This window comes from Salinicoccus albus DSM 19776 (assembly GCF_000385175.1).
Classification (GTDB): domain Bacteria; phylum Bacillota; class Bacilli; order Staphylococcales; family Salinicoccaceae; genus Salinicoccus; species Salinicoccus albus.
Map to the genome: position 1 here is coordinate 57,672 of NZ_ARQJ01000025.1, position 57,671 is coordinate 115,342.

Consider the following 57,671-nt stretch of genomic DNA (forward strand, 5'->3'; position numbering starts at 1 on the left):
TGAACATCAACCTGATTGATGAACGCGGTGAAGAGGATCAGACCTTCAGTTACCATTACGAAGGCGGTATAAAGTCCTACGTTGAACAGATGAATGAAACACGTGATGTGCTGCATAATGAAGTCATTTATCTTCACAATGAAAAAGATGAAATTGAAGTGGAAATCGCCCTTCAGTACAACTCGGGTTTCAACACCACACTGCTTTCATATGCAAATAACATCAATACTTATGAAGGCGGTACCCATGAAGACGGCTTCAAACGTGCCCTGACAAAAGTGATAAATAACTACGGTGTGAAGCAGAATATCATCAAAGACGGCGAAGAACGTCTCAGTGGTGAAGACGTGCGTGAAGGGATGACAGCTGTCGTCTCCATCAAACATACTGACCCGCAGTTTGAAGGCCAGACAAAGACCAAATTCGGCAATTCCGAGGTGAGACTGATTACAGATCAGCTCTTCAGTGAAGGATTCAACCGTTTTCTTCTTGAAAACCCGGCGACTGCAAAAGTCATTGTGGAAAAAGGGATTACCGCACAGCATGCACGTGTCGCTGCCAAAAAGGCCCGGGAAATGACGCGCAGGAAATCAGCACTTGAAGTATCCAGCCTGCCCGGTAAACTGGCAGATTGCTCAAGCAAAGATCCGTCAGAGAGCGAAATGTACATCGTTGAAGGCGACTCGGCCGGAGGGTCTGCAAAAGCCGGCCGGAATTCTACAACCCAGGCCATCCTGCCTCTAAGAGGTAAAATCCTCAACGTTGAAAAAGCTCGGCTCGACCGGATACTCAATAACAATGAAGTCCGTTCGATGATTACTGCACTGGGCACGGGTATCGGTGAAGAGTTCGACCTGTCGAAAGCCAGATATCATAAGATCATCATTATGACGGATGCTGATGTTGACGGGGCACATATCCGCACACTGCTTCTGACTTTCTTCTACAGGTTCATGAAACCTCTGATTGAAGCTGGATATGTGTATATCGCCCAGCCGCCGCTCTATAAAGTTGAACAAGGGAAAAACAAATACTATGTGTTTGATGATAAAGAGCTCGATCAGCTTAAGCTGGAACTGAAAGAGACCCCAAAAATCTCAATCTCCAGATATAAAGGTCTGGGTGAAATGAATGCCGATCAGCTCTGGGAAACAACAATGGATCCGGATTTCAGATCAATGCTCCAGGTGTCCCTGAAAGATGCCATCGATGCGGATCAGACATTTGAAATGCTGATGGGCGATATCGTAGAAAACAGGAAGCACTTTATCGAAGAGAATGCAATGTATGTTCAGAACCTGGACGTTTAATGATGGAGGTTAATTTGAATGAGTGACGAAAAAGACAGGCTGCAGCAGGTGAATATCAGTAAGGAAATGCGGACTTCATTCCTGGACTATGCAATGAGTGTCATTGTCTCAAGAGCACTGCCTGATGTCCGGGACGGTATGAAGCCGGTACACCGCAGAATACTTCACGGTATGCATGACAACGGCATGACTTCCGATAAACCGTATAAAAAATCAGCACGGATAGTCGGAGACGTCATGGGTAAATATCATCCCCACGGTGACTCTTCCATTTACGACGCCATGGTCCGCATGGCTCAGGATTTCAGCTACCGCTACCCGGTCGTTGACGGACAGGGGAATTTCGGTTCAATGGATGGGGACGGCGCAGCGGCGATGCGTTATACCGAAGCTAGAATGAGTAAGATTTCGATGGAACTCATGCGGGATATTAACAAGGATACGATTGATTTCCAGGATAATTACGATGGTAATGAACGCGAACCCATCGTCCTGCCTGCAAGGTTCCCCAATCTGCTTGTCAACGGGACCAGCGGGATCGCAGTAGGCATGGCGACGAATATCCCGCCCCACAACCTGACAGAAGTGATCAATGCGGTACTTGCACTGTCAGAAGACAGTGAGATAACGCTCGCAGAACTGATGGAACATGTCCCCGGGCCGGATTTCCCCACCCGCGGTCTGATTGTGGGTAAATCAGGCATCCGCAATGCATATGAATCCGGCAGAGGATCCATCGTTATGCGTGCAAGATGTGAAATTGAAGAGATGAAAAACGGCAAGGAGCGCATCGTTGTTTCGGAAGTGCCGTATCAGACTAACAAGTCCCGGCTTGTTGAGAAAATTGCAGAACTCGCCCGGGAGAAGAAAATCGAAGGCATTACTGACCTGCGGGATGAAACAAGCCTGAAAGAAGGCGTTAAAATCATCATCGAAATCAGGAAAGACAAAAATGCCAATGTCATCCTGAATAATTTATATAAGCAGACGCCGCTGCAGACATCATTTGGTATCAACATGCTTGCTCTGGTTAAAGGTCAGCCGAAAATTCTCGGGCTCAAAGAAGTACTGAGCCATTATCTCGAACATCAGAAAGTCGTCGTTGTCAGACGTACGAAGTTTGACCTGAAGCGTGCTGAAGACAGGGCACACATTTTGGAAGGCCTGAAAATTGCGCTGGATAACATCGATGAAATCATCAATCTCATTCGTGCTTCAAATAATGATGAAGAGGCAAGAACCGGCCTGATGGATAAATTCGATCTGTCGGAGAGACAATCCCAGGCCATCCTTGATATGCGTTTGCGCCGCCTGACCGGTTTGGAGCGCGGCAAAATCGAAGACGAATATGAAGAAATACTTCAAACGATCGAAGAGTTAAAAGCGATTCTTGCTGATGAAGAGAAATTGCTTGAAATTATTCGTGAAGAACTGATAGAAATCAGGGATAAATTTGGGGATGCGCGCCGTACAGAAATCACGCTCGGCTCCATTACCGATATCGAAGATGAAGACCTGATACCGGAAGAACAGATTGTCGTTACATTGAGTCACAACAACTATATCAAGCGTCTGCCCTCTTCGACATATCGTGCACAGCACCGGGGCGGACGGGGCGTCCAGGGCATGAATACGATCGAAGATGACTTTGTCAGCCAGATTGTTACGATGAGCACCCATGATTACATCATGTTCTTTACGAACAAAGGGCGTGTATATCGGCTGAAAGGCTACGAACTGCCAGAACTGTCCAGACAGTCCAAGGGCATTCCAATCGTCAATATGCTTGAAATTGATAAGGATGAAGCCATCAGTACGATGATATCGATCAAGGACAAAGATACGGCTGATATGTTCCTGATATTCGCCACCAGGAAGGGTCTGGTTAAACGTTCGGCACTCGATAATTTCGAGCGCATCAACAAAAACGGCAAGATCGCAATCACTTTCAGAGAGGATGATGAGCTGCTCGCTGTGCGTCTAACAGATGGAACGAAAGAGGTCATCCTCGGCACAAAATATGCTTCGCTGATCAGATTTCCGGAAAGCCAGATCCGGTCCATGGGCAGAACGGCCGCCGGTGTCAAAGGCATTACACTGCGGGAAGCGGATGAAGTCGTCGGTCTTGATGTCCTGGATAAAGATCAGAAAATCCTCATCGTTACCGATCGAGGTTACGGCAAGCTAACCCATGAATCAGAATATCGCATGACGAACCGCGGCGGTGTCGGGGTTAAAACGGCAAATCTTACGGATCGTGTGGGTGAGCTGGAATATATCGCCGCTGTGGAAGGCAACGAAGACTTGATGATTGTTACAAATCACGGTGTCATCATCAGACTGATCATGGAAGAAGTGTCTGTCCTCGGCCGGAATACCCAGGGCGTCAGACTCATCAAACTTTCCGACAACCAGTATGTCGCTACAGTGGCGAAAGTGAGAGACGAGATTGAAGAGGAAGAACTGACCCTTGGAGATGAAGATGAAGTGTCTGAAGCGGACAGCCAGGAAAGTCGATCGGAAGAATAAATAAACAACTGCAGCGCGCTGCAGTTGTTTTATTTCATTGCCATTAAGTAATGAAAACGCTATAATATAATCAGTCAATAGTATTTTAGCTAAAAATTTGAAGAGGTATGCTGATGAATAGCGGGACAAATCAACAGGCATTCGGTAAATTTTCCGCTCTAATTGCCTTAACCGGTGAAAAAACAGCGCTTGAACTGATGCCTGAGTATCAGAATTTTAAAGTGATTACAGGGAAAGTCGGTTCGATGGATCTGAAGAAAGTCATCTCATCAGTTGAAACAGCAGCAAAGCGCAATGAGATGATCGACGGAGAACTCTATCGGGAAACACATGCATTATACCACGCGATTATAGAAGCGGCAGAAGGTGTGACAAGAGGTAAGCTGAGTGTCGGTGAGGTCATGCGTACAGTCGGACTGGCATTTTCTGTTGTTCGGGGCTCGCCTTACGGAGATCCTGCTGAAGGGGAATGGATTGCGGTCTGTTTCTACGGTACAATTGGCGCACCGATTAAAGGCAAAGAGCATGAGACACTCGGTCTCGGCATCAATCATATTTAAACAGATAATCGGATATTACATGTCATAGACAGCAGTTATTAGAGACACTGAAATTCCTAAAGGGAATGACTGTGTCTTTTTTTATTGCTGAAAAGGAGGAAAAAAGCATGTCAGTATTAACACTTACCGGGCACGACCTGAGCATAGAACGGATGAAATTATTTCTAACGGATAAGGAGAGCACAGTTGAAATATCAGAAAATGCATATGTGAACGTGCGTGCATCCAGGAAAATCGTCGAAGATATTATTGAACATGAAAAGACGATCTACGGCATTACGACCGGTTTTGGTCTGTTTTGCGATGTAATGATTTCAAAAGATAAAACATCCGATCTGCAGGCCAATCTAATCCGTTCCCATTCCTGTGGTGTCGGCGAGCCGTTCGGAGAAAAAACAGTGCTGACGATGATGGTTCTGCGTTTGAATACGCTGCTCAAGGGTTATTCCGGTGTGACTGTTTCTTTAGTTGACCAGCTAAAAACTTTCATCAATGCACGCATTATTCCGAAAGTGCCTGAGCAGGGATCGCTCGGGGCTTCCGGCGACCTTGCGCCGCTGGCCCATATGGCGCTGGCCCTGATCGGAGAAGGCGAAGTGTTCTATAAGGATGCACTGCGCGATTCAAAAACGGTGCTAGATGAATTGGATATTAAGCCCATCACGCTCAAGGCTAAGGAAGGGCTTGCCCTGATCAACGGTACCCAGCCGATGACTGCCCTGGGCGTCATCAATTATATCGAAGCTGAGCAGCTGATGCACAACAGTCTGTGGATTGCTTCACTCACCCATCAGTCACTCAATGGCATCATTGACGCCTATGACGAAAAAGTGCATCTATCGAGAGGCTATCCGGAGCAAGCAGCAGCTGCCAGACAGATGCGCGGGTTTTTGGCAGGCTCGGCACTCACCACCCGTCAAGGGGAAGTCAGGGTCCAGGACGCCTATTCACTGCGCTGCATCCCGCAGGTGCACGGCGCCTCGATGCAGACACTCGCCTACGTGAAGGACAAGATCGAAATCGAGATGAATGCAGCGAATGATAACCCGTTGATATTCGGTGAAGATGAAGTCATTTCAGGCGGAAATTTCCATGGCCAGCCGATAGCCATTGCGATGGATCTGCTTAAAATCGGCACCAGCGAAATTGCAAACATTTCAGAACGCCGTATCGAGCGGCTGGTCAATCCAAGTCTGAATGGTGATTTGCCGGCATTTCTGAGCCCTGAAGAGGGGCTGCAGTCAGGCGCCATGATCCTGCAGTATTCAGCAGCCAGCCTGGTCTCTGAGAATAAAACACTCGCCCACCCCGCCAGCGTGGATTCCATTCCATCTTCAGCAAGCCAGGAAGACCATGTTTCCATGGGGACCATCGCGGCCCGGCATTTGAGAGATATTATTGATAATATGCGCAGCGTCCTGTCCATCGAACTATTCATCGCACTGTCTGCAGTCGAAATCAAAGGGGTCGGCAAACTGTCGCCGAAAACACGCAAGAAATTTGACACCTGCAGAGAGATTGTGGACTTTATAGATCACGATCGCAATTTCAGTAAAGATATTGATAAACTGTCGGAAGAATTAAGAACGATTCACTAAATCCGCTGAATCCAAGGGAGGTTTATCGAAATATTTCAGAACCAGATTGATAAAGTCCTCTGTCAATGGGGACAGGAATCTCTTTTTATCATAAACAAGATATACCGGCCGGTGCGGCGGAGAATCTGAGATTTCACGGATATATACACTGGTTGAATGCAGCGATTGTGCGTATTTCTCAGGAATGACTGCGATACCGAGTTCATTAAGGACAAAATCTGCAACAAAATCAAACCGGCCGATTTCATATTCGATATTGGGGGTAACGCCAATCTTATTGAATGAATTTAAAATGTCCGTTCGGGTCTGGTAACCTTCCTGGGAGATAATCAGCGCTGCGTCCTTTAAATCGATCAGATGAATTTCGGATTTCTCCCTGAGCGGACTGTTCCCGGGAATAACAGCCACCAGTTTTTCCTCATACAGCGGGATGGAAGCAATGCCTTGATCATTGATAAATTGGCTGGTTATCGCTGCATGAACTTCAAAATCATCGAAAGCCTTTTTGATCTCATCGATGCTGAGGATTGGTTCAATTTCGATGAAAACATCCGGATGGATGTCCTTGTAGGATTTGATGACTTGTGCTGTCCAGTACTTGGCGCTTTCGATCAAGCCGATGGATAAATGGGCCGGGCCTCTCTCCTTAAGTTTCAGGGCCGTCTCCCTGACCATGTTGTAATGCATGACCAGCTTGGTGGATTCATCATACAAAAGTCCGCCTTCTTTAGTGAGGGTAATCCGTCTCTGTGAACGGTCGATGAGCTTAAAACCGATCTCATCTTCCAGCCGTCTGATGGATGTGCTCAGGGAGGGCTGTGAAATATGGAGCGCATAAGCGGCAGTCGTAAACGATTCTTTTTCGATGACTGTGACAAAGTGTAACAATTGATTGATCTGCATGGGCTCACCTCTCTTCATACATTAATTTTTAATCTCATTTTAACAGCATCATAGCCAAATGCTATCGATTCATTGTTTATAGGTATTTGTTATTTATGATGTTCCACTCTAAAATAAAAGTATACTCATATTGTAAGCGCTTACTTTATGGATGAGGGGTGGGACACCATGTCATTAGTGACAAAGGAAAAAATGAACGCGCAAAAAGGCAGCAGCATGTGGCGGTTTTTCTTATACAGTGCTATCGGCGTTATCTGCTTTTTCGTCCCCGTAACACTGTTCGACAGCAATTCCATACTGCTTGATCATTTCGTGACACTCGTGACAAATGTCTTCGGCGAACCAATTAAATATTACACTTTATTGGTTATCATGATAGGGACAGTCTATCCATTTATCACAAAGGAATGGAATAGAAGCCTGGTGGATATCGTGATCACCCTTTTCAAAGTACTCGGTGTGGGTGTCGGTGTCATGATCGTGTTTGAAATCGGCCCTGCGTTTGTACTGCGTGAGGATATCGGACCGTTTCTCTATAACTCGCTCGCCATCAATCTGAGTATACTCATACCGGTCGGCGGCGCGGTCTTAGGTCTGCTTGTCGGATATGGTCTGCTGGTCTTCATCGGCGTAATCATGGAGCCGGTTATGAGACCGGTTTTTAAAACACCGGGCAGGTCTGCGATTGATGCTGTGGCTTCATTTGTGGGCAGCTATTCCATTGGCCTGCTAATCACAAACCGTGTATATAAGGATGGACTCTACAGCCGTAAGGAAGCGATGATTATTGCCACCGGTTTTTCCACAGTTTCAGCAACTTTCATGATTGTTATCGGGAGGACGCTGGGACTCATGGATCACTGGAACCTGTTTTTCTGGACGACGCTCATCGTCACCTTTACTGTGACTGCATTGTCGGTCAGAATACCGCCGCTCAGGAACGAGGCGGATTACTATTATAATGGTGAAGATCACTCAGAAAAAGAAGATTTTGAAGGCAATCGTTTTAGATATGCATGGTATAAGGCAAAACAACAATCATTTGAAAGTGAACCGCTCATCAAAAATATCATGAAGAACCTGAGTGATGCTTTTAAAATGACGATGACAGTGGTACCGACCATATTATCCATCGGTCTGTTGGGATTATTCATCGTTGAATATACAGAGATTATTTATTGGATATCTTTCATTTTCTATCCAGTACTGTATATCTTCCCATTGCAGGATGCCCCGTTGCTTGCCGAAGCAGTCACTGTCTCGATCATTGAGATGTTTCTCCCATCCTTACTGGTTGTTGAAGCAGGTATAGAGATTCGGTTTATCACTGCCGTCATTTCGGTATCATGTATCATCTTCTTTTCTGCACTTGTGCCATGCATTTTGGCCACCGATATCAATATGAAGATCTGGAAGATGGTCGCTGTCTGGTTTGTCAGAGCAGTGCTGTCTCTCATCATCATAATTCCAATAACGCTGTTAATATTTTAAAAGGAGTGAGCTGTATGACCAGGAAGATTACTGCTAAAAAGGGTTTGGAGATTGAATGTAAAGGCTGGGAACAGGAAGCGGCTCTGAGGATGCTCTATAACAATCTGGATCCGGAAGTGGCGGAGCGTCCGGAAGAATTGGTTGTCTACGGCGGCATCGGTAAAGCGGCGCGTAACTGGGAGTCTTTTGAAGCGATTGAGAATACGCTGCGCACCTTGGAAAAGGATGAAACGATGCTCGTGCAGTCCGGTAAGCCGGTGGGGGTATTCAAAACGCATGAGGAGGCGCCGAGAGTTTTATTATCCAACTCGGTCCTGGTACCCAAATGGGCCAATTGGGAACACTTTAACGCGCTTGATAAAGAAGGGCTGATGATGTATGGACAGATGACCGCGGGAAGCTGGATTTACATCGGCTCGCAAGGGATTGTCCAGGGCACCTTTGAGACATTTGCAGAACTGGCGAACCAAAATTATAACGGTTCACTTAAAGGGACGATTACACTGACTGCCGGTCTCGGCGGCATGGGCGGTGCCCAGCCGCTAGCTGTGACTATGAACGAAGGAGTGGCAATCTGTGTGGAGGTGGATCCGACAAGAATAGAGAAGCGCATGGAGACGAAATATCTGGATACAAAGGCGGAGACGCTCGATGAAGCTTTGAAGATGGCAGAAGAAGCGCGTGATAAAGGAGAGGCATTGTCGATTGGCCTGCTTGGAAATGCAGCTGAAATTCATCATGAAATTTTAAGACGGTCGTTTAAAATTGACGTGGTGACTGACCAGACATCCGCCCATGACCCGTTGAACGGCTATATACCTGAAGGATACAGCCTTGAAGCAGCCGCAGAACTGCGGGAAGCGGATCCGGTCGAGTATGTCAGGCTGTCATCCCAATCCATGGCGAAGCATGTGGAAGCGATGCTCGCGTACCGGAAAAACGGTTCGGTGGTGTTTGACTACGGCAATAATATCCGCCAAGTGGCGTTTGATGATGGCGTGGATGATGCTTTTGATTTCCCGGGCTTTGTGCCGGCATACATTCGCCCCTTGTTCTGCGAGGGCAAAGGCCCGTTCCGTTTCGCAGCGTTGAGCGGCGATCCGAAAGATATTGAAGTAGCGGATAAGAAGATGCGGGAACTATTCCCAGATAATGAAAAGCTGCTCAGATGGCTGGATATGGCTCAGGACAAAATCGCCTTCCAGGGGCTCCCTTCAAGAATCGCATGGCTCGGTTACGGGGAACGGGCAAAGATGGGACTGGCACTCAATGCGCTCGTGGCGAGCGGTGAAATTTCAGCGCCGGTTGTTATCGGCCGGGATCATCTGGACAGCGGTTCTGTAGCCAGTCCGAATCGTGAAACAGAGAGTATGAAGGACGGCAGTGACGCTGTCGGTGACTGGGCGGTACTGAACGCGCTGGTAAATACTGCTGCCGGCGGTTCATGGATCAGCGTCCACCACGGCGGCGGTGTCGGCATGGGCTATTCCCTGCATGCGGGAATGGTGGTCGTCGCTGACGGCACCGATAATGCAAAACGCCGCCTGGAACGTGTACTGACCAGTGATCCGGGTATGGGAGTAGCGAGGCATGCGGATGCCGGATACAGGACAGCGATTGAAACAGCGCAGGAGAAAGGCGTCAATATACCAATGCTAGGAGAATAAATAATATGAATGATACGGTTGTAAAAAATATCAAATCACTCATCCTGCCAAAGAAAACGGACCAGCCGTTAAAAGGACAAGAGATGGATGAGCTTGAAATTATAGCGGATGCTATGGTGGTCATAGATGAAGGCAAAATCGTATATGCGGGGGCCGTAACAGAGGTGTATGATGCAAAGGAAACAATCGATGCCAAAGGCATGATCGCTTCCCCTGCCCTCGTCGATCCACATACCCACGTCGTGCACGGCGGTTCCCGCGAACATGAGATGTCCCTCAAACGACAGGGGGTGGACTATCTGAAAATACTTGAAAAAGGCGGCGGTATTCTAAATACAGTCGAACAGACTCGAAATGCGAGTCATGAAGCACTATTTGACAAGGCATCTAAGAACATCACCAGGATGATCCAGCATGGCGTGCTGACTGTCGAGAGTAAAAGCGGCTACGGGCTTGACCGGGAAAATGAGCTGAAACAGCTGAAAGTTTCCCGGGAAATACATGAGCGCTTCCCGATTCAGATGCGGCATACGTATCTGGGCCCGCATGCGGTTCCGAAAGGCAGGGATAATGAAGAATTTTTGAACGAGATGATTGAACTTCTGGATGAAGCACAAGACTACGCTGACTTTGCCGATATTTTCTGTGAGACCGGTGTCTTTACCGTCGAACAGTCCAGAAGATATATGGAAGCGGCCAGAAAACGCGGCTTGAAGGTGAAGATCCATGCGGATGAAATAGACCCGCTGGGCGGTCTGGAACTGGCGATGGAACAGAATGCAATCAGCGCCGATCATCTGGTTGCCGCCAGCGAAACCGGCAAGTCAATGCTGAAAGATTCCGATATCGTAGCGGTGCTTCTGCCCGGCACAACGTTCTACCTCGGCAAGGAAAAATTCGCGGATGCCCGGGGCATGCTGGATAATGGCGGGGCCGTCAGTCTCGCCACCGACTACAATCCGGGCAGCTGTGTCACCGACAACCTTCAGATGATTATGGCCATCGCAGCATTGAAGCTTAAAATGACGCCGAATGAAATCTGGAATGCGGTGACGGTCAATGCCGCGCATGCAATCAACGCCGATAAAGGCACACTCACCGAGGGTGATGAAGCAAACCTGGTTCTCTGGGATGCACCGAACCATGAATATATCCCGTATCATTACGGTGTCAATCATGCGCATACTGTTATCGCCGGCGGCAGGACAGTGTATGAGCGCCCAGGTCTCCTGTCATATTAAGCTTTTGAAGTTGCGTTTTATCAGGATTCGTATTAAAATAAAATTAATCAAATATGTTTCGTCAGAAGGAAACAGTAATGACGGCTGGATTTCAGAGAGACCATGGCGGGTGAAAATGGTCAGACAGCTTCATGAATTTCCGTCCTTCATTATCATGGCGGACCGGTACCCATTCCATACCGTTACCAGGTAAAAGATGGTGCTTCTACGCACCGAATTAGGGTGGCAACGCGTATACCACGTCCCTTACACGGGATGTGGTATATTTTTTATTAAAAAAATAAGTAGAAGGAGACTGCAGAGATGCTTGATATCAAAAAGATCAGACATGATAAGGACATTGTTAAAGAGAAGACTGAAAAACGCGGTATAGAGCCGTCAGTGATTGATGATATCCTGGCGCTGGATGAAGAAAGGCGGCAGCTCATACAGGACACTGAGACCCTGAAGAGCAAACGCAACAAAGTGTCGGAACAGATTGCCATTAAAAAGAAGAATAAGGAAGCCGCCGATGACGTCATCGGTGAAATGCGCGAAGTCGGTGACAGAATCAAGGAAATCGACAGCCGGCTCGATGATGTCAATGAAGCGTACGAATACCATATGAGCCGTCTTCCGAACCTGATTCATGATGATGTGCCGGTTGGCAAAGATGACACTGAAAATGTAGAAATCAGACGTCAGGGGGCATCGGTATCATTTGATTTTGAACCAAAGGCGCACTGGGAGCTTCTCGAATCTTTAAAGCTTGCTGATTTCGAACGGGCAGCCAAAGTTTCAGGGGCGCGCTTCGTCTACCATACCGGTGACGGTGCCCGTCTTGAACGTGCTTTGATGAACTTCATGCTGGAAGTCCACAATAAAAATGGCTACAGGGAGATGATGACACCGCAGATCGTAAAAAGCGGCACAATGTACGCCACGGGTCAGCTGCCTAAATTTGAAGAAGATCTTTTTAAAATAGACGGTATGGATATGTATACTATCCCGACATCGGAAGTGACACTCACGAACTATCATATGGATGAAACGCTTTCTGACGATGAGCTGCCGGTGAAATTTACAGCACAGACGGCCTGTTTCAGAAGTGAAGCGGGTTCTGCCGGCAGAGATACGAGAGGCCTCATCCGTCTGCACCAGTTCAATAAAGTCGAAATGGTCCGTCTGGAACGTCCGGAAGATTCATGGGATGCGCTCGAGGAAATGACAGAACATGCAGAGCACATCTTAAATCTGCTTGAGATTCCGCACCGTACAGTACTGCTCTGTACAGGTGATATCGGATTCGGTTCTTCGAAGACCTATGATGTTGAGGTATGGCTGCCAAGCTACAATGATTATAAGGAAATCAGTTCCGTCTCAAACATTACGGATTTCCAGGCGCGTCGCGGAAACATCAAATTCAAGCGGGATAAGGATGCCAAACCTGAATTCCTCCATACACTGAACGGCAGCGGGCTTGCGGTCGGCCGGACGATGGCTGCACTGCTGGAAAACTATCAGAATGATGACGGCTCCGTCACAATTCCTGAAGTGTTAAGACCGTATATGAGTGGTCAGGAAAAGCTTGAAGCGTTATAATAGTAATATTGGATGCTCCTATTCATTTAGGAGCTTTATTTTATGGATGGAGGCGTAGAAATATTGGATAACAAAGTTTCGCTGCTTCAGATGCTGCTTGCCCTCCTGATGGTATTTGTATTTATCACCCTTGCGGATATCAGTATACTGTTCGGAGCATTGATACTTCCATTCTCGGTATACTTTCTCGTGAAACTGAAGCAGCAATCGAACTATCATTTTTGGCTGACTTTTTTCAGCTTTCTTATCCCGGCCATATTTCTATTAACAACGACAATATGGTTATGGTTCATACTGCTGTACATTGTTTCAGTCATTATCGACCGTACTTTGAAACAGGGAGTGTCCCAGGAAGTCACGCTGTTTTATGTGACAGCCGGTATACTGCTCTCTGTATTGGGCGGGCTGAATCTGCTGCAGATGACCGGTGCCATAGAGCCGTTGTCGAATGTATATATGAATTTCCGTGACTGGTATATGGAACAGGTTGAAGCCTACGGCACATTCGCGGCATCACCGATGGATCTTGATGTGGTAAGAGATGCAATGGATCAGATTTTCATCAATCTGCCTGCATACATGGCAGTGATTTCGTTTATCATAGCAGTGTACACAGTATTGATGCTGCGGCTGGTATTAAAGTCCTCTCCCGTAAAACTTTGGGAGTACCGCGCCTTTAAAGATTGGAGCTTCCCCAGATTTATACTATATTTATTTTTAATCGCATTTATAGTATCATTCTTTACAACTGAAGGCACCACTTTCCAGACAACGCTTACGAATATTATAATTGTCCTGGAATGGGTATTATATATTCATGGATTAAGTTTCTCCTATTTCTTCATGAGGGATAAGAAGCTGAATGTTCCGGTATCAATTCTGATACTCATACCTTTAGTGATTCTTAAGCCTTTGACCATGCTTATAGGTGTGATTGAAATGATCTTCAGGATCAGGCTTAATATGGAACTCAAAAGGAAGTGATGACAATGTATAACGTGCTGGACCGAAAAATGATATTCATTCCGTTTGGAATTGCGGCATTCCACATATTTGTCATGAATATCTTCATAATGGCCAACTTCTTTAACACAGGTCTGCTTTTTCTGATTGTCAGCATTATCCTTTTGACACTGCTGTTTATATATCTCAACCGTTCCCTGTCAATCAATGAGATACGTTTTAGACAGATGGTCCAGGATATCGCCGGCAGTAAACAGTATGCCATCGATCATCTGCCCATGGGGCTCATCCTCCTCAACGATGAGGATGAAATCGAATGGATGAATGATTACATCGCAGAGGAAATTTCAACGGATAATCTGAATGAGCCGATTAACAAGCTGTTCCCAAACCTCATGACAACACTGAAGGCAAATAATATACAATCTTCGGAATCATCCTATAACGACAGGCATTATAAAATTTACTGGGATGAAAAACATCAGGCGCTGCATCTGCTGGATATTACAGAACAGCGTATGCGTGAACAGGAGCTGGAAGGTAAAAAACCGGTGATCGGAATTTTATTCCTTGATAACTATGATGATGTCACACAGAATATGAGCGAAGCGCTGAAGAGTGAGCTTAATAACACGATTACCAATACCATCAACAACTGGGCGAACCGCCATCACATATATATCCGGAGATTCTCCCAGGATCGTTTCATCATCGTGCTGAACAGTAAAAGTCTGAAGGACATTGAAGCCACACGCTTCAACCTCCTGGATGAAGTCCGCGATCGCTCGCGGGAACTTGGTGTGCAGATTACACTCAGTATCGGTATTGGCGAAGGTTCAGCCGATTATATCGAAGTCGGGGAACTGGCGCAGTCCAGTCTTGATCTGGCGCTTGGCCGCGGCGGCGACCAGGTGTCCATCAAGGCAGTGAACGGCAACGCGCGATTCTACGGCGGTAAGACCGACCCTATGGAAAAAAGGACCCGTGTCAAAGCGCGTGTCATTTCCCACGCGCTCAGGGATATTCTGCTGGAAGGCGAAAACGTTCTCATCATGGGGCATAAGAACCCGGACATGGACGCCATTGGTTCCTCTATCGGTGTGGCAAGAATTGCCACAATGAACGGCATCGATGCCAACATTGTCCTGAATGATGATGATATTGATGATACCCTCCAGCGCATGATGAATGAAGTGGAAGAGCGGGAAGAGGTCATGAACCTGTTTGTGAGTTCCGAGGATGCTTGGGAGAAGATCACGCCGCAAACGACTGTGGTGGTTGTCGATACACACAGAGCAAGCATGGCGCTGGATGAAGTCATCCTGAACAAAGCCACGCGCAAAGTAGTCATAGACCACCACAGACGTGCAGATGACTTTATATCGAGTCCGATGCTCGTCTATATGGAACCTTACGCATCGAGTGCAAGCGAGCTTGTGGCAGAGCTTCTGGAATATCAGAATAAGCAGCAGAAACTATCGCGTCTTGAAGCGACAATCATGCTGACAGGCATTATTGTGGATACCCGCAACTACACATTGCGGACCGGATCCAGGACGTTTGATGCTGCAAGTTTCTTAAGGAGTAACGGTGCCGATCCGGTACTTGCACAGACATTCCTCAAAGATGATATCGACACGTATATTGCACGCAGTGACCTGATAAAATCCGCTGAAATCCACGATAATGGCATGGCCATTGTCAAGGCGGATCCTTCGATGACTTACCATCCGGTGACCGTGGCGCAGGCAGCTGACCAGCTGCTGCAGATCGAAGGTGTCAAAGCCTCGTTCGTCATTGCAGCAAGAGAAGATGAATCGATCGGTATTTCTGCCCGGTCATTCGGGGAGATTAATGTTCAGGTTGTCATGGAATCCCTTGGCGGGGGCGGTCACCTGTCCAATGCAGCCACGCGTGTGACGGACAGGACGATGGACGAGCTGCATGATGAATTAGTTGAGACAATCGAACAGACACTTGATAACAGGAGTGAAGATGAATGAAAGTAATTTTTCTAACCGACGTTAAGAATAAAGGCAAAAAAGGCGAAGTGAAAGATGTAGCCACCGGCTATGCCCAGAACTATCTTCTCAAGAAGGGGCTGGCTGAAGAAGCAAACGAAGCCAACCTTCAAAAGTTGAAAGAACAGCAGGATGCAGCTGCAGAAGAAGCACGAAAAGAACTGGAAGATGCCAAGGCGCTGAAAGCAGAACTGGAAGAAAAGGAAGTGGAAGTGAAGACGAAAGCCGGTGAAGAAGGCAAGTTATTCGGTTCCGTCAGTTCCAAACAGGTGGTGGATTCATACGAGAAGCAACATGGCATCAAGCTCGACAAACGGAAACTCGATATGTCACAGCCGCTCAAGAGCCTCGGCTATCATAAGATGAGCATAAAACTTCATAAGGAAGTATCAGCAGCACTCAGAGTACATGTTGTTGAACAATAGAGGATAAAGGAGGGGTTGATTTTGGATATCCATCAGCAGATGCCCCACAATATGGAAGCGGAACAATCTGTCCTCGGAGCCATTCTGATCAATCCCGAAATCTTTATATCTACAGCAGAGACACTGGATCCTGAAGATTTCTACAGAAGTGAACACCAGAGTGTATACCGGGCGATGGGTATATTGAGTGAAGGTCATCAGAATATTGACGTTGTCACTCTGATTGATCAGTTAAAAAGCATGGAAGTGCTGAGTTCTGTCGGCGGCCCGCGCTATATTGCTGAATTATCTAACGTTGTACCGACCAGTCGCAACGTTAGTTTTTATGTGAACATCGTCAGCAGATATTCGCTGAAACGGAAGTTGATTCAGACGGCTGAAGAAATTGCCGGTGACGGGTTTTCGGATGAGATTGATATCGAGGATCTGCTGACTGAGGCAGAAGGCAAGATCATGTCAATTTCGGAAAACCGGAGAAATGAAGGTTTCAAATCGATGAAGTCTGTTGTCCATGAAGTTTATGAACAGGTTGAAGCCCGGGCAGGCCAGACGGATAATACAACGGGCATTCCGACAGGTTACCGGGACCTCGATTTCATGACATCGGGATTCAACCGCAATGAGCTGATCATCATCGCTGCCCGCCCTTCGATGGGTAAGACTGCTTTTGCATTGAATATTGCCGGTCATGTCGGCACCTCTGCGGATCAGCAAACCGTTGCCATATTTTCGCTTGAAATGGGCGCAGACCAGCTGGTATCGAGAATGATTTCCAGTCAGGGCATGATTGACGCGACGAAATTGCGACAGGGCAATCTGGGGCACGACGACTGGGATAACTTCACGACAGCAATCGGCAGCCTCGCGGAGTCAAGAATATTTATCGATGATACACCGGGCATCAGAGTCAATGACATCCGTTCTAAATGCATGCGGCTCAAACAGGAGCACGGTCTGGATATGGTGATCATCGATTATCTGCAGCTGATCCAGAGCTCCAGCAACAAGCGCAGTGACAACCGGCAGCAGGAAGTATCCGAGATTTCGAGAATGCTGAAAGCACTTGCCAGGGAGATGAACTGTCCCGTCATTGCTTTGTCCCAGTTATCCAGAAGCGTAGAGTCACGGCAGGATAAGCGTCCGATGATGAGTGACCTTCGTGAATCAGGTTCCATAGAACAGGATGCGGATATCGTTTCATTCCTGTACCGTGAAGATTATTATGTCCGCGGTGACGGCGAGGAAGATGCTGAAGGGGCCCAGAAGCAGCAGGATGAGATAGAAATCATCCTGGCCAAGCACCGGAATGGCCCAACGGGCACCGTTAAACTGATCTTTAATAAATCCTACAGCAGCTTCTTTGACCAGGATAACAGAGGTTACGGGGACGGCTATATTCCACCCGCTTAATTTACGAATGTTTTTATAGTAACTCTATAAAAATGTTCGTATTTTTAATTGCAATATCCCTTCTGTACTGATAGAATGGTGACGTTATTTCAAAGAAAAAATTGGAGGCAATCTCATGTCTGGAACAGTAGTAGTCGGAACACAGTGGGGCGATGAAGGAAAAGGTAAAATCACAGATTTCCTATCTGAGGATGCTGACATTATTGCACGTTTTTCAGGCGGCAACAATGCCGGCCACACAATTCAATTCGGCGGGGAAACCTACAAGCTGCATCTTGTCCCTTCCGGGATTTTTTACGATGATAAGCTGTCCCTTATCGGCAACGGTGTTGTTATTGACCCGCTTTCTCTGATTAAAGAGCTGGATGGATTGATTGAACGCGGTATCTCTGTAGATAATTTAAGAATTTCAAACCGCGCCCAGGTCATTCTCCCCTATCATCTGCTTGAGGATGAACTGGAGGAAGCGGCACGCGGGGATAATAAAATCGGTACAACGAAACGGGGCATCGGTCCCAGCTATGTAGATAAAGTGCAGCGCATCGGCATCCGGATGGCTGACTTGGTTGATGATGAAGCATTCAAACGAAGGCTTGAAGAAAATTTGGAGATAAAAAACCATAAGTTTGAAGCACTCTATGGCAGGGAAGGATTCACATTCGAAGAAATTTATGAACAATACAGAAAAGCAGCAGAGCGTCTGGCACCGTATGTGACAGACACGGCGAAAGTATTGGATGATTCATTCCAGAATAATGGAAAAGTACTATTCGAAGGTGCCCAGGGGGTCATGCTTGACGTCGACCACGGTACTTATCCATTCGTTACATCCAGCAATCCGGTTGCCGGTAATGTGACAGTCGGCTGCGGCGTCGGCCCGGGTTCTGTTAAAAATATCGTTGGCGTATGCAAGGCCTATACATCCAGAGTCGGAGACGGCCCCTTCCCTACTGAACTGTTTGACGCAAACGGAGATCATATCCGTGAAATCGGCCGTGAATATGGAACGACTACCGGACGCCCGAGGCGTGTGGGCTGGTTTGACAGCGTGGTCGTGCGCCACTCCAGACGCGTCAGCGGGATTACTGATCTGTCCCTGAATTCAATTGATGTGCTCAGCGGGCTCGACACAGTTAAAATCTGTACCGCTTATGAAATTGACGGCAAAGAAATTACAGAGTACCCTGCAACACTCGACGCACTTGAACGCGCAAAACCAATCTTCAAAGAACTGCCCGGCTGGAGTGAAGACATTACCAGCGTCACCCGTCTGGAAGATCTTCCGGAAAATGCCCGCAGCTATCTGCATGAAATCGAAAGACTCTGTGACGTCAGCGTCTCCATATTCTCAGTCGGTCCGGACAGGAATCAGACAAATCTCCTGAAAGATTTCTGGGCATAATATAAGCGCTCCGCAGTCAAAAGTCTTGTCCTGTGGAGCGCTTTTTAAATAAACTATATATACAGATTGTTTTTTAGATAGGAAATGATAATTTCAACGGCTTCATCCACCGCCTGTTTTTCCGTGTCGATGACAATCTCAGGATTTTCAGGTGCTTCATATGGTGCATTGATCCCTGTAAATTCCTTGATTTCACCTGCACGTGCTTTTTGGTAAAGTCCTTTTGGATCGCGGGCTTCACATTCATCCAGACTGCATTTTGTGTGTATTTCAATGAACTCTTTGTCTTCCAGGATGCTTCTGACATCGTCGCGGTCTGCCTTGTAGGGGGAGATGAAAGCTGTCATTGTCACAATGCCCGCATCAACCATCAGTTTAGCTACCTCACCGATACGCCGGATATTCTCTTTACGGTCGTCCGGACTGAAACCAAGATTGTTGTTCAGCCCGTGGCGGACATTATCACCATCCAGACGGTACGATTGGATGTGTTGTTCATAAAGGGCTTTCTCGAGCGCAACTGAAAGGGTTGATTTTCCTGATCCGGAAAGTCCTGTGAACCAGATGACGATACTTTTATGATTGTTGCGCGACTGCCTTTGTTTCTTTGTCACTGCTGAATCGTGCCATATAATATTAGTTGAGGTGTTCATTGTTTCACTCCTGACGGGTTAAGTTTTGCTGCAGACCTTTGATGAGGATATCTGCAACTTCGGGTCTTGAAAATTCTTTCGGCGGCTGCTCCCCGTTACGCAGTTTTTCTCTTACTTTTGTACCGCTTAAGTGAACATGTGATGATTTATCATGCGGACAAGTTTTAGCTGTTCCCATGTTTTCACATATTGTGCAGTAAAATGCATGTTCAAACTTGAAAATTTGAATGCCGAGTTCATCTTCATACTGTGAGATTAATTCCTGAGCTTCATAAGTGCCGTAATAATCACCGACGCCTGCATGATCACGTCCGACAATGAAATGTGTGCAGCCGTAATTTTGCCTTACGACAGCATGAAGTATGGCTTCCCTTGGTCCGGCATACCGCATCGCTGCAGGATAGATGACAAGCCTTGTCCGGTTTTCCGGATAGTAGTATTTAAGTAAAGTCTGATAACTTTCCATGCGGACTTCAGCAGGAATATCGTCTGATTTGGTTTCACCGACAAGCGGATTCAAAAGCAGACCATCCACAGATTCAAGTGCTGCTTTTTGAATGTATTCATGAGCACGGTGAACCGGATTTCTTGTTTGGAAACCGACAACTGTTTTCCAGCCAAGATTATAAAATAACTTTCTGGTTTCTGAAGGGTCCAGATAAAAGTCTTCAAATTCATCATGTGCTGGACGATTCACAAGATGTATCGGTCCCCCAAGGTATACGTTTCCTTTTTCATAGACTCTTTTGACACCGGGATGATCTGTATCGGTTGTCCCATATACCTGTTCTGCTTCATGGGTTTTGTTGTATGTGTACTTCTCTTCGAGTTCCAGAATGCCGTATAATATATCATCTTCTCCGTAGAGTGCAATGCTCGATCCAATTTCCAAAGCATCGGACTGTGTTTCGGTTACAGGGAGTGTAATTGGCAGACTCCAGATCAATCCGTCCTGCAGTCTCATATTTTCTACAACATTTTTATAATCAGCTTCACCCATGAAGCCTTTAAGGGGGCTGAACCCCCCGATGGCAATCAGTTCCAGATCAGACAGGCTCCATGGATTCAACACCAATGAATCCATTATCCCAGCCTCTTTTATGAGCAGCTCTTTCTCTGCACCTTCAGCTTCTCTGTTAATCAACACACCGCCATGCGGTGCAATAATGCTTTCATGAACCTCTGTGGATAATGCCATATTTGATATTCTCCTTTTTATTGTGACTGATTCACTTCATTCATTTTCGCCTGCCCTAATTCTATCGAAAAATTTTCTGTTTCGGTAAATTGTAAATACGATCAAGGCAATTCAGAACAGGATCATTATTACTTTTGCGATCGCTGCAGATACCATTGCAGAAGCAGCGTCAAGATCTATTGCAGGGTTTTAAGCCATTCGAGTATTTCCGCCTGGTACGCTGTTTCTAAATATTTATCGGACAGTAAATGACTGAGCCATTTATTTTTTTCTTCTTTCGAAAAACTAGTCTTTTTAAGGTGCTTTCTACATACATATAAAAAATCAACATACTGTTCATAACGAGCATCATACTGTGATTTAAAATCGCTTAGGATACGGGAAACAAGCATTGGACTTGCTCCTTCTGTGGATACGCTTAAAATGAGTCTGCCTTGTCGGTATGTCCCGGGAAATATCACAGTTCCCTGATCTGCGGCTCCGGTCATATTGAGCAAAGAGGCTTCATCTGTATGCTGCATGACTGCCTGATTGACTTTGGAGTCGTTGGTGGCAGCAATAACAAGTGTCGCATCCAGGACTTCCTCACCTTCAAATGATCGTTTATCCCAGATGAACTCTCCCTGTCTCCAGAGCGAAATCAGTTTTTCACTAATTTCTGGGCTGATGACATGCAGGATTGCCTCGCTTCCTTTCAAAGCATCCACACGACGCTCGGCAACACGGCCGCCGCCCACAATCACTACTTTCCTGCCTGACAGGTCTATCATTAATGGTATATATGACATCGTTTTTCATCCTTATCCTGGAGCTGCTTATTATTGAGGTAAAAGTTCAAAGGTTTCATAAACCCTTTCCTTTAATGCCTGCCGCATTGCGGGGTGATTGCCAAGATGGTGACAGAGAATGATGCTGTCACGCGTATTCCGGTCTTTGACCGTACTCTCCATATGCCGTTCAAGCACACCGGTGAACCAGAGATATGGAACGATGAAGATTTGTGAATGCCCGGCTTCAAGTGAGTCTCCCAGCGTATCTTCAAATGAAGGATGGCATGCTGCAAGATAACACTCTCTGACATGATTGAATCCCGTCGTTTGCCTGAGTACATCTCCTATCGATGTGATATCTGCCTGTGTCTGTGGATTATAGCTCCCTCTGCCGACGAGTAATAATTTGGCATCGCTATTGGGTTGGACGTTCGTCTCATTGATTCTTTCGTTTAAAATATTGGTTATTCTATGCTGTACACCAAGGGGTTTGCCGTATGAGAATTCTATATGCGGATACTTTTCGTTGATCGCGTCGAGTTCTTTTGGGATGTCATTATAGTAATGTCCGGCACTTAAAAGCAGGACAGGCACAACAGAAATTTCTGTCACTCCTTGATCCAGGAGAATTTCAACCCCTCTTGTTACATCTGGTTCTGCAAGTTCTAAAAAGCACATTTCCTGGTGGTCTATGTTTACCACCTGCTTGACGGAGTTGATAAATTCTACAGCCTCCCGTCTTGCCGTCTCTATCCTGCTTCCATGGCTGATGTATAATACGCCTTTCATTGAAACGCCCCCTTTCATTGGTATAGTGTCGTTTCATGGGAGTTGTCCTGAAGAGCGGTGTCTTCATACCACTTGATTTGATCTCTGAGACGGACCACTTCTCCAATAACGATAATTACGGGGTTCTGCATCTCTTTTGATCTTTCCACAATATTTCGTAACGTGCCTGTCACGGTTTTCTGCGCTGCAGTAGTGCCCGAATGAATCAGTGCCGCTGGTGTATCAGGGTCCCGCCCATATTTGGTAAGCAAAGCGGTTATATCCGGAAGATTGGCTGCTCCCATATAAATACATAATGTTTCGGGTCCCCGGGCGAGATGCTTCCAATACGCTTCGACATCGACACTGTCTTTAACGATTCCGGAAACGAAAGCGACAGATGAGCTGACGTTACGCTGGGTCACCGGTATTCCGGCATATGCAGGCGCAGAAGCACCGGAAGTAATGCCCGGCACGATTTCAAAAGGTATCTCCCTGTCAGACAGGGAGATTGCTTCCTCTCCGCCTCTTCCAAAAATGAAAGGGTCCCCGCCCTTCAGTCTCGTGATGATGCTGCCTTTCGAGGCAAGGTCACAGATAAGCTGATTGATTTCCTCCTGCTCCAGTGAATGATGATTGGGACTTTTTCCGCAATATATAAGTTGAGCTGATTGCGATGCATGATTGAGCAGTTCTTTATTCACCAGACGGTCGTACAGTATGAAGTCAGCCTGTGCGATCGCCTTCAAACCTTTCAGTGTAATCAAATCCGGATCTCCCGGACCGGCGCCGACTAAAAATACTTTTCCCATCCTGTCACCTCATTTAAAATATGTTAATTATGGAAATACTGGCCCGAATGAACTGCTTCTACAATGCCTGCACGGATGACGAAATCACCGAAATGTTCCCCTTCGAACTTTTCCTTTCCGTATTGGAGAAGAATCGGATGCAGACTTTCCAGTATTTCTGCTTCACCAATGTTCTCTTTGTATAATTTGTTCAGCCGATCCCCTTTAAACCCGCCGCCGAGGTACATATTGTATTTTCCGGGCGCTTTGCCGATGAATGCAATTTCTGCAAGGGCAGGTCTTGAGCACCCATTTGGGCAGCCGGACATGCGTATCGTGATCTCCTCTTCATTGATGCCCGCCTCATCAAGAATTTCTTCTATTTTGTTGATTAATGAAGGAAGATAACGCTCGGATTCCGCCATTGCCAGACCGCATGTAGGGAAGGCAACACAGGCCATTGAATTTCTTCTGAGTCCCGAGTAGTTTTCACCATCGGTGATGCCGTATTCATCTATGATTTCCTGAATCTGCTTCTTCTTCTGAGCGGTAACATTGGCGATAATCAGGTTTTGGTTGGGTGTCAATCTGAAGTCTCCGGTGTGGATGCCGGCAATCTCCCTGAGTGCTGTCTTCAGCTGATAGTTGGCTGTGTTTTTGATCCGGCCGTTTTGAATAAACAGGGTAAAATGCCATCTGCCGCTGCCTTTAGTCCATCCGTAACGGTCACCGTTATGGTCAAATTGAAACTCTTTCGCATCATTGAGTTCCCAGCCGAGCCGGCTGTTCAGCTCCGCCCGGATCCAGTCCACTCCTTTGGCATCCACTGTATATTTGAATCTGGCCTTTTTACGATCGGTACGGTTGCCGTAATCACGCTGTATTGTAACAATTTTTTCGGCAACTTCCTTTACGCTGTTTTTCGGGCAATAGCCAATCACCCGCCCAACCTGTGGATACGTGTCAGTATTGCCATGAGTCATCCCCATACCGCCACCGATGGAAATGTTGAAACCTGTTAACTGACCGGCTTCAATAATGGCGATAAAACCGAGATCCTGTGAATAAACATCGATGTCATTTGACGGTGGAACAGCAATCCCAATTTTAAACTTACGAGGAAGATAAGTTTTTCCGTAAACGGGTTCTACCTCCTCTTCGTCCCGGGTGTCATGGATCTTTTCTTCGTCCAGCCATATTTCATGGTATGCACCGGTTCTCGGTGTCAGATGGTCACTGATTTCATCAGCAAAAGTATTTACTTCCTGCTGAACCTTGGACTGATAAGCATTTGGATTGCACATGACATTCCTGTTGACATCGCCGCAGGCTGCAAGTGAGTCCATCACTGCGTTGTTTATGTTCTGCATCGAATGTTTCAAGTTTCTTTTCAGTATGCCGTGGAATTGAAATGCCTGACGTGTAGTCAATTTTAGTGTTCCGTTGGCATATTCATCGGCGATATCATCCATTGCCTGCCATTGATCGGGCGTTACTGTCCCCCCGGGGACTTTTACTCTGATCATGAAACTATAGGCGGGCTCGAGCTTCTGTCTGCGGCGTTCATCGCGCAGGTCTCTGTCATCCTGCTGATAGCTGCCGTGAAACTTTAAAATTTTGGTGTCTTCTTCTGAAATCGCACCGGTTACTGCATCTGACAGTCCTTCTGTAATGGTGCCGCGTAAATAATTGCTTTCACCCTTGATGCGCTCCATTTCGTCTAGTTTTTCTGATAGCTGTTTATTATTATTTTCAGTCATATTATCTCCCCTCCTAGTAAACATCACGCTGGTATCTCTTCTCTTTTTTCATCTGTGTTAAGTAATTCTCGGCAGCATTCTCGTCCATTCCGCCTTCCTTTTCAAGCACTTTACGAATGACTTGATGCACATCTTTGGCCATTCTTTTTTCATCGCCGCATACATAAAGGACAGCACCGTCATTCAGCCACTGATAAAAGTCTTTGCTGTTCTGTTCGATGAGGTGATGTACATAAATTTTTTCATCAGAGTCCCGTGAGAATGCAAGGTCCAGACGGCTCAATACCCCGTCTTTTAATAAACTCTGCCATTCAGTCTGATACAGGAAATCGGTAGTGAAATGCTGTTCTCCAAAAAATAACCATGTCTGTCCTTCAAGGCCCAGTTCGTCTCTTTCCTCAAGATAGGATCTAAACGGGGCAACACCGGTCCCGGGGCCGATCATAATGACCGGTGTATCTTCATCGAGAGGGAATTTGAAATTGGGATTTCTCTTTAAATATACGGGTACAGTGTCACCTGGTTCAAGATGTTCGGCAAACTGTACGGAACATACACCGGAGCGATCGCGATTGTGAGCATTATAACGCACAGTACTTATGGTCAGATGGACTTCCTCTGGATTGGCTTCGTAACTGCTGGCAATGGAATATTCCCGTGCAGGCAGTTTTCTGAGTATCTGGACCAGTGCTTCAGGCTGGAGATCTGAAGCAGGAAAGTCGTTGAGCAAATCTATCAGGTCCCGGCCTTCTATGTAGTTTTGAATCCACCCTTCTTCATCTACTTTTTCCTTCAATGCATTATTGCCAAAAATTTCGGCTGCTTTTGTAATTAACGGTTTAGTGAGTTTAGTGATTTCAAAGTGTGAAGTCAGAGCTTCTGAGAGCGTCAGACTGTCTCCTCTCGAATTGATTTTGACTTTTGACTCAGGATTCCAGTTCAGCATGCCTATTAACTGGTTGACTAAGGACGAGTTATTTTCAGGGTATACTCCCAGACAGTCCCCCGGTTCAAATGTTTGGCCGAATTCTTCAAGTGACAGTTCGATATGTCTGACTTCCTTATTGGAACCACGGCCGTTAAGGTTGATGTTTTCGAGTATTTCAGCTCTGTAAGGGTTGGTTCTTGAATATACAGACTGATTGTCTGCATGTGAATGTTCGGGCTCTTTTACAGCCGTTCCATGCTCATCAGAAGGCGTGGAAATAGCATTCAGCACTCCGTTCATCCATTCGTCTGCAGGCTCATCGAAATCCAGGTCGCAGTCTGCTCTGGGAGAGATTCTCTGACCGCCGAGTTCATCCAGACGATTGTCAAAATCCTTCCCTGTCTGACAGAAATGTTCATATGACTGATCTCCAAGAGCAAGTACAGAAAAGCGCAAATCATCAAGTTTTGGTGCTTTCCTGCTATGAAGGAACTCATAAAAAGAAACAGCATTTTCCGGCGGCTCTCCTTCACCGTGTGTTGCAGAAATGATCAGCAGATCTTCCGCTTTCTTTAAATCTTTTGGTTTGAAATCATCGAGGGCAGATGATTTCACTGTAAAGTCATTCTCTTTCAGTCTGCCCTCCATTAATTCAGCCAGGCTTTGTGCATTGCCGGTTTCGGAACCGAACAGAATGGTGACCTCGCGTGTTTTAGAAGGATTTTCAGTATTCATCAGGTATTCAGCCACTTCCGGAGAAGGCGTATCGAAAACGGATTCGGATACGGACTGTTGATTTGCAGCCAGATATCCACTGAGCCAGATTTTTTGTTCCGGTGTCAGGGTCGGCAGTATCTGATTGATCTTCTCGGTCTGCGCTTCATTGAATGGACTATTCGTTACAGTTAATTGCAAGGCGTATCACCTCATCCTATCTTTCTGCATTGTTGATATGACAAACTTTATATACATATTATTCATACTTAAAAACTAGGGTTTACCTGTAAAAAAATATACCAGAAAATTGCTTATCTGGTGTTGCCACCTGGTGTATGCAGGCCGCATTCCGTTTTGCCGGAACCGGACCATCTCCCATCACGGGAATCACCTCCGGCTGACACTGGTGAAGTACAGGGAATGCATCCGATGCTTGGATACTGAAAATCATGGAGCTCATTGTAGGGCAGTTTATGGCTTTCGATATAGTTCCATACATCATCCCATGTCCAGTGGATCAGCGGACATACTTTGATGGATTTGAAACGTTCATCCTTGTTGACGAAATGGGTGTTCTGACGGCTTGGCGACTGTTCTCTCCTTAATCCGGATATCCATGCAGAGGCCCCGTTTAAGACATCTTCAAGCGGTTTTATCTTACGAATATAGCAGCATTGGTTCGGGTCGCTTTGCCACAGGGCAGCACCATGTTCAGCGGCCTGCTCATCGAGCGTAAGATCGGGCTTTTTCAATCGTATGTGAAGTTCAGGGTATCTTTCCTTCACTCGGTCGATCAGGTCATAAGTTTCTTGAAAATGGAGGTCTGTATCCAAAAATACGATTTCGGCGTCTTGTTTCACTTTGGAAATCAAATCGATGAGAATCATGCCTTCAGCACCGAAGCTGCAGGAATAAATGATTGATTCACCGAAGCTGCCATATGCCCATTCCAAAACTCGGCGTGCCCCTTTGGTGTCATCATTAGGAATAAGATTCTGAAATGGATCGGCCGTGAAATTCTCATAGGTCAACTCTGCTTCAGTCATATCTTCATCGTGCCTCCTTGTCATAGTCATATTAAAGATTTAATGCATCAACTTTAAGGGTTAATGTCATCGATGTCATTATCTTATATCTATAGAGTTTTCTGTTTTACTTACAGAAAGCATCTATAATAAAAGAATATTTTGAATAATATTAAATTATGATGTTAAGCTTATCTGATAGATTATTTTATGTCAATGGAAAACTAGACCTTTTTAGTAGGATATTATAAATCTTTACTTCTCTTGCTTTCTGCTCGGTATTTTTAACAGAAATTCATTTTTTTGACGCATTGTATATAAAATTAAAAATTCAGTTGAAATTGAAATTTAACCCATGATATAATTAATCTTGTGTTAAAGTGAAACTGCTCAGCATGGCCCGTTGGTCAAGCGGTTAAGACACCGCCCTTTCACGGCGGTAACACGGGTTCGAGTCCCGTACGGGTCATTTCTTACAAATATATTCTGGTCCCGTGGTGTAGCGGTTAACATGCCTGCCTGTCACGCAGGAGATCGCGGGTTCAATTCCCGTCGGGACCGTATGCAGAAGCCTTCAGCATGAATCATGCTGGGGCTTCTTTGTTATGCCATCGTGGATAAAAACTGTAAAAGATGGTACATTTATATTGGATACCTATGATAAAAGTGACTTCCAATCAAAGCGAGGGAAATATATGCCAAAAAAAATTGTAGTAGTAGATGACGAGCGGCCCATTGCAGATATACTGGAGTTCAATCTGGAGAAGGAAGGTTATGAAGTACACTGTGCGTATGACGGCAATGAAGCCCTGGACTTGATCCTTGAAGTTGTACCGGATATTGTCCTGCTCGATATCATGCTGCCGGGAATGGACGGCATGGAAGTTTGCCGTGAAGTCCGTAAGAAGCATGAAATGCCCATTATCATGCTTACAGCAAAAGATTCGGAAATTGATAAAGTACTGGGACTTGAACTTGGTGCAGATGACTACGTCACAAAACCATTCTCTACCCGGGAGCTCATTGCCCGGGTGAAGGCGAATCTGAGAAGAAATCAAGAGACAGGTACCAAGGAAAGTCAGAAGGAAACGAATAATATTCAGATCAAGGATATTACCATCATTCCTGATTCATTTGCGATAAAAAAACATGGTAATGACATTGAACTGACTCACCGGGAGTTCGAGCTGTTCCACTATCTGGCCAGACATCTCTCACAGGTCATCACCCGTGAAAATCTGCTTGAGACAGTGTGGGGATATGATTATTTCGGTGATGTCAGAACGGTGGATGTTACAGTCAGACGTTTAAGAGAAAAGATAGAAGGTGACCCTTCTCACCCAGAGTACCTGATGACCAGGAGAGGTGTGGGTTATTACATTCAAGGTGACGAATAAAGGAGTTAACTTGTAAATGAAGCAGTTTTTCAGAAACCTTCAATCTCTCCATATCAAACTTGTGATCATATATGTTCTGCTCATCGTTATTGGTATGCAGATTATTGGTCTTTATTTTACCAATACGCTTGAACAGGAACTGACAGGCAATTTTCAGGATAATATAGAAACACAGGTGGAACTGATTGATACGCGTATCAATGAACTGTATAACGAATATGGTGATGATCAGAACGCACTGAACGATGAGGTTCAGAGTCTGCTTTCCGAGTACGGAAACCGCCCGGAGATTGAAGAGATACGCTTTGTCAATTCGGATAATATTCTGATTGCAACCAGCCGGATTTCCAATGAGTCGAATATTGGGTCGAGAATTGAAGCACCGCTTACTGAGGAAGCCATTTCCACCGGTACACGCAATGATGAAATCTATGTGAACGTCAATCAGGACAATCAGCGGGTATGGCTCCTGAACCAGCCTGTGGTACAGGAAGGGCAGGTTCTGGGCGCGGTTTATGTGTCTTCCAATATTGAAACCGTATATCAGCAGCTTGATGCGATCAACAACACATTCATCATCGCCACTGTAATCTCGCTCATCATAACAATTATTTTAGGAATATTCATCGCCCGTACCATTACAAGACCGATTACGGATATGAGGAATCAGGCACTGCTCATGTCTGAAGGAGACTATACATCAAGGGTCAAGATATACTCAAGTGATGAGATCGGTGAGCTTGCCGGCTCATTTAACATGCTGTCCAAACGTGTACAGGAGGCCCAGGCGAATACTGAGAGTGAGAAGAAACGCCTGGATTCTGTCATTACCCATATGTCTGACGGTATCATTGCCACAGACCGAAAAGGACGCGTTCGCATCGTGAATGACATGGCTATGGATATGATTAATATGTACGGTGAAAATATATACGGAGAGAATATGCTTGAACTGCTCAGACTGGACGAAGACATGATACTCGAAGATATTCAGGAGATGAATGAGTCTCAGTTGTTATTCTTTGATAAAGACGATGAAGAAATCACAATCAGAACAAACTTCTCAACCATCGTGAAAGACACAGGATTTATCAACGGTTACATCGCCGTGCTGCATGATGTCACAGAACAGGAACGTATTGATAATGAACGCAGAGAGTTCGTGGCGAATGTGTCCCATGAACTCCGCACACCGCTGACATCCATGCGCAGCTATATAGAAGCCCTGCAGGAAGGGGCATGGGAAGATGACACACTCGCGCCGAAATTTCTCGGAGTGACCCGTGAAGAAACAGACCGTATGATCCGTCTGGTGGAAGATTTACTGCAGCTTTCCAGGATGGATAATGAGGCAGAGGAATTGAGCCGGGAAATCGTCGACTTCAACATGTTCCTCAACCGCATCATTGATCGCTTTGAAATGACGCATAAAGGGGAAGTGGATTTTGTCAGGAATATCCCCGATACACCGATATTTACAGAAATTGCAGTGGATAAAGTCGGCCAGGTACTTGATAATGTCATATCCAACGCAATCAAGTATTCGAATGTCGAGGACAAACGTGTGGAATTCCATATTAAGCAGAATCGGCTGTATAATCGTATGACTGTACAGATAAAGGATAATGGTATGGGCATTCCTGCGAGCAAAGTGGACCGCGTCTTCGAGCGCTTCTATCGTGTGGATAAAGGGCGCGCGCGCAAGATGGGTGGTACAGGTCTTGGTCTTGCGATTTCAAAAGAAATCATTGAAGCCCATGATGGCAAAATATGGGCAAATAGTGTAGAAGGCCATGGCACCACTGTTTTCATTAATCTGCCTTGTGAAACATTTGAGGGGGATGAGTGGGATGTTTAGTGAAACAATCAAATCCATCGTCCTGATCATGCTGGTCATCAGCAGTGCCATCCTTACTTATTTAGTGTGGAGCTATCAGCCCGAATTTTCCCAGATGGATACCTCGATTGAACCCTCTCCGAATATCGGCCAGAGTGAGACGGTGCCATTTACCAATGTGATGCGTGCCTATCAGACAGTCTGGGTGGATGGTAATGATGCCAGAGGTACAATCGAGGAAGAAGCGGTGGTCGGAGTCAGAGAGTTCCTTGAAGGAACTGAGATACAAGATATTAATGTGTATAATAATATGAATCGCCTGGATCCTGCAGTGCGTGAAGATGGTCTCGAGGAATTTCTGATTGTTGACTACCCTTCTGAAATGCCAAACAAGTCATTATTCCAGGTCCTTGGTTTTGAATATGAAGGCACCCTTCCCGACTATAGTTTTGACCGTATCGTCGTAGATCTTGCAGCGGATAATGTCACATTCTACCTTCTGAATGAATCACTTGATCGTGTTGCAGTCGCCAATACGGATATCGGCAGTTCATATCTATTGTCAATTTTAGAAGACTATGAGGATTCCTTTGAAAGTTATACAGGTCTGATCACAAATCAGAGCACCTCCAATAATAAGACGGCAATATACGGGCCGAGTGACCCTGGAGAAATGGATATACAGAATTTCCTGTCGTCACAATACAGTGTCGATGCAATGAATGATATTCTATTCATGGATGAAGAGATTTCCACTTCACAGGATGAAGAGGTATATGTTTATGAAAGTGAAAGTAATGTTGCCACATACGACAGCAGTACTTATAACTATTCATATAATAACCTGGATGAGTCGATGTCCAGCGGTCGTAATCCGCATCAGACGATACAGGATACCTTCAGTTTTTTAAATTCACATACCGGTCTCACACCGGAACATATGCTGTTTGATTATATGGAAGATAGTAATGAATCAATATACAGATCTACATTGAACGGCCATGTGGTATTTAGTAATGAAATCATGAGCACCGTATCAATTCAGTATGGTGACAATGCTGTGTTCGAATATGAGCGTCCGCAAATTCATGTGGATGCCCATGTACCGGGAGACAGTACGAAAGAGCTCCCCACACTGGAAAATGTACGCTATCAGATTGCTCTGAATGAAGAACTGGATCTTCAGAATGTATCCAAAATTACAATTGGTTATGATCTGAGTTTTGCAGAAAGCCAGACAGAACTGAATCTCTTGCAGTTCACCCCGGAATGGTATGTAAAATATGATGGGCAATGGATGCAGTTCGATGAAGGAGGTTTGCAGTAATGGATTGGAAACTGACAAAATCTCTCTATATACTGGTTTTTCTCCTCATGAACATCGCCTTGGTGCTGATGCTCTACAATAAGCAGCAGGAAGGTGTCAGAGAGATAGAAAGTACACCGAATACACTGGAACAGACCAATATAGATGTATCGAATGTCCCGTCAAATTTTGAACCGGTGGAAATGAATATTCTGACCGGCGAAGCCGCAGATTTTACCAATCTGGAAGAGGTAGAGGCAGAGGATGTTGAGTCCACTGAAAAAGGGGCAATCCTTTCTGAGAATCTCGAAGGATCAGATTCAGAACTCTCTATGGATGCCTCAATGCTCAGCAATTTTAAAGATGAGAATCTTTACAGGGGCGATGAATATCAGTATGATGATGTAATGAGCAGTGATAATCGCATACTCTTCACTCAATATTTTGAGAACTATCCGATTTTCAGCAATGAAGCGGCACATATATCCTTCAGTGGCGAAGGCAACGAGGTCAGCGCCTATCAGCAGGGATATATTTCAAATTTGAGGGAGAATTCTTACTCGGATCCGACAGCTGTAAGGGACCCGATGAATTGTGTGGCAGATTTGTATCAGCGTGACCGTATTTCTGAAGATGCGGTCGTAGAAAACGCCAGGCTCGGATATTATGTCATCCTGAATGACGGTGAGCAGATCATGCTCAGACCGAAATGGGAATTTATCATTACAGAGAATGACGTAGAAAAAACCATCTATATAGATGCAATCAGTGAAACAGAAGATATAATCGAAAGTGAGTGAAAGTAATGAAGATGAGCGTGTTAGCCAGCGGTTCCACCGGGAACAGCACCTATATTGAGTCAGAAACAGGCAGCCTGCTCATAGATGTCGGACTTTCATGTAAAAGAATAGAAGCATCACTCAATAAACTGAACACATCTTTAAGTAATATCAGTGCAATCCTTATTACACATGAACATACCGATCATATAAAAGGCTTGAAAGTCATCGCCAAAAGATACGCCATTCCAATATTTGCGAATGCGGAGACATGGCAGCAGCTTGATAAAAAAGGCATAGATATCCATCCGGAGCAGAAGTTCCATTTCAATCCATCGGAAGAAAAGGAAATCATTGGTATTGATATACATTCGTACAACGTATCCCATGACGCGGCAGATCCACAGTTTTATACGTTTGCAAAAGATAACAGTAAATTATCGGTGATTACCGATACAGGTTACGTCTCCGACTATATGAAAGGCATCATCAAGGATAGTGACTGTTTCATCTTTGAAAGTAATCATGACGTGGATATGCTGAGGATGGGCAGGTACCCATGGCCGACAAAACAGAGGATATTATCGGATGTTGGGCATGTGTCCAATGAAGATGCCGCACACGCAATGAGAGATGTAATCACCGAACGCACAAAGCGTATCTACCTCTCCCATCTCAGTCTGGATAACAATATCAAAGAACTTGCCAAAATGAGTGTAGAACAGGTTTTAAATCGATATGATATCGATACGGAAGATCAGATCATGCTGTGCGATACTGATAAAGAGGCGCCGACCCAGATATATACGATATAAAATATCCACAGGTTGTGGATAAAAACTTGTGGATAACCTTACTTTATGTGGATAGTTTAGGAAAAATTGTGGAAAATCAACAATTATACACAAAAGACACAAAATCTGGGATAGGTTTTGTGTCTTTTGCTATTATATATCTTCCCTCGTTTTTTTATGACCGAAAATGCGCTGAACCCAGGCCTCATCTACTTCACTCTGGCTTCTGCCCTGCGGGCTGAACGCAGTCTCACCATAAAGCGTCCAATCGTCATTAGCGTATTGGTACGTGAATGGAATCTCCGTCTGTTCAAACAGCTGTGACATCAAATGTTCCACAGGCACCCACGCTGTCGTAAAGCCGATTGTAAGGTTATCTGCATCAATAATGGTATCTTTGACATACCATTTTGTGCCCCAATTGGTCACAGACCAATCTTCCGCATCCGTATAGCCATGCTCTATCATATTTTCATAGTATTTCTGCCCGAGATCAATGCGTTCCTCAGCTACAAGAATCTGTTCCTTCTCTTGTGCGTCCGCTTCTGCAATCACAGTGTTTATATCAATATTACGGTAGTCTTTCAAATTTTCAAACAGTGTTTTCTGCTCTTCCTTATCCAGAGTATTGTAATACGAACCGATAGCAGATTCAGGATCAGTGGAATGATCAATGAATAAAGCCTCAGGTATCGAAGCGATCGTATTTAAATCAAATTGCTTTTTATCATTAACAGCTTGTTCAGCCATTCGCTCAAAATCTTCCTGGTTACTAAACCTCAGAATGCTGAATGCCAGATTTGCCATAAAAACACCCCTTTGTTAAAAATGATAAAATAGTGAATATATATTAATTATTCATTAAAAATTCAAAACAGTCAAGCAATTAAGATAAGATCAGCAGTCCCTCCTGCTCATCTTCAAAGACACGTTCCGTCCAATCTTTATCCATTAGCTCTTCAACAGTTGCCCCTGCAGTTGCAAAGCTGATTTCCAGATTATCCTGACGCCGCGCCTGGCATAAAAGTTCCCCTTTGATAGAAATGTTAAACTTGTAGCACACTAAGCAAAAGGATGATCAAATATGAAGGTAACAGTAATCACAGTCGGAAAATTGAAAGAGAAATACTGGAAAGAGGCAGTAGAAGAGTACAGTAAAAGAATAAGCGGGTATGCAAAACTCGAAATGATAGAAATTCCCGATGAAAAAGAACCAAACAACGCCAGTGATAAGGATATCGAGATTATTAAAGAAAAAGAAGCACAGAAAATCATATCCAAAATCAAAGACACCCAGCATGTCATCACACTTGAAATTGAAGGCAAAAAATATACCAGTGAGGGACTCGCTGAAGAATACCAAAAATGGATGAATACAGGAAAAAGTGACATCGTATTCATTATCGGCGGCAGCAACGGCATCGGTGACAGCCTAAAACAAAGATCCGACCAGGAAATCAGCTTCGGAGCCCTCACCTACCCCCATCAGCTGATGAAAGTCATGCTGCTGGAACAGATATTCAGGGTGAATAAGATATTAAAGAATGAAACGTATCATCGTTGATGAGGTTTTTGTTATATTTATCATATAAAAGAAAATTCGGAGAGTGACTTTATGTCTAAATTAACATTACAACAATTGGAAGCTCATTTATGGGAGTCAGCAAATATACTAAGAGGTTCAATCGATTCCTCTGACTATAAAAATTACATATTTGGCTTATTATTTTTAAAGCGTTTAAGCGATGTGTTCATAGAGACGGCTAAGCAAATCGAACGCAAAGAAGGCGACGATTACGGTTGGTATGATCGTGACGAGCATCAATTCTTCATACCTGAAAGAGCACGTTGGACAGAAATACAAATTCAAACTCACGACATAGGTAATATGCTAAACAAAGCTTTCGAGGCTCTGGAGGAAGAAAATCCTTCTTTAGTGGGTGTATTCGCAAGTATCGATTTCAATGACAAAGATAAGCTGCCGGATAAATTATTGCTGCAACTTATTCAACACTTTTCTAAGATTGACCTTAGCAATGAAAATTTGTCAGAACCAGATATGCTTGGCCGTGCATATGAGTATCTAATTAAACAGTTCGCAGATGATGCTGGCAAAAAAGGTGGCGAATTCTATACTCCCTCTAAAGTAGTGGAGTTGATTGTTAACTTAATTAAGCCAGAAGAAGGCATGCGAGTATCTGACCCAACTGTTGGATCAGGTGGTATGTTAATTCAGTCGGTAGACTATATCAAATCACAGGGTGGTAATCCTCGAAATTTAACTCTACATGGGCAAGAGAGAAATCTCAATACATGGGCTATATGTAAGATGAACTTACTCCTGCATGGTCTGAGTGACCATCAGATTGAACGTGGAGATACGATACGCGAACCGAAGCTATTAGGTGAAGATAAAGAATTACTATTGTACGACAGGGTTATCGCCAACCCGCCTTTCTCACTTAAAAACTGGGGAAGAGAAGAAGCAGAAGCCAATGAATATGGTCGTTTTAGATTTGGGATTCCACCCAAAAATGCTGGAGATTTTGCTTTTGTACAACATATGGTCGCAACGCTTAATCATGAAGGTAAAGCCGGTGTGGTAATGCCTCATGGAGTGCTCTTCCGTGGGGGAGCTGAAGGCAAGATACGTGAAGGTCTTTTAAAAGAAGATTTAGTAGAAGCAATTATTGGTTTACCCTCTTCCCTATTCTACGGCACTGGAATTCCGGCGAGTATCTTGATTTTGAACCGAAATAAAGAAGATAAACAAAGAGAAAAAGTTTTTATATTGGATGGTTCTAAGGATTTTCAAGAAGATAAAAATCAGAACTTACTTCGAGACAAAGACATTGAAAAAATAGTATCAGCTTATGATAGTTGGGAAGATGTAGAAAAATATTGTCGAGTCGTTGATATTGAGGAAATTAAAGAGAATGAATACAACTTAAATATAGCAAGATACATAGATACTACAGAAGAGGAAGAGGAAATCGATGTACAAGCTACATTAAAGGACTTGAAAAAATTAGAGCAGGATAGAGATCAAATAGAAGAAAAGATGTATGGGTATTTAAAGGTGCTTGGGTATCATGAATGAGTGGATCAGTCTAAAACTCGAAGATGTAGCTGAAATATCTGGAGGAGGTACACCAAGTAGACAAAAAGTAGAGTATTGGAATGGAGAAGTCAAATGGGCGACTCCAACTGATATAACAAAAAATAATAATAAATATTTATATAATACTGAAGACACTATAACTGAAGAGGGTCTTAATAGAAGTTCAGCAAAATTAATTCCTGAAAATAATGTATTAATGACTAGTCGTGCATCTATTGGTAAATGTGTAATTAATAAAATACCAACTGCAACAAATCAGGGTTTTACTAATTTTATTAGTAAAAAATATAAAATTGATTCTGAGTTCCTATATTATCAATTACTTTTTCATGCAAAACATTTTGAACAATTGGGAGCAGGAAGTACTTTCAAAGAAATAAGTAAAAGCGAGTTAAGATCTTATAATATAAATATACCTAAACAAATCCAAGAACAGCAAAAAATCGCAAACATCCTTTCTACTGTGGATGAGATGATAGATAAAACAGAAGTTATTTTAACTCAAACAGAGAAAGTAAAAAAAGGACTGATACAAAAGCTTCTCACCAAAGGTATTGACCATACGAAATTTAAGCAAACAGAGATTGGATATATTCCTGAGGAATGGGAGGTAAAGCAATTTTCTGAGTGTATAAATGTTAACCCTACTTATCGATTGAAGAAAGGTGAAAATGTTCCATTCGTTGAAATGGCAGCCGTCCAAGAAAATAGGAAAGAGATTTCGTATTTTAGTGAACGAGTTGTTGGAATTAGTGGTGGCTCAAGATTTTCAATAGGAGACACACTATTTGCAAGAATTACTCCATGCACTGAGAATGGGAAAATAGCTTTTGTAGAAGAGATGACAAGTCAATTTGGTATGGGATCTACAGAATTTATTGTGTTTTCTCCGAAAAAGGATCAAATAATTCCTCAATATGTGTATTATTTAGTTAGATCCCATAGAATAAGAGATTACGCTATCAAAAGAATGATTGGTACAACAGGTCGCCAGAGAGTTCCTAAAATTGTGTTTATTGAAGAGCTATTTATAGGTCTACCAACAAAAAAGGAACAACAAAAAATCGTAGATATCTTAACCTCCGTAGACAACAAAATTATTGCAGAAGAACAAAAACTTTCGCAACTCCGATCCCTTAAAAACGGTCTCATGCAACAACTGTTAACGGGAAAGCAACGGGTTCAAGTCGATAACAATGAGGAGGTTCCACTATGAACAAAGCACAAGCTTTTAATGAAGAAACGTTAGTAGAAAATCGAATGCTTAACCAACTTCAAGAGCTTGGCTACACTTACGTTCAAGGCATGGAACTGAATCAGGAGCGCACGTCCAACACTGAAGTCGTACTCAAGTATCGCTTAACCGAGGCGATCAAACACCTGAATCCATGGGTCAATGATAATAATTTAAATAAAGTCGTTCGGAACATCACGCATATGGATGCAGGCAGCTTGATGGAAGCCAATCAGCATTTTCATGAATTGCTGGTTAACAAATTATCGATTCAACAAGATCTCGGGGGCGGTCGAAAAAATCAGACAGTGACTTTGATTGATTTCGATAATATTGATAACAATGACTTCGTGGTCACAAATCAACTGGGAGTGACCCACTCCACTGGCACAATTTATCCGGACATTATGATTTATGTCAATGGACTGCCTTTGGTGGTGATTGAATGTAAAAGCCCGGATTTACCCCCGGATATGCAGCTGGGGGAAGGGGTCCGGCAATTACGACGTTACCAGGATGATAACGAAAAATTATTTCACTACAACCAATTTTTAATCTCGACCAGTAAGGATCGAGCCAAGGTCGGTACGATTGGTGCACAGGCCAGGCACTACAGTACATGGAAGGAACCCTATCCCCTATCTGATGAAGATGTTAGCGAAAATGCCTCAGCCCAGGACATACTCACAGCGGGAATATTGGATAGAGAACGACTGTTTGATATCATCCAAAACTTTATTGTCTATGAGCCGGAAGATGGTCGCGTTGTTAAGAAGATGGCACGTTATCAGCAGTATCGTGCGGTGAACAAGGCTGTTGAGCGTATTCTCACTGGTAAGCATCCGCAATCAAGGGGAGGCGTTGTATGGGCAACACAAGGCTCTGGTAAATCATTGGCGATGGTCTTTTTATCGATGAAGTTACGTCGAATGGAAGCATTAAAAAATCCAACCATTGTGGTCGTTACAGACCGACAAGACTTAGACCGACAGATTACAGCAACATTTAGAGGCAGTGGATTTCCAAATCTTCAACAGGCGGAGTCTGTCGAAGAGTTGAAATCCCTTCTACAACAAGGGCCAGGCACTACCGTGATGACACTGGTCCAGAAGTTTCAGACAGATGAGGATGAAGAGTATCCATTGTTGACGGATGCAGAGAATGTGATTGTATTGGTCGATGAGTCTCACCGTACCCAGTACAGCTCTTTGGCTTTGAATATGCGGACCGGTTTGCCGAATGCGACATACATTGGGTTTACGGGGACACCCATTGATAAGGAAGACAAGAGCACCCTCCGGACTTTTGGCAGTTATATCGATAAATATTCCATCGAAAAGGCGGTGGAAGATGGTGCGACCGTACCGATCTTCTATGAAGCACGCCTCGTTGATTTACATGTCCAGGGGGAGACGATTGACACCCTATTTGAGCGCTTCTTCAGGGAATATTCAGATGAAGATAAAGAACGTATTAAACAAAAGTATGTGACTGAACAAGCATTGACGGAAACACCGAAACGCATTCGATCCATCGTTCTGGATATGATTGAACATTACGAGCAACATATTGAACCGAATGGATTTAAAGCGCAGGTGGTAACGGTATCCCGCGAAGCAGCAGTCACATATAAAAGATTTTTGGATGAGCTCAGTGACTATGAATCTGCAGTGGTTATTTCCGGTAAACACAATGATTCACCGGAAATGCGGCAATATGCCTTGTCCGTCGCTGAAGAAAAAGAAGTGATCGAGCGATTTAAGAAGCCATTAGATGAAGATCCACTCGCTTTTATCATTGTGTGTGATAAATTAATCACCGGTTTCGATGCGCCGATTGAACAGGTCATGTACTTGGATAAGCCATTAAAAGAACATAACCTCCTGCAAGCCATCGCAAGAACGAACCGGAAATATGATCATAAGAAGTATGGTCTAATCGTAGACTACTACGGTGTCTCTAGGTTTCTGGAAAATGCACTGGGAATATTCCATGATGATGATGTCAAAGGTGCGATGTTCCATGTAAATGAGGAAATTCCAAGATTACAATCCAGGCACCGTCGGGTGATGCAGTTCTTTGATGGCCTCTCCCGTAATGATCTGGAAGGTCACATCAGCGTCCTTGAGCCTGAAGATCAGCGTAATGCTTTTGATACCGCATTCAAGAAGTTCTCGGAAAGCATGGATATGATCATGCCGAGTCCGCAGGCACAACCCTTTATCGATGATTTAAAGTGGCTGGGTAAAGTGAGGAAACATGCGAAATCCCGTTACTACATCGATGACGGGACCATGGATATTTCAGATACTGGCGGCAAGGTGCGGGAATTGATTGAGGAATATGTATATGCGACCTCGCCTAAAATATTATTTGAACCCGTCAGCATTCTATCCACTCAATTTGATGAAAAATTAGATGCAATCAAGGAACCGGAAGCAAAAGCCGCTGAAATGGAACATGCGATTAAACATGAGATCCGAATCAAGTTTGATGAAAATCCGGTCAAATATACCTCTTTAAGAGAACGGCTGGAACTACTCATTGAGCAGCGTAAAGAAAGACAGCTGGCATTCGAAGACTTATTCGAAAGTTATCAGGAGCTGCGGGAAGAATTGACAAACCTGGATAAAGAGAAGCAGTCTTATGGTTTGAAAGATACAAAACACATCCCGTTTTATCAACTGTTGGAAGAACGTGCGCCAGAAGGCGTTGAAGAGGAGAAAATTAAAGATTTAACTGAAATTATTACTGAGATTATTGAAGACAATGCAGTGATTGACTGGACAGAAAAAGAAGAAGTGAAACGACAGATGCGAAAAAAATTAAAAAAACATTTGAGAGCCAGCACGATTCCGAATAACCAAGTAGAATCACTGACTTCAGAGCTCATTCAGCTGGGTGAAATTCATTATAATATCAAATAAAGATATAACTGTGATGGTTATATCTTTATTTTTTACTGTCATTTGATTGTCTGTTTTGCAGGCTGTGCAGTGCCATACCATGGACCCGTAACCAGTCTTTGGATGCTTTATAATGCGGCAGAGTATTGCGAACAATCCGCCAGAATCTATCATTGTGTTCCAATTCAATCAGATGAGCAAGCTCGTGAACAATGACATAATCAATGACCCTAACCGGCGCCATCGCAAGCTGCCAGTTTAAATAGATATCGCCGTTTTCTGTACATGTCCCCCACCGTTTCAGTTGTGATTTAAGTTTGATTGATTTGGGTCTAACATTCATAATATCCTGATACATTTTAGAACGTTCTACCACTTTGTTTGTCCCATGTTTTTTGTACCAAGCAATCATTGCTCGTTCCAGCTGAAATTGTATTTTGTCCTGTGGCCATTCTTCCGGCACTTCAGCAATAAATCGGCCTTGTTGAAACTGTATCGAAGTTGATTTTACTTTTTTGTTATACACTTTTAATCGATAGTTCCTGCCCAAATATGGCAATTTCTCACCACTGACAAATTCAATCGGTTGAACCGATGCTTTCACTTCATTTAAATCTTCAATTTTTTGTAGAATCCATGCAGCTTTTTTGTGTAGTAGCTGACTCAGCGTGACTTCATCTTTGTCCGCCGGTGCATGGACTTCGACACCATTGATTAGGTTTACTGTGATTTTGAGGTCATTGCGTTTTTCTTTATATAATGTGTAATATATTTCTGTGGTTCCATATTTTATGATTGGCATGATGTACCTACTTTCAATATCTTACTCTTATAATATTATAGCAAAAATATATAATAGTATTATGAAGTGAAAAAGAGAGACTCATAAAGGAGGTAACACGGGATTAAGAAGAAAGGAAGGAGCATGAATATCTAATAATTTTTTTGGATCCATTGAAATTAGCTATTTGGAAAGTCGCTTCTACGATACTGCAACGAAAACAAAAAGGTTAATAGTCAAAAAAACAGTAACACACCGTCTTATGGTAGTATCACGGAAAAATATGCAGTTACTCACAAAAATTTAACTGAGTCAAATGTTGAAATTTTACTAAAAAATTCTATAATTATCATTTGGTTTCAAAATATGTTAATATTAATAGAATATCAATTCGATTAGGGGCAATAATGTTTACTATAGTAGACCTATCTAACTGGAATTTTAGCTACGAAAAAATGGTGTCAGGTACTAGAAAGAAAACCTGGGTAAAGAATAGTAACCAGACATATTTATTTAAAGAGCCAAAATATAATTCTAATGAAATTTGGACTGAAAAAATTACCGCTGAAATAGGAAAGAAAATCGGTTTTAATACTATGGAAGTTTGTTTTGCTGAAAATGGTGAAAGCCAAGGTGTAATACTAAAGAACTTCGTAAGAAAAGATGAAGAATCAATTGAAGGTGCTGAAATATTATCAGCCTTTATTGAAGGTTTCGATCCTTTTTCACTTAAAGATTATTTTATTGAGAATATTTTTGAGGCCCTGGAAGCGGAAGGGTACTTACCCTTTATACTTCAAGACTTAGTAGATCAATTTATTTTTGATATTCTAATCGCTAATCAGGATCGACATAGCGAAAATTGGGCCATTATTAGAAATGCTGAAGATCATACTATCAAATTTGCTCCAATTTATGATAATGGTTCTTCGTTAGGTTTTAATTTAGAAAGCAGTAATATGGAAAGATATAACTCTGGAGAAAAGAAATTAAGTTCATTCAATAACAAGTCTAAATCTATTATAGGCGTAAACTGTAAAGAAAGACCTAAATCAAAATTATTATTTTTATATTTACATATAAACTTCAGGGACGAAGTGATAGAAAGTTGTAACAAAATTAATACATTGTCTGAAGAACATATTTTTCAAACACTATCAGACGTTCCAAAGGACATAATGCAGCATACGCAAAAAGAGTTTGTAACAAAATTGCTATTATCCAGAAAGGAAATGATTCTGGATTGGCAAAAGGAGTGTGAGTGTCATGAATAAGCTCTGGTTAATTTGGCAAAATGAAGATACTAGAAAGAAATATCATATAGGGACTTTAACTAAACAAAAGGATCACTATTTCTTTGAATACAGTAATAAATATAAATTTAGAGGTCTAAGAGATGCTCAAAAAAATGGGTATTCATATTTATTCCCTTTTAAAGACTTAGACAAAAAATATAGAAACAGCGTAATGTTTCCAACGTTTACTAAAAGACTCCCCAGTAAAAGCAGACCTGATTATGTAAAGCTTTTGAAGATGTTTGGTTTAGATGAAAATGCTTCAGATATGGAAATCTTGAGGATTACGAAAGGTAAGACAGGTGTTGATAATTACGAGTTTATAACACCCCTCACAGTAGAAGGGAATAAGTTAGATACTCAATTTTTCATAGAGGGTATTAGACATTATGATTTTTCAGATATAGCTAATCCTGAAAAGTATTTTGAAGAAAATCCTGAATTAAATCTGATCAAAGATCCGATGGTGCATGATTCTACAGCAATTAAAATTTTAACTAAAAACAATCATGTACTTGGTTATATTCCTGCTGTATATTCTAAGATTTTAACTGAGATGATGGATTGTACTCGATTAAAATTAAATGTGAGTCATGTAAATAGAGACACTCTGCCTCAATTGGCTTTATACGTAAATATTAAAGCTTCTATACCTCTATCATTTTTAAATGAATTTTCAGATGACTTTGAAATTATGGATATGGAATCCAGAGTATAAAAGATAAATTAATTCATAAGCAGCTCGGGAGAGTTGCTTTTTTATTTTCAGTTTTAGTAGAAAATGATTTATACAAGAGGTTTGTCATCTTTAAATTTAGAAGGATTAAAATAATTAAGAATGGCTTTTTCCCTTCTTAATTATTTTCGAAGCTCTCATTAATGAATGGTTTTGCTTTTTCTAGGTCTTCTTCGCTTCTTAAAGTGAGTGCAACGTTACCTGTTCCATAATGTCCAATATTGGTAACATCTCTGCTGAAGCCTTTTTCAAATTCAATTTTTGAACTATCACCTTTCACATAGATAATTATTGCTTGTTTTCTGGGAAATGCTTCTACACATACAAAATTTTTAATTCTCTTAAACGCTCCATAGAATTTTAATTTTTTGAATTGAATTTCGTCACTTAAAGCCATTATATAGTCATGTAGACTTTCAAAAATGTTACTTAAATTTTCATCTATTAGAGTAAGGTTATCTTCAAAAGTATTTTGATAGTTGGCAGTTCTAATCATATTTATTGATGAAACAGGCGCTGTAGCTTGATTGTTTTGAGCTGTCGTCGTATTTACTAAGTCTAGTAATAAATAATTATCTTCATAATGCTTATATCTATATAACTCAATATTTCTATCAATTAACTGCACAGCATGTTCATCATATTTCGTAAAACCGCCTGCTATACAAACTAACCTAGGATTGGTCCAATCCATTTCATTCGCGATTGCTTTGCCGTATTTCTCCATTACCAGCATTTTGAATTCAGCTTTATGGTCTAATAACCATTCAAGGTAAAATAAACCTTGATTGATTACATTCTCATTTGTTGCCCTTTTATATTCTATTATCACGGGGGAATTATTCTCGTCTATACCTAATGTATCAATTCTACCTCCATGCTTTGGCCCTGTCGGATATTCACTTCCTAAGAATTTGATACCCAGAAAGGTATCTAAATTATTCTCAATCATTATTTGCAATGTTTTTTCTATAGTCATTGATTTGCCTACTAATTCAGTTACCTCATTATTGTTTAAAGAAAATAATTTTATATCTCCCAAATATATCCCCTGCCATTTCGTTTAGAATGGTGGATTTTATAATGAAACTACCCACCTTTGATACAAAAAACGCCATGTGAATTTCATGTTATATTGAAGTTACCACAACTCTCAATAAAAGATGAAATCACATGACACAAATTCATGATAACATGCCACGCCGTAAGGGCAAACACTTAACACGTGATGAACCGATCCAGACCAAAGTTTTAAATAAAAAAGGGGGATTTGAACCGTTCAATTGCACAGGCCATCGGCTGTAATCGTCAAACAGTAAAAAATGAACTGGATTGCAGGTCAGTATCCCTGCATTCATAGAATGGGGCGGATACAAAGATATTTGAAGACGGATGATCGCCCGACACTGTCATCGGTTATTTGAGGTGCAATTTTCCGTATGCCACAGCACGACTGCCGTGTACGATGACAATCTATCATTGGATCAACGTTGGGATGATGCGGACGAAGAATATCGATTTGCTTGAGAAAGTCAGCCGTGCGCCCAGAATGCCCGGCCGACACGGTCAAGAAAACAAGCACAAGCTGGGGTTTTCCATTGAAGCCCGGCCGAAATATATTGAAGACCGAGCAGAATTTAGACACTGGGAAATTGATACGGTACTGGGCATCAAAGGCGAAGATGATGCCGTACTCATGACCCTGGCGGCGCGTAAAACACGGTTTGAGTGCATCATTAAAGTCGACCGGAAGGATACGTCATCGATTTCAAAAGCCGTTCAATCCCTGGCCGCGCGCACCGGTACAGACATGCGTGCCCTGTTTAAAACCATCACTTCAGATAACGGGTCGGAGTTCAGCACTTTAGAAATGAATTTAAAAGAAACCACCCAAGTGTATTTCAGTCACCCGTATGCTGCTTATGAACGCGGCACCAGTGAAAACCAGCACAAATTGATTCAACGATTGATACCGAAAAGTCAGCCCATCAGTACAGTAAGTGCGCAGGACACCTTGCGCGTCCAAAAGTGGATGAATACGTATCCGCGGAAGCAGCTTAATTACCGCACGTCCCAGGACGCATTAATGGCAGAGATTAAGCAAATCGTTTATAAAAGTGTAAAATCACCCCACAGGGGAGAGGAAATGCCCTTCATCCATTCACAATCTCTCCATACCGGAGACTGGATCAATGGCAAACTTAAACTTGAAATTCGCGTTAAATATATAAAACCAATCGTTCACAAACACTTACCTTTTGTTGATTCGTTCCTGTAATATGAAGGAATTTCATAGAAAAATGAGATTAGCATCGTTTATAGGATAGTACGCTATGGTTATGAATTCAGTAAGGGCGACCTTTGATAAAAATCTATTTTATTTCATAGATCCTGTTTCTTCATAGTTAATGTACCAAGAGAGTGCCTCTTGAAGCATATGCGGCCACTGCCCACCTTTTTGACATGCCCTTTTAAAATAGGACATTAAAGGCTCCCTAAAATGCGGTGCGGCGCAATTTTCAATAAGTAACTGTGCCCGCTCTCGAGGACTTTTTCCTCGAAGGTCAGCTACGCCTTGTTCTGTCACTACTACGTGAATATCATGTGCAGTGTGATCCACATGCCCTATCATAGGAAGAATTGTTGAAATTTTCCCGCCTTTTCGAGTGGATGGCAGCACCATGATGGATATAAGTGCATTTCTCGTAAAGTCCCCGCTTCCACCGATTCCGTTTAATAACCAGGATCCACGCACCGCTGTTGAATTTGCATTTCCATAAATATCTACTTCAACAGCTGAATTGACAGCTATGACACCTAACCTTCTGAGGACTTCTGGGTGATTAGTTATCGACTGCGGCCTTATGATTAAGGACGATCGATACTTATTAAAATGATTCGTGAACTCAGTTTGAGCAGCCTTAGAAAGAGCTAAAGTGCCGGCTGAAGCCTTTTGGATCGTACCTTCTTCAGTCCTTCTAATACATTGTCATGAACAACTTCGGAGTACAAGCTTAAGGGAGCCAGTGTTTCAGATAAACGATTGGTTATAAAATTTCCTAAATTCCCCACTCCTATTTGAAATGGCTGAGTTGAGGAGATTTGATCATCGGATTTAATGTCTTTTAAGAAATCGCTTACATTTGTTCCTATAGAAATTGTTTCTTTATCAGGCTGAGTATACGTATAACCAGTATCCGTTTTATCACTTGATACAATTGCCACGATTTTGTTTTTATCAACACCGATCTCTGAAGTTCCAATTCGGTCACTTACACTAAATATTGGAATATGATCCTTTTTGCCGAGAGAAGGTATGTCAATGATATCACGCATTCCGTGAAATTCTTCTTCATTTCCTACGTTAAGTTCTAATATTACCTTTCTTGCCTGCTTTAAATAATCAGGCGTATTATCGACTGAAAAACGAGGAATTAATCCTCCACTTTCTGTTATTCCTGAAATCTCGATCAATGCAATATCCGGCGCTCCCCATTGCTTTGCGTCAATACCTTCCGCAACACGCCCTATATGGTAGTCGCTATACGTCAATTCCCCATTATTGATTAAGCTGCGTATATCTTTTGATGACTGGTATGGGGACAATCTGCTTATGCCTCTGTTTTTAATCCAATTATCCATTTCAGAACCCACAGCTCCACTGGTGACAAGTGTAATATCACGGGGACCCTTGCTTCCAAGATTTGCAAGGGAGGCTGGTACAACCTTTGGATACCCGACTTTAGAAAAGCCGCTGGTTACTACTGTCATACCGCTTTCAATATATCTCGTCGCTGATTCTGGGCTCATGATCTTATTTTTATATTCTTCGGGAATGATATCGTTTAAAGCCATTTTAAATAACCACCTTTTAAAATTTTAATCCTCACTTTATCCCAAACTTTTTAAATGAAATTATTCATTCACTTGATAATCGAGTGACTCTTGCTTCAAGGCTTTCACTGCCTGATCAGACGCAACTTCTGCCATTTTATTTCTTGCTTCATAGGTATCGTTGCCAATGTGAGGTGTGAGAATTACATTATCAAGTTTTGTGAGTTTTTCATTGATATGTGGTTCTGCTTCGTGCACATCGAGTGCTGCCGCTTTTATCTGGTTATTCTCTAAAGCTTCTGCAAGGGCCTCTTCATCCACGACACCGCCGCGTGCAGTATTAATGAAATATGCGGTTTCTTTCATTTGTTCAAATTCCTTTTTGCTGATTAAGTAATGCGATTCTTCTGTGTAATTCACTTGTGTAATCACATAATCTGCTTCTTTTAATGCTTCACCAAGACTTACTTTTTCAGCATTGATTGTTGCATCTTTTTCTTCAAAATCAACATATAGAATTTTCATATCAAAAACTTGAGCAAGTTTTCCAATATACTGTCCGATCTGACCAAAGCCGATGATTGCAAGTGTTTTATCGATGACCTGATTGCCGCCGAGATATCCCATGACCTGCCATCCGTCAAATTCATTCTTGACCGCCATTTCATGGCTCGACAGCACTCTGCGTGATAATGCAAGCATCGACGTAATTGCTAGTTCGGCAGTTGATGCTACTGATTCATGTACAGGTGTGTTTGTTACAGGAATATTATGGTTTTTAGCGGATTCGATATCGACATTGTTATATCCGGAACCGATGTTTGCAATAATTTTCAAGTCGGAATTCATATTGATAATGTCACTCGGAACATTTACATTAACACCGGTTATTAATGCATCTGCATCTTTAATATTTTTAATGATTTGATGCTGATCAGGGGTCGTTAATTCATTATGCATATCTAGTTCAAAGTTCTGTTTTTTAATGATTTTTACTGCATTTTCAGGCAGTTTTACGGCACTATAAATTTTCTGCATATTTTAACCTGCTTTCTAACTCTTTTAAAATTAGTACTACTTTTGTTAAATCCTATATCCTAAATTGGGGAATCCAAACGTTAAATGAAAACGCTAACTTTCTGAACATTATTGCTTAGACTTTCAGATTCCTTTCCTATCTTTACATATGACCTTATTTTCTTATGATAGTGAAATGTTCTGCTTGAAACTAATTCCTCTTCAAAAAGCGCCTAAGCCCCGCTACTTCCTAAAAATAATCTTTTATAAAATCTTATAAAAGAGAAAGATGCTGGACTGACCCAGCAGTATGAGACACAGATAAAACACCGCATATACCTGGCGGGGTATTTGACTTATTAACAGGATACTTGTATATTAAACGTAATAAATTAATGAAAAGGTGAGTTTAATGACTGAGTTTGATATACAAGTGGCTTATGATAAGGCGATCGTCAACAGGATCAACCGTTTACAGGGACAAATAAATGGTGCACTGAAAATGATTGAAGAAGGTCAAGGCTGCAGAGACGTCATCACTCAACTGAGCGCAGCCAAGAATGCACTCAACCGGACAATGAACATCATTGTCAGTGAAAACCTTGTTCAATGCGTGAAGGAAACCATGGATAACCCTGATGAGAATGCAGATGAACTGGTGAAAGAAGCAGTTGAACTGCTCAACAAAAGCAAATAAATCATCTGTTTTATTTGCTAAAAATTATACCCCTGCGGGTATTTGACAGGTGGATATTGCTGTGCTAATATACCCCTGCAGGTATTTAGAAGCGGGAAGGATTTTGAATATGAGTAAAACACAAGAACAGTATCACATTAATGATGCCGACCAATTGGTCGAAAAAAATGAATATTTACTGGATGTAAGAGAACCTTTTGAATATGAAATGGGGCACATTGCTAAAGCGGACAATGTATCCGTAAATGAAATTGAAGAGCGTCTTGGGGAACTTCCCAAGGACAGAAGAATCCATGTATATTGCCAGCGTGGAACGCGTGGCGCAAATGCTGCAGAAATATTGGAGCGCAATGGATTTGATGCAGTAAACCTGGAAGAAGGCTATTCTGCATATACAGGTGAATATGACAGTGCAAATGACGTAAAAAGTGGGTCTGCTTCCATGTCAAACGCAAATATTGAACTCGATCCAAATCGGGTAAAAGTGGAAGCAAGAGGGCTCCAATGTCCGGGGCCGCTTCTCAAAGTGAATGAGGTCATGGAAGAACTGGATTCAGGACAACAGTTGGAAATCACGGTGACAGACTTCGGTTTCTGTACAGATGTTGAAGCATGGGCCCGTAAGACAGGTAATACTATTCTTAAAAATGAAAAATCCGATGATAAAGTCGTAGTGGTCCTCCAAAAGAATCCGCCGCAACCTGACACAGAAGGTGCAGGCCATCAGATGGTGGAAACGAAAGACGGCGCAACAATGGTCGTATTCAGCGGAGATTTGGATAAAGCATTGGCGTCATTCATCATTGCTACCGGCGCAAAAGGTATGGGGAAAGATGTCACGATGTTCTTCACATTCTGGGGACTGAATGTCATCAAAGATCCAAATGCACCGAAAAAGAAGAAAACCGGTCTGGATAAAGCCTTTAGTATGATCATGCCGAAGTCTGCATCCAAACTTCCGATTTCCAACATGAACATGTTTGGGCTCGGCTCTAAAATGATTCAATACGTAATGAAGAAGAAAAAAGTTGATGCCCTTACTGAAATGATTGATAAGGCCGATAAACTCGGCGTCAAAATGGTGGCGTGCACAATGAGCATGGATATCATGGCCATCGAGGAGGACGAATTGCTTTCCAACGTCAATTTCGGCGGTGTGGGCACCTACCTCGGGGATGCGGAAAACGGCAACTTGAACCTGTTCATCTAATTGAACAGGTTGCCCAGCGCATTAAAGCAATCATTAATTTAAAATTTCAAGGAGTGTATATCAATGTTCTTCAAACAATTTTTCGATAAAAAACTTGCACAAACATCCTATATGGTCGCTTGCCAAAAAACACAAGAAGCAATCGTCATTGATCCAAAACGCGTGATTGACGAATATGAAGAGGTGGCGAAAGCAGAAGGCTTCAATATCACCCAGGTGACGGAAACTCACATCCATGCCGACTTCGCTTCCGGACTGCGTGACGCGGCAAAACATTTCAACGCAACCGCTTATGTATCTGATGAAGGCGATGAGAATTGGAAATATGAAAATATGCCTGAAGATACTGTGTACTTGAAAGATGGGGACATTATCAACGTCGGCAATGTCGAATTGAAGGTCGTCCACACGCCGGGTCATACACCGGAAAGCATCTCCTTCGTACTGACCGACCGTGGTGGTGGCAGCGATGAACCAATGGGTGTCTTCACAGGCGATTTCCTCTTTGTCGGCGACATCGGTCGTCCAGATCTGCTCGAAGAGGCAGCAAACATGGCAGGCACTGCTGAAAAAGGTGCGGATGCGATGTTCGATTCCCTTAAAAAAATGAATGACTATCCTGATTTGATGCAAGTATGGCCGGGACACGGTGCAGGCAGCGCATGTGGTAAATCTCTCGGCGCCGTGCCTTTATCCACTCTTGGATATGAGCGTAGGAGTAACTGGGCCTTCGAATACGAAGATAAAGACGCTTTCATCGAAGAGTTGACGAGTGACCAGCCGGAACCGCCAAGCTATTTCGCCCAGATGAAGAAAGTTAATAAAGAAGGGTTGCCTGAATTCAAAGTGAAAGCAGTCGAAGTGGGAACACCAGAAACACTTCCAGGCCAAATATTCGACTTAAGAAGTAAAGAAGCTTTTAAAAAAGGGTTCAAAAAAGGAGCCATCAACATCCCATATAACGATAAGTTCCTGCAATTTGCCGGCTGGTATGTTGACTACGACCAACCGATGACAGTCATCGCAGATCCTGAATACACTAAAACACTTCAGGAAGATCTTGCATCCATCGGCTTTGACCACCTTGAACTGATTGTCCCTGAAGAAAAAGTGGACAAGTACTTTGATGATTCTTATGAAAATGTGTCCCCTGAGGACCTTATCAAAAATTATGAGAACAAGCATATCCTCGATGTCCGTTCTACTTCCGAGTATACAAAAGGCAATGTCGATAATGCACACCACATCCACTTTGGCCACCTTGATGAAAAAGAAGTGCCATTCGGTACGGATGATACAATCTACGTCCATTGTCAATCCGGTGTCCGTTCTGCCATTGCAATGAGTGTACTCAAAGCACGCGGCTATGAGAATGTAGTGAATATTGAACGTGGCTATGCCGGCATCAAAGCAGCAAAGCAGTAATGCCTTATTTCTAATCGGGTCCATCGGTGCCTCCATCTCCTGGATGGCAGGAATCGATGGACCCGATTTTTATTTTCTTCTGATTCAATGCCCACTGTTCCATTCTGTTAAATAACCGAGTGCCCACTCTCCAAGTAAAAGGAGATTGAAATCGGATATAGTGGCTCAGGACCAAGGAAAGGGATAAGCACTAAAAAGATATATCGTTGCCAAGACTTGAACATTTTAATCCACTTTGTTTTAATTTTTTCAACTACTAATATATTAAACCAACTGCATGTATAGCCCTCTGATGTAATATTCCTGAACTTTACATATTATTCTTCAACTCATCTCTTGAATCTTTCCAGGTGGGGAATTTTTTATTTAAAAATCGTGTCAGATAAAATTGTGCAAACAGAAGCGGGATGAGAGTGCTTATATAGCCAATAATATTGTCCAGTGACTCAGGGTAAGGAAAATAAAAAATCATGAGTATATGCACGATCGGTACTATAATACTGATCCAGGCTTTTTTCATTTCATCCGACATAATTTCTTTCACTCCAGTTTAAAATTATAAAGCGGTTACTTCTAACTCCTTAGTGCATTCTTACCATCTCTCGTGAATGAGGAAGCGACAATCATCAATATTGCTTCGGTCGGACAGGCTGAACTTGATTTTGATGATTTGAATACCCAAAACAATTATGATGGTTTTCTCGTCTGCTCACGCAGTAAACTCGTTTTGATCATGTTCACATTTGACCTTGCCGAAAAACTCAGAAGTGAAGTCACCGATGTCAACGCCAACCACCCTGCCACACTCATGGATACAAATATGGTGAAGGCGCATTTCGGCAGTTCACAGTCCTCGGTTGAGCAGGGTCTGGATGCTGTGACATCTCTTGCAACCACTGAAGATGTCACGGGACAATTTTATGATGGTAAAAATCGTTCAAAAGCATTGAATCAGGCAGATGAAAAAGAAGCCAGGAAAAAGTTGAAAAGTATCACTGAAGACAATTTAAGCAAATATATGTAATAAAACACCGGACAGATCCAGATCTGACCGGTGTTGATTTTCACCAAATTAATTTCCAATGTGACATTACGGAAATCAGGTTTATTATGACAACTCATTATACCCTATAATTTCGAAACCATTTTGACCGGTAAGTAAATCAGGGAAACATGTACTAAAAATGGGAGCAGAATGTAAAAGGTGATATCCGCATTCAACGAATAATCCATAATTCCAAGCAGGACAACTGCTGTAAGAATACTGATTACAAGCCCTGTGAAGGGCAGCCAGTTCAAGTATGTGTTCAGATTTTTCTCCTGTTCTCTGCTTGACATTGGTTTCCTTCTTCTTTGTCATTTTTATCTTATGAAACGCCGTCAGTCTTTCTCTTATAATTCAACACAGTGAATAACGGTATCATTATAAGAAAAACCCAAAATTCCGGGCTGTTGACCTGCAGAAGGTTCATTCTTGGTTTGCCGACGAGAAAGTTCATTGCTGCAACCACGCCCCACAAAAATACCAACGCAGATACTTTCAACCTCTTACCTCTGCTGTCTGCCTCTTCCGCCACCGTTTCATTCTTTTCTTTTTTGTTCAAACCTTCGAATATGGCTATCACAATAATGACCAGCCAGGCAAGCCCCATGGGTCCGTATTGTACTGTCGCGGACATCCAGGCGCTGTCATGGAAAAAATCAGTGACAAAAGACCATAGCAGCGATAAATATAATAACGTCATCAAAAGTTTACCTTTAAGATGCATACTCTCCACCTTTGAATATTGCAGTTACCGGATTTTTAATGTGCCGCTTGTCAGGATAAGATAAAACCTGTTTAAAAATCAAAAGAAATAAGGGCTAAAAACAATGGAATCGTTAAACCTAAAATAAAAAGAACGGAAACTGACGTTTCATATTTTTCAGCACCCGATAACTTTTTTAGAATGGGATTGGCAATCGCTCTTATCAAAGCAACACAAAGGACAACACTGATCAGGAAAATCACTTGATTATCATTTAGAAACGTGATGGCAAGAAAGAACATCACCGAAAATGGAACCCCCAGCAAAAAAGAATACAAATACTTCATCACTTCACCTCTTTATAGAAAATGACACGAGTTAGTCTTCATGCCGATTCCTCAGCATAGCAAAGAATAAAAAGCACTGTCGAACGGTAAATTTGTAATATGTTAAGTATAAACAGTATTTTATATTCCAAATTCCTTGTTAGAATCTTCAACTGGATTGATTATGACCAGATTTCATCTGCGATATTGACGACGTGTTTGATTTTCTTCCACTGTTCTTCCTCTGTCAGAAGGTTGCCCTCTTCAGTGGAAGCGAACCCGCACTGCGGACTGAGTGCCAGCTGATCGAGCGGTACGTACTTGGACGCTTCCTCGATGCGTTTTTTCACTTCTTCCTTGTCTTCAAGTTCACCATGCTTGGAAGTGATCAGGCCTAACACGATGGTCAGGTCATCTCTGTTCACATGACGCAGTGGTTCGAATCCGCCCGCACGCTCTGTGTCATACTCAAGGAAGAAACCGTCGATATTGAGTTTGCCGAAAATTTCTGATGCGACCGGTTCATAACCGCCTGAAGAAATCCAAGTTGAACGGAAGTTGCCGCGGCAGATGTGCATCGTAATTTTCAAATCATCTGGACGGCCGGATACCGCGCCGTTGATTGTTTCCAAATATTTCTCTACAAGGCGATCCGGGTCCACTCCTTTTTCTTTCAACTGAGCCTTCTGTTCATCGGAACAGAGGTAAGCCCATGCAGTATCATCGAGCTGAAGGTATCTGCACCCTGCATCGTAAAATTTCTGGATGCCTGTTTGATATGCTGCAGCGAGATCTTTGAAGAATGCATCCTCATCCGGATAGGCTGCAGGATCAATTTCGCCGCGGAAATGCAGCATGCTCGGGCTTGGAATCGTCACCTTCGCCGTATGCGCCCCTGCCTGTGTCTTAAGGAACTTGAAATCTTCCAGAAACGGATGATCATCGAAGCCGAGTTTGCCTGTCACTTTGATCGCCCGTGACTTGGTCTGCTGGTCTTTGAACTGGATGCCGCCGCCGGACCAATATCCCTCAACGCCGCTCAGACCTTCGAGGAAATCGAAATGCCACCATGCACGGCGGAATTCTCCATCTGTCACAGCTTCAAGGCCCGCTTCTTTTTGTTTTTCAACCACTCTCGTGATTTCTTCATTTTCAATCTCAGCCAGTTTTTCCTTCGAGATTTCACCTGTTTCAAGTTGTCTTCTTGCATTTTTAATCCGTTCAGGTCTCAGCAGACTGCCGACCTGATCTGCACGGTATATCTTTTTAGTACTTTTTGCAGTCATGAATGCCACTCCAATTTTTATATTATATAAATACTATCATGTATATCGGATATAAAAGAACAGGGTGGATTTTATAATGAACCTAGCCCCTGTGATACAAAAAGCGCCATGTGAATTTCATGTTATATTGAAAGTCAACCACAACACTCAATAAAGGAATGAAATCACATGATGCTACCTCATGATAACACTGAATCCATCAAAGACAAACACCTCACCAAAGATGAACGGACCCAAATGATGATAAACAGATGATTAGTGGAAAATCCAAACGCTATCTATAATAAGGGTTAATAATATAGTTTAAAATGGAGTAGATTAAAGATGAGAATTGAATTTGTTCATGACGTTATATGTAGTTTCTGCTTTCCTATGTCATACCGTATGCGAAACATCGATGAGAAGTACTCAAATGTTGATATCAGCCACCGATCGTTTGCACTTGGATGGGAACCATCTAACTTTGAATCTATGTTCGGCTCACACGAAGCGGTTAAACCTAAAGTGCTTGGTCATTGGAAAAATGCTAACGAAAACGATGACCTGCACCGTTTCAACATCGAAGGTATGAAGGGACAAAAATTTCTGTTCCCGAACTCCAAGCAGCCTTTAATTGCCGCTAAAGCAGCTGGATTACTTAAAGGTGAAGATGGATACTGGGAAGTCTTCGATGCACTTCAAAATGCATTGTTTGTAGAAAATCAGAACATTGCAGATATGGACATCATAAACAAGGTAGTTAAACAAACATCATTGAACTTTGATGAGTGGAAAGCACTCTTTGAAGATTCAGATACTGAAACTGCAGTATTAAAGGATCTTGAATTTGTAACGCAAAATGGTATTCGCAGTGTACCGGCATTAATTGTTGAAGATAAATATCTAATTAGTGGTGCGCAATCTCAAGCTTCAATTGAAGAGGCGCTTGAAGACATCGCTGATAAAGAGAACCTTCAACTGAATGGGTTGCAATTATTCGGCAGTGAGGGTGATGCCTGTCGAGTGGTTGACGGCCAGTGGCAATGTGATTAAACACTATGTATGATGTCGGACCCATGAAAACTATTCATCCAGTAAACCCTCAACATTATAAAGATACGCTGAAGTGTATGGTCGTAGTGTGTGATAAGTAATTTTAGAGTGCGATCTTGTTGGACGCATAAGTAGACTCCTCCAGTTACCATAATTTTGAAAATCGCCAGAATCCATATTCACTTGGATTTTTTGAAGAGTCTCTCCGCTTGCTATAGGGACAATATTCTAAATGTTGCCAGCGGACAGCTGTTTTTTCGATTATTGCTACAAAATACACTCTTTGAACAATAATAAGTTTTTGAATATTATCTGTGTTACAGTTAACCTTGATTAAATAATTTCGTATGTAACCGGAGGCATCGTATGAACAATTGGATTCTATATCTGATCGGTATCATCTTCTTCATCATTGCAGGTTACCTGCTTCTAGGCAAAATCAGTTGGTTCAGCCGTGCTGAGATATACAGGACCATAAAGCCAAAGAATGCAAAAACAGAAAATACACCCGAAGACTTGTTTGATTTCTATGTTGAACACTCACATACAGAAATCAAGTATGAATTATGGGAAGGCTCAGACGGCAATAAAAAAGTGAAGGCAGCATTTTTTGATAGTGACATTGCAGACGTCCCTCTGATATCAAATTTCATTGCGGAAGAAAAATATTACAAAGAAAAATCATTGGGTAATATTACACAATGTATAAAATTTCTCGGTTTCATTGAAAGTATGAGCAATTCAAACGCTCTGGTCCGAACTGCAAGACACGTTGCTTATAACGTACTTAAACCGTTGATGTTATACTTGCTCATGATTTTTATCATTTTATATGGTTTTATATTCATAATCATAGATCAGGATATCGGAATGTTCGTAGAATTCCTCCCTTTTTTCCTGCTTGTCGGAGTGTTCATATATAGTTTCCACCTTATAAAAGAATTTAGCGTCTATATTTCTCAAAACTTACGTTCCCTTCGATTTGCTAAAGCATTTGGATTATCCGATGATGAATACAAAGCAATTTCTGGATATTTATGGAAAAACTATTTTCTCTATGTCATCTTTCAGGCAGTGAAGATTTTTATCATCATAACATTCGCTTTTCTGATTCTTGTTATGCTTCAGTAACCAGTGTGATGATACATCTTGTTTTGTAACGCCACCCATTATAGCAACATAATGGGTGGCGTTACTAT

50 protein-coding genes and 2 tRNA genes (1 of these 52 only partly in view) are annotated in these 57,671 nt (G+C 42.9%); 33 read left to right on the top strand and 19 right to left on the bottom strand.

What is annotated here, in order from left to right:
• From gyrB to hutH, 4 genes are all read left to right on the top strand, one after another.
• Nucleotides 1-1,310, top strand: the 3' portion of a protein-coding gene (gene gyrB, locus G343_RS0105565) for a DNA topoisomerase (ATP-hydrolyzing) subunit B (RefSeq protein ID WP_020007134.1). 610 nt of this gene lie to the left of the window's left edge; the window shows 1,310 of its 1,920 coding nt (coding positions 611-1,920); its start codon lies off the left edge, out of view; its stop codon occupies nt 1,308-1,310.
• 18 nt (nt 1,311-1,328) lie between these two features.
• Entirely contained in the window at nt 1,329-3,839 is a 2,511-nt protein-coding gene (gene gyrA / locus G343_RS14335; protein WP_020007135.1) for a DNA gyrase subunit A, read from the top strand.
• A 113-nt stretch (nt 3,840-3,952) separates the two neighbouring features.
• Nucleotides 3,953-4,399 carry a histidine utilization transcription antiterminator HutP gene (gene hutP / locus G343_RS0105575; protein WP_020007136.1) on the top strand — a complete coding sequence of 149 codons (447 nt, stop codon included), beginning with the start codon at nt 3,953-3,955 and terminating at the stop codon, nt 4,397-4,399.
• A 107-nt stretch (nt 4,400-4,506) separates the two neighbouring features.
• Nucleotides 4,507-5,997 carry a histidine ammonia-lyase gene (gene hutH / locus G343_RS0105580; RefSeq protein WP_020007137.1) on the top strand — a complete coding sequence of 497 codons (1,491 nt, stop codon included), beginning with the start codon at nt 4,507-4,509 and terminating at the stop codon, nt 5,995-5,997.
• Here hutH and G343_RS14340 read toward each other — a convergent pair.
• Nucleotides 5,980-6,900 (bottom strand): LysR family transcriptional regulator, encoded by a 921-nt coding sequence (locus tag G343_RS14340; protein WP_020007138.1) that lies wholly within the window; start codon nt 6,898-6,900, stop codon nt 5,980-5,982. The two genes, hutH and G343_RS14340, sit on opposite strands and share 18 nt — an antisense overlap.
• Nucleotides 6,901-7,068: 168 nt before the next feature.
• Here G343_RS14340 and G343_RS0105590 point away from each other — a divergent pair, with 168 nt between their 5' ends.
• The 9 genes from G343_RS0105590 to G343_RS0105630 all read left to right on the top strand — a co-directional run bounded on the left by G343_RS0105590 (nt 7,069) and on the right by G343_RS0105630 (nt 19,101).
• Nucleotides 7,069-8,391: a YjiH family protein gene (locus tag G343_RS0105590; RefSeq protein ID WP_020007139.1), complete on the top strand. Its 1,323-nt coding sequence runs from the start codon at nt 7,069-7,071 to the stop codon at nt 8,389-8,391.
• A gap of 14 nt (nt 8,392-8,405) precedes the next feature.
• Nucleotides 8,406-10,058 carry a urocanate hydratase gene (hutU, locus tag G343_RS0105595; RefSeq protein ID WP_020007140.1) on the top strand — a complete coding sequence of 551 codons (1,653 nt, stop codon included), beginning with the start codon at nt 8,406-8,408 and terminating at the stop codon, nt 10,056-10,058.
• A gap of 5 nt (nt 10,059-10,063) precedes the next feature.
• The gene (hutI, locus tag G343_RS0105600; protein ID WP_020007141.1) at nt 10,064-11,299 is read left to right on the top strand and encodes an imidazolonepropionase; all 1,236 of its coding nucleotides are present in this window, start codon (nt 10,064-10,066) and stop codon (nt 11,297-11,299) included.
• Between the two features lie 303 nt (nt 11,300-11,602).
• The gene (gene serS, locus G343_RS0105605) at nt 11,603-12,880 is read left to right on the top strand and encodes a serine--tRNA ligase (RefSeq protein ID WP_020007142.1); all 1,278 of its coding nucleotides are present in this window, start codon (nt 11,603-11,605) and stop codon (nt 12,878-12,880) included.
• A 42-nt stretch (nt 12,881-12,922) separates the two neighbouring features.
• Nucleotides 12,923-13,864 (top strand): DUF2232 domain-containing protein, encoded by a 942-nt coding sequence (locus G343_RS0105610; RefSeq protein ID WP_020007143.1) that lies wholly within the window; start codon nt 12,923-12,925, stop codon nt 13,862-13,864.
• Between the two features lie 5 nt (nt 13,865-13,869).
• Entirely contained in the window at nt 13,870-15,846 is a 1,977-nt protein-coding gene (locus tag G343_RS0105615; RefSeq protein ID WP_020007144.1) for a DHH family phosphoesterase, read from the top strand.
• Nucleotides 15,843-16,289: a 50S ribosomal protein L9 gene (rplI, locus tag G343_RS0105620; protein WP_020007145.1), complete on the top strand. Its 447-nt coding sequence runs from the start codon at nt 15,843-15,845 to the stop codon at nt 16,287-16,289. Before G343_RS0105615 ends, rplI begins: the two co-directional genes overlap by 4 nt.
• A 39-nt stretch (nt 16,290-16,328) precedes the next feature.
• Nucleotides 16,329-17,699, top strand: a complete 1,371-nt coding sequence (gene dnaB, locus G343_RS0105625) for a replicative DNA helicase (protein WP_033426549.1) — start codon at nt 16,329-16,331, stop codon at nt 17,697-17,699.
• A gap of 115 nt (nt 17,700-17,814) precedes the next feature.
• Nucleotides 17,815-19,101: an adenylosuccinate synthase gene (locus G343_RS0105630; protein WP_020007147.1), complete on the top strand. Its 1,287-nt coding sequence runs from the start codon at nt 17,815-17,817 to the stop codon at nt 19,099-19,101.
• 53 nt (nt 19,102-19,154) lie between these two features.
• Here the strand turns inward: G343_RS0105630 and cysC are convergent, their stop codons facing one another.
• The 8 genes from cysC to G343_RS0105670 form a co-directional block, all read right to left on the bottom strand.
• Entirely contained in the window at nt 19,155-19,754 is a 600-nt protein-coding gene (gene cysC / locus G343_RS0105635) for an adenylyl-sulfate kinase (RefSeq protein WP_020007148.1), read from the bottom strand.
• Between the two features lie 4 nt (nt 19,755-19,758).
• Nucleotides 19,759-20,952, bottom strand: coding sequence for a sulfate adenylyltransferase (sat, locus tag G343_RS0105640; RefSeq protein ID WP_020007149.1), 1,194 nt, complete (start codon nt 20,950-20,952; stop codon nt 19,759-19,761).
• 176 nt (nt 20,953-21,128) lie between these two features.
• On the bottom strand, nt 21,129-21,740 hold the full coding sequence (locus tag G343_RS0105645; RefSeq protein WP_020007150.1) for an NAD(P)-binding protein: 612 nt from the start codon (nt 21,738-21,740) through the stop codon (nt 21,129-21,131).
• Between the two features lie 30 nt (nt 21,741-21,770).
• Complete coding sequence (locus G343_RS0105650; protein WP_020007151.1) at nt 21,771-22,511, bottom strand: sirohydrochlorin chelatase; 741 nt, start codon at nt 22,509-22,511, stop codon at nt 21,771-21,773.
• Nucleotides 22,512-22,525: 14 nt separating this feature from the next.
• Nucleotides 22,526-23,302 carry a uroporphyrinogen-III C-methyltransferase gene (gene cobA, locus G343_RS0105655; protein ID WP_020007152.1) on the bottom strand — a complete coding sequence of 259 codons (777 nt, stop codon included), beginning with the start codon at nt 23,300-23,302 and terminating at the stop codon, nt 22,526-22,528.
• A 23-nt stretch (nt 23,303-23,325) separates the two neighbouring features.
• Nucleotides 23,326-25,041 (bottom strand): assimilatory sulfite reductase (NADPH) hemoprotein subunit, encoded by a 1,716-nt coding sequence (gene cysI / locus G343_RS0105660; RefSeq protein ID WP_020007153.1) that lies wholly within the window; start codon nt 25,039-25,041, stop codon nt 23,326-23,328.
• 13 nt (nt 25,042-25,054) lie between these two features.
• On the bottom strand, nt 25,055-26,884 hold the full coding sequence (locus G343_RS0105665) for an assimilatory sulfite reductase (NADPH) flavoprotein subunit (protein WP_020007154.1): 1,830 nt from the start codon (nt 26,882-26,884) through the stop codon (nt 25,055-25,057).
• A 113-nt stretch (nt 26,885-26,997) separates the two neighbouring features.
• On the bottom strand, nt 26,998-27,732 hold the full coding sequence (locus G343_RS0105670) for a phosphoadenylyl-sulfate reductase (RefSeq protein ID WP_020007155.1): 735 nt from the start codon (nt 27,730-27,732) through the stop codon (nt 26,998-27,000).
• 376 nt (nt 27,733-28,108) lie between these two features.
• Between G343_RS0105670 and G343_RS0105675 the strand changes: the two genes are divergently transcribed.
• The 7 genes from G343_RS0105675 (at nt 28,109) to G343_RS0105705 (ending at nt 33,845) form a co-directional block, all read left to right on the top strand.
• Nucleotides 28,109-28,180 (top strand) — tRNA-Glu (locus G343_RS0105675).
• Between the two features lie 19 nt (nt 28,181-28,199).
• A tRNA-Asp gene (locus G343_RS0105680) sits at nt 28,200-28,272 on the top strand.
• Nucleotides 28,273-28,406: 134 nt separating this feature from the next.
• A complete protein-coding gene (yycF, locus tag G343_RS0105685; RefSeq protein WP_026366288.1) occupies nt 28,407-29,108 on the top strand; it encodes a response regulator YycF in 702 nt (233 codons plus the stop codon).
• Nucleotides 29,109-29,124: 16 nt separating this feature from the next.
• Complete coding sequence (gene walK / locus G343_RS0105690; RefSeq protein ID WP_020007157.1) at nt 29,125-30,966, top strand: cell wall metabolism sensor histidine kinase WalK; 1,842 nt, start codon at nt 29,125-29,127, stop codon at nt 30,964-30,966.
• Nucleotides 30,959-32,272: a YycH family regulatory protein gene (locus tag G343_RS0105695; protein ID WP_020007158.1), complete on the top strand. Its 1,314-nt coding sequence runs from the start codon at nt 30,959-30,961 to the stop codon at nt 32,270-32,272. Before walK ends, G343_RS0105695 begins: the two co-directional genes overlap by 8 nt.
• Complete coding sequence (gene yycI, locus G343_RS0105700; RefSeq protein WP_020007159.1) at nt 32,272-33,051, top strand: two-component system regulatory protein YycI; 780 nt, start codon at nt 32,272-32,274, stop codon at nt 33,049-33,051. Before G343_RS0105695 ends, yycI begins: the two co-directional genes overlap by 1 nt.
• A 5-nt stretch (nt 33,052-33,056) precedes the next feature.
• Nucleotides 33,057-33,845, top strand: coding sequence for an MBL fold metallo-hydrolase (locus G343_RS0105705; RefSeq protein ID WP_020007160.1), 789 nt, complete (start codon nt 33,057-33,059; stop codon nt 33,843-33,845).
• A gap of 132 nt (nt 33,846-33,977) precedes the next feature.
• Here the strand turns inward: G343_RS0105705 and G343_RS0105710 are convergent, their stop codons facing one another.
• A complete protein-coding gene (locus tag G343_RS0105710; protein WP_020007161.1) occupies nt 33,978-34,631 on the bottom strand; it encodes a DUF1281 family ferredoxin-like fold protein in 654 nt (217 codons plus the stop codon).
• A gap of 277 nt (nt 34,632-34,908) precedes the next feature.
• Between G343_RS0105710 and rlmH the strand changes: the two genes are divergently transcribed.
• The 4 genes from rlmH to G343_RS0105730 are packed head-to-tail and all read left to right on the top strand — an operon-like array spanning nt 34,909 to nt 41,106.
• The gene (gene rlmH / locus G343_RS0105715) at nt 34,909-35,388 is read left to right on the top strand and encodes a 23S rRNA (pseudouridine(1915)-N(3))-methyltransferase RlmH (RefSeq protein ID WP_020007162.1); all 480 of its coding nucleotides are present in this window, start codon (nt 34,909-34,911) and stop codon (nt 35,386-35,388) included.
• Nucleotides 35,389-35,439: 51 nt separating this feature from the next.
• Nucleotides 35,440-36,924 carry a type I restriction-modification system subunit M gene (locus G343_RS0105720; protein ID WP_020007163.1) on the top strand — a complete coding sequence of 495 codons (1,485 nt, stop codon included), beginning with the start codon at nt 35,440-35,442 and terminating at the stop codon, nt 36,922-36,924.
• On the top strand, nt 36,917-38,161 hold the full coding sequence (locus G343_RS14345; protein WP_020007164.1) for a restriction endonuclease subunit S: 1,245 nt from the start codon (nt 36,917-36,919) through the stop codon (nt 38,159-38,161). Before G343_RS0105720 ends, G343_RS14345 begins: the two co-directional genes overlap by 8 nt.
• Nucleotides 38,158-41,106 (top strand): type I restriction endonuclease subunit R, encoded by a 2,949-nt coding sequence (locus G343_RS0105730; RefSeq protein ID WP_020007165.1) that lies wholly within the window; start codon nt 38,158-38,160, stop codon nt 41,104-41,106. Before G343_RS14345 ends, G343_RS0105730 begins: the two co-directional genes overlap by 4 nt.
• A gap of 25 nt (nt 41,107-41,131) precedes the next feature.
• Here the strand turns inward: G343_RS0105730 and G343_RS0105735 are convergent, their stop codons facing one another.
• Nucleotides 41,132-41,887 (bottom strand): M48 family metallopeptidase, encoded by a 756-nt coding sequence (locus G343_RS0105735; protein WP_020007166.1) that lies wholly within the window; start codon nt 41,885-41,887, stop codon nt 41,132-41,134.
• Nucleotides 41,888-42,273: 386 nt separating this feature from the next.
• Here G343_RS0105735 and G343_RS0105740 point away from each other — a divergent pair, with 386 nt between their 5' ends.
• Entirely contained in the window at nt 42,274-43,140 is an 867-nt protein-coding gene (locus G343_RS0105740) for a HipA domain-containing protein (RefSeq protein ID WP_020007167.1), read from the top strand.
• On the top strand, nt 43,133-43,879 hold the full coding sequence (locus tag G343_RS0105745; protein WP_020007168.1) for an HIRAN domain-containing protein: 747 nt from the start codon (nt 43,133-43,135) through the stop codon (nt 43,877-43,879). The genes G343_RS0105740 and G343_RS0105745 overlap by 8 nt, the downstream gene beginning before the upstream one ends.
• Nucleotides 43,880-44,015: 136 nt before the next feature.
• On the opposite strand, the gene G343_RS0105750 is transcribed toward G343_RS0105745, so the two are convergent.
• The gene (locus tag G343_RS0105750) at nt 44,016-44,939 is read right to left on the bottom strand and encodes a DUF5655 domain-containing protein (RefSeq protein WP_020007169.1); all 924 of its coding nucleotides are present in this window, start codon (nt 44,937-44,939) and stop codon (nt 44,016-44,018) included.
• Between the two features lie 378 nt (nt 44,940-45,317).
• Here G343_RS0105750 and G343_RS14775 point away from each other — a divergent pair, with 378 nt between their 5' ends.
• Nucleotides 45,318-46,175 carry an IS30 family transposase gene (locus G343_RS14775; RefSeq protein WP_169336666.1) on the top strand — a complete coding sequence of 286 codons (858 nt, stop codon included), beginning with the start codon at nt 45,318-45,320 and terminating at the stop codon, nt 46,173-46,175.
• A gap of 99 nt (nt 46,176-46,274) precedes the next feature.
• On the opposite strand, the gene G343_RS15945 is transcribed toward G343_RS14775, so the two are convergent.
• From G343_RS15945 to G343_RS0105765, 3 genes are read right to left on the bottom strand one after another with little or no spacing between them, the layout of a single operon-like run.
• Entirely contained in the window at nt 46,275-46,880 is a 606-nt protein-coding gene (locus G343_RS15945; protein ID WP_083931364.1) for an acetyl-CoA hydrolase/transferase C-terminal domain-containing protein, read from the bottom strand.
• Nucleotides 46,829-47,752, bottom strand: coding sequence for a sugar phosphate isomerase family (locus G343_RS15145; RefSeq protein ID WP_020007173.1), 924 nt, complete (start codon nt 47,750-47,752; stop codon nt 46,829-46,831). The genes G343_RS15945 and G343_RS15145 overlap by 52 nt, the downstream gene beginning before the upstream one ends.
• A gap of 60 nt (nt 47,753-47,812) precedes the next feature.
• The gene (locus tag G343_RS0105765; protein ID WP_020007174.1) at nt 47,813-48,769 is read right to left on the bottom strand and encodes an NAD(P)-dependent oxidoreductase; all 957 of its coding nucleotides are present in this window, start codon (nt 48,767-48,769) and stop codon (nt 47,813-47,815) included.
• Between the two features lie 412 nt (nt 48,770-49,181).
• Here G343_RS0105765 and G343_RS0105770 point away from each other — a divergent pair, with 412 nt between their 5' ends.
• The 4 genes from G343_RS0105770 to G343_RS14785 all read left to right on the top strand — a co-directional run bounded on the left by G343_RS0105770 (nt 49,182) and on the right by G343_RS14785 (nt 53,104).
• Nucleotides 49,182-49,445, top strand: coding sequence for a metal-sensitive transcriptional regulator (locus G343_RS0105770; protein WP_026366290.1), 264 nt, complete (start codon nt 49,182-49,184; stop codon nt 49,443-49,445).
• Between the two features lie 109 nt (nt 49,446-49,554).
• Nucleotides 49,555-50,655 carry a DsrE/DsrF/DrsH-like family protein gene (locus tag G343_RS0105775; RefSeq protein WP_020007176.1) on the top strand — a complete coding sequence of 367 codons (1,101 nt, stop codon included), beginning with the start codon at nt 49,555-49,557 and terminating at the stop codon, nt 50,653-50,655.
• Between the two features lie 63 nt (nt 50,656-50,718).
• Nucleotides 50,719-52,080: an MBL fold metallo-hydrolase gene (locus tag G343_RS0105780; RefSeq protein WP_020007177.1), complete on the top strand. Its 1,362-nt coding sequence runs from the start codon at nt 50,719-50,721 to the stop codon at nt 52,078-52,080.
• A 604-nt stretch (nt 52,081-52,684) separates the two neighbouring features.
• Nucleotides 52,685-53,104 carry a Rossmann-fold NAD(P)-binding domain-containing protein gene (locus G343_RS14785; protein ID WP_020007179.1) on the top strand — a complete coding sequence of 140 codons (420 nt, stop codon included), beginning with the start codon at nt 52,685-52,687 and terminating at the stop codon, nt 53,102-53,104.
• Between the two features lie 104 nt (nt 53,105-53,208).
• Here G343_RS14785 and G343_RS0105795 read toward each other — a convergent pair whose 3' ends face one another.
• The 4 genes from G343_RS0105795 to G343_RS0105810 form a co-directional block, all read right to left on the bottom strand.
• Nucleotides 53,209-53,418, bottom strand: a complete 210-nt coding sequence (locus G343_RS0105795) for a hypothetical protein (RefSeq protein WP_020007180.1) — start codon at nt 53,416-53,418, stop codon at nt 53,209-53,211.
• Nucleotides 53,419-53,447: 29 nt separating this feature from the next.
• Nucleotides 53,448-53,849 (bottom strand): hypothetical protein, encoded by a 402-nt coding sequence (locus G343_RS0105800; RefSeq protein WP_020007181.1) that lies wholly within the window; start codon nt 53,847-53,849, stop codon nt 53,448-53,450.
• Between the two features lie 71 nt (nt 53,850-53,920).
• Nucleotides 53,921-54,175: a hypothetical protein gene (locus tag G343_RS0105805; protein ID WP_020007182.1), complete on the bottom strand. Its 255-nt coding sequence runs from the start codon at nt 54,173-54,175 to the stop codon at nt 53,921-53,923.
• Nucleotides 54,176-54,336: 161 nt separating this feature from the next.
• Nucleotides 54,337-55,440 (bottom strand): 5-methyltetrahydropteroyltriglutamate--homocysteine S-methyltransferase, encoded by a 1,104-nt coding sequence (locus tag G343_RS0105810; protein ID WP_020007183.1) that lies wholly within the window; start codon nt 55,438-55,440, stop codon nt 54,337-54,339.
• A gap of 324 nt (nt 55,441-55,764) precedes the next feature.
• Here G343_RS0105810 and G343_RS0105815 point away from each other — a divergent pair, with 324 nt between their 5' ends.
• Both G343_RS0105815 and G343_RS0105820 read left to right on the top strand, forming a co-directional pair.
• On the top strand, nt 55,765-56,472 hold the full coding sequence (locus G343_RS0105815; protein WP_020007184.1) for a DsbA family oxidoreductase: 708 nt from the start codon (nt 55,765-55,767) through the stop codon (nt 56,470-56,472).
• Nucleotides 56,473-56,838: 366 nt separating this feature from the next.
• A complete protein-coding gene (locus tag G343_RS0105820; protein ID WP_020007185.1) occupies nt 56,839-57,603 on the top strand; it encodes a hypothetical protein in 765 nt (254 codons plus the stop codon).
• Nucleotides 57,604-57,671 lie beyond the last annotated feature (68 nt).

Coding starts and splice junctions, on each gene's coding strand:
- cobA (WP_020007152.1), bottom strand. CDS start 23,302: ATGGGAAAAGTATTTTTAGTCGGCGCCGGTCCGGGAGATCCGGATTTG.
- G343_RS0105780 (WP_020007177.1), top strand. CDS start 50,719: ATGTTCTTCAAACAATTTTTCGATAAAAAACTTGCACAAACATCCTAT.
- G343_RS0105735 (WP_020007166.1), bottom strand. CDS start 41,887: ATGCCAATCATAAAATATGGAACCACAGAAATATATTACACATTATAT.
- G343_RS0105730 (WP_020007165.1), top strand. CDS start 38,158: ATGAACAAAGCACAAGCTTTTAATGAAGAAACGTTAGTAGAAAATCGA.
- G343_RS0105820 (WP_020007185.1), top strand. CDS start 56,839: ATGAACAATTGGATTCTATATCTGATCGGTATCATCTTCTTCATCATT.
- rlmH (WP_020007162.1), top strand. CDS start 34,909: ATGAAGGTAACAGTAATCACAGTCGGAAAATTGAAAGAGAAATACTGG.
- G343_RS0105645 (WP_020007150.1), bottom strand. CDS start 21,740: ATGTCATATATACCATTAATGATAGACCTGTCAGGCAGGAAAGTAGTG.
- G343_RS0105705 (WP_020007160.1), top strand. CDS start 33,057: ATGAAGATGAGCGTGTTAGCCAGCGGTTCCACCGGGAACAGCACCTAT.
- G343_RS15145 (WP_020007173.1), bottom strand. CDS start 47,752: ATGGCTTTAAACGATATCATTCCCGAAGAATATAAAAATAAGATCATG.
- G343_RS0105765 (WP_020007174.1), bottom strand. CDS start 48,769: ATGCAGAAAATTTATAGTGCCGTAAAACTGCCTGAAAATGCAGTAAAA.
- walK (WP_020007157.1), top strand. CDS start 29,125: ATGAAGCAGTTTTTCAGAAACCTTCAATCTCTCCATATCAAACTTGTG.
- G343_RS0105630 (WP_020007147.1), top strand. CDS start 17,815: ATGTCTGGAACAGTAGTAGTCGGAACACAGTGGGGCGATGAAGGAAAA.
- G343_RS0105720 (WP_020007163.1), top strand. CDS start 35,440: ATGTCTAAATTAACATTACAACAATTGGAAGCTCATTTATGGGAGTCA.
- rplI (WP_020007145.1), top strand. CDS start 15,843: ATGAAAGTAATTTTTCTAACCGACGTTAAGAATAAAGGCAAAAAAGGC.
- G343_RS0105650 (WP_020007151.1), bottom strand. CDS start 22,511: ATGAAAGGCGTATTATACATCAGCCATGGAAGCAGGATAGAGACGGCA.
- G343_RS0105815 (WP_020007184.1), top strand. CDS start 55,765: ATGAGAATTGAATTTGTTCATGACGTTATATGTAGTTTCTGCTTTCCT.
- serS (WP_020007142.1), top strand. CDS start 11,603: ATGCTTGATATCAAAAAGATCAGACATGATAAGGACATTGTTAAAGAG.
- G343_RS0105615 (WP_020007144.1), top strand. CDS start 13,870: ATGTATAACGTGCTGGACCGAAAAATGATATTCATTCCGTTTGGAATT.
- hutP (WP_020007136.1), top strand. CDS start 3,953: ATGAATAGCGGGACAAATCAACAGGCATTCGGTAAATTTTCCGCTCTA.
- G343_RS0105800 (WP_020007181.1), bottom strand. CDS start 53,849: ATGCATCTTAAAGGTAAACTTTTGATGACGTTATTATATTTATCGCTG.
- G343_RS0105775 (WP_020007176.1), top strand. CDS start 49,555: ATGAGTAAAACACAAGAACAGTATCACATTAATGATGCCGACCAATTG.
- hutH (WP_020007137.1), top strand. CDS start 4,507: ATGTCAGTATTAACACTTACCGGGCACGACCTGAGCATAGAACGGATG.
- G343_RS0105805 (WP_020007182.1), bottom strand. CDS start 54,175: ATGAAGTATTTGTATTCTTTTTTGCTGGGGGTTCCATTTTCGGTGATG.
- cysI (WP_020007153.1), bottom strand. CDS start 25,041: ATGACTGAAAATAATAATAAACAGCTATCAGAAAAACTAGACGAAATG.
- G343_RS0105610 (WP_020007143.1), top strand. CDS start 12,923: ATGGATGGAGGCGTAGAAATATTGGATAACAAAGTTTCGCTGCTTCAG.
- G343_RS0105710 (WP_020007161.1), bottom strand. CDS start 34,631: ATGGCAAATCTGGCATTCAGCATTCTGAGGTTTAGTAACCAGGAAGAT.
- G343_RS0105745 (WP_020007168.1), top strand. CDS start 43,133: ATGAATAAGCTCTGGTTAATTTGGCAAAATGAAGATACTAGAAAGAAA.
- gyrA (WP_020007135.1), top strand. CDS start 1,329: ATGAGTGACGAAAAAGACAGGCTGCAGCAGGTGAATATCAGTAAGGAA.
- G343_RS0105810 (WP_020007183.1), bottom strand. CDS start 55,440: ATGACTGCAAAAAGTACTAAAAAGATATACCGTGCAGATCAGGTCGGC.
- G343_RS0105795 (WP_020007180.1), bottom strand. CDS start 53,418: ATGTCAAGCAGAGAACAGGAGAAAAATCTGAACACATACTTGAACTGG.
- dnaB (WP_033426549.1), top strand. CDS start 16,329: ATGCCCCACAATATGGAAGCGGAACAATCTGTCCTCGGAGCCATTCTG.
- hutI (WP_020007141.1), top strand. CDS start 10,064: ATGAATGATACGGTTGTAAAAAATATCAAATCACTCATCCTGCCAAAG.
- G343_RS0105590 (WP_020007139.1), top strand. CDS start 7,069: ATGTCATTAGTGACAAAGGAAAAAATGAACGCGCAAAAAGGCAGCAGC.
- yycI (WP_020007159.1), top strand. CDS start 32,272: ATGGATTGGAAACTGACAAAATCTCTCTATATACTGGTTTTTCTCCTC.
- G343_RS0105670 (WP_020007155.1), bottom strand. CDS start 27,732: ATGACTGAAGCAGAGTTGACCTATGAGAATTTCACGGCCGATCCATTT.
- G343_RS14345 (WP_020007164.1), top strand. CDS start 36,917: ATGAATGAGTGGATCAGTCTAAAACTCGAAGATGTAGCTGAAATATCT.
- G343_RS0105740 (WP_020007167.1), top strand. CDS start 42,274: ATGTTTACTATAGTAGACCTATCTAACTGGAATTTTAGCTACGAAAAA.
- G343_RS0105695 (WP_020007158.1), top strand. CDS start 30,959: ATGTTTAGTGAAACAATCAAATCCATCGTCCTGATCATGCTGGTCATC.
- yycF (WP_026366288.1), top strand. CDS start 28,407: ATGCCAAAAAAAATTGTAGTAGTAGATGACGAGCGGCCCATTGCAGAT.
- cysC (WP_020007148.1), bottom strand. CDS start 19,754: ATGAACACCTCAACTAATATTATATGGCACGATTCAGCAGTGACAAAG.
- sat (WP_020007149.1), bottom strand. CDS start 20,952: ATGGCATTATCCACAGAGGTTCATGAAAGCATTATTGCACCGCATGGC.
- hutU (WP_020007140.1), top strand. CDS start 8,406: ATGACCAGGAAGATTACTGCTAAAAAGGGTTTGGAGATTGAATGTAAA.
- G343_RS14340 (WP_020007138.1), bottom strand. CDS start 6,900: ATGCAGATCAATCAATTGTTACACTTTGTCACAGTCATCGAAAAAGAA.